Origin of the sequence: Spirillospora sp. NPDC127506 (genome assembly GCF_040302145.1) — a bacterium.
Taxonomy (GTDB): domain Bacteria; phylum Actinomycetota; class Actinomycetes; order Streptosporangiales; family Streptosporangiaceae; genus Spirillospora.
Map to the genome: position 1 here is coordinate 1 of NZ_JBEORG010000044.1, position 50,263 is coordinate 50,263.

9 protein-coding genes are annotated in these 50,263 nt (G+C 74.5%); 2 read left to right on the top strand and 7 right to left on the bottom strand.

The window, feature by feature from the left end; genetic code table 11:
- Positions 1–574 precede the first annotated feature (574 nt).
- Complete coding sequence (locus ABTW95_RS30060; RefSeq protein ID WP_396450862.1) at positions 575–1,036, top strand: hypothetical protein; 462 nt, start codon at positions 575–577, stop codon at positions 1,034–1,036.
- Between the two features lie 61 nt (positions 1,037–1,097).
- Here ABTW95_RS30060 and ABTW95_RS30065 read toward each other — a convergent pair whose 3' ends face one another.
- The 3 genes from ABTW95_RS30065 to ABTW95_RS30075 all read right to left on the bottom strand — a co-directional run bounded on the left by ABTW95_RS30065 (position 1,098) and on the right by ABTW95_RS30075 (position 6,178).
- Positions 1,098–4,130, bottom strand: coding sequence for an AAA family ATPase (locus tag ABTW95_RS30065; protein WP_500228047.1), 3,033 nt, complete (start codon positions 4,128–4,130; stop codon positions 1,098–1,100).
- A gap of 162 nt (positions 4,131–4,292) precedes the next feature.
- On the bottom strand, positions 4,293–5,306 hold the full coding sequence (locus tag ABTW95_RS30070) for a TIGR03617 family F420-dependent LLM class oxidoreductase (protein WP_500228048.1): 1,014 nt from the start codon (positions 5,304–5,306) through the stop codon (positions 4,293–4,295).
- A 176-nt stretch (positions 5,307–5,482) separates the two neighbouring features.
- A complete protein-coding gene (locus tag ABTW95_RS30075; protein ID WP_396450867.1) occupies positions 5,483–6,178 on the bottom strand; it encodes a TetR/AcrR family transcriptional regulator in 696 nt (231 codons plus the stop codon).
- 193 nt (positions 6,179–6,371) lie between these two features.
- Between ABTW95_RS30075 and ABTW95_RS30080 the strand changes: the two genes are divergently transcribed.
- Complete coding sequence (locus tag ABTW95_RS30080) at positions 6,372–7,172, top strand: DUF4097 family beta strand repeat-containing protein (protein ID WP_500228049.1); 801 nt, start codon at positions 6,372–6,374, stop codon at positions 7,170–7,172.
- A 75-nt stretch (positions 7,173–7,247) separates the two neighbouring features.
- On the opposite strand, the gene ABTW95_RS30085 is transcribed toward ABTW95_RS30080, so the two are convergent.
- From ABTW95_RS30085 to ABTW95_RS30100, 4 genes are all read right to left on the bottom strand, one after another.
- Positions 7,248–18,029 (bottom strand): SDR family NAD(P)-dependent oxidoreductase, encoded by a 10,782-nt coding sequence (locus ABTW95_RS30085; RefSeq protein ID WP_500228050.1) that lies wholly within the window; start codon positions 18,027–18,029, stop codon positions 7,248–7,250.
- Positions 18,030–18,031: 2 nt separating this feature from the next.
- The gene (locus ABTW95_RS30090; protein ID WP_500228051.1) at positions 18,032–28,504 is read right to left on the bottom strand and encodes an SDR family NAD(P)-dependent oxidoreductase; all 10,473 of its coding nucleotides are present in this window, start codon (positions 28,502–28,504) and stop codon (positions 18,032–18,034) included.
- Positions 28,505–28,548: 44 nt separating this feature from the next.
- A complete protein-coding gene (locus tag ABTW95_RS30095) occupies positions 28,549–34,812 on the bottom strand; it encodes a type I polyketide synthase (protein ID WP_500228052.1) in 6,264 nt (2,087 codons plus the stop codon).
- 33 nt (positions 34,813–34,845) lie between these two features.
- The coding region (locus ABTW95_RS30100; protein ID WP_500228053.1) for an SDR family NAD(P)-dependent oxidoreductase at positions 34,846–50,263 on the bottom strand (15,418 nt) is incomplete at its 5' end.

A 50,263-nucleotide genomic window follows, 5' to 3' on the forward strand; every position in this document is an offset into this window, starting at 1 on the left:
TGGACCTTAGACAAGCCCATCATCGCAGGCCACGGGGCATCCCTTTTGTCGTTTCCGCAACCTGAACAGCAATCACCCGGTGGATCGAGGCTTAGCAGGACTAGATTCTGTCGGGCGCCCGGCAGGTCCGGCCCCCGACCAGCTGCCATTCGGCGAGTGTCTTCACCGCACATCCCCATCAATAACCGCGCTTTCCAGTCTGGAAAGCCTCGATAGTCGAGTTACCGACTGCCCGATCCGCCGGAGCGAAGTCCGGACGGAGTCCGGGTCGATTTGCTCGGCCTCCTCCCCGGCCGCCTCACCCAGCCATGCCGCAGACGCTGAGTGCTAGACCAAGGTCTAGGTCAACCGGCATGGCCGGCGCCGGTACGACGCCGGGCTTGAGCATCGGCGAGGCGGCAGACCCGGCGTCTCGATCTCCCCTTTCGCTCACGTGAGCGCGCGCTGGGGATGGTCCTCAGAGGATCCGCAGGGCTTCCTCAAGTGTCGAGGTGTCCGGGGAGCCCAGACTCGGGTCGCACGGGGCGCGCCGATCCAGCGCCTCTGATCACCGAGACCGACGAAGGGCGTCACCATGCAGCAGAGCACCGTTAACCGCAAGCGCGGCCTCACCGTCCTCGGGGCGACGGGGGTGGCGGCTGCCGGCCTTCTCCTCGGAGCGGTTCCCGCCCACGCCGTCACCCTGCAGGCGGCCGTGTTCCCCGATCACGTCGAGTTCCTCGGCAACGAGAACAACGCGGACGTGTCCGGCCCGGTGAAGCTCTCCATCTTCCCCGACGGGACCTGGAACATCTACTCGAAGACCCGCAACGGGCGTCCCGCGTTCCGGTGGGTCCACTGGACGTGCGTCGTCACCGTGAACGTCGGCTCGTCCAGCAACGCGACCAGCCTCACCACCCCCACCGTCAAGATCAAGAGCAAGAAGAGCCACACGTTCGACGTGTCCGGCACCAACACGAACCTCGCCAACAACTACACCGCGATCACCAACCCCAGCTTCACCAGGGTCGACTGCGACATCCACTTCGGCAAGTGAGCCCGCGGACCGCTTGACCGCCGGCGGGCCGCCTGGGGGCGGCCCGCCGGCCTCCATCGAGTCAGCGAAGGCGTTCGAGGAGTTCCTCGATGCGGCGGTCGATGTGCGCGAATCTGCGAGCCGTGACCGCCTTCGCGTCGGTGGCGAGGGTGCGGGCGCGGTCGGGTTCTGCCTCGGCCAGCAGTTCGGCGTAGGCGAGTTGGGTGCGGGCCACGAACAGGGGTGCGCGGAGGCGGCGGTTGACGGTCAGGGCGAGATCGTAGGCGGCGGCCGCTTCATCGGTGCGGCCGAGGGTCGCGAGGGCCAGGCCGAGGCCGTATGCGATCGCCCCCTCGGTGGTCGCTCCGGTGCTGGCCACCTGGCCCCGCCAGCGGTTGAGGACCGGGACGAGCCGGGACGCCTGGGCGGGGAGGGCGAGGGTGCGGCAGACCTTCGCCCACAGCATCAGGGTCGTCGACCAGAACTGGGGCGCGCCGCCCGGCGAGACGTCGAGGTGGTCGGCGAGCGCCCGGGCGTCCGCTTCGCGGCCGAGCTCGGACCACACGTAGGCGAGGCCGGCCCGGAAGACCTGCAGCCCGGGGTTCTCTTCGAGGACCTGCTCGATGGCGTCGGCCACTTCGGCGAGGCGGTCCTGAGCGCGGCGGATCTGGAAGATCTGGCCGGCGTAGCCGAAGAACGCCTCGGGCTGCCCGGTGGCGACGCCGATCTCGAGGGCGTCGTGGGCGGCGGTTTCGGCCGCGTCCAGGTCGCCGTCCAGGAAGAAGTGGATCGACCGCATCTGCTCGTTGGTCCAGCGGACGTACGGTTCGGGGCTGCGCCTGGCGAACGAGTCCCGGATGCGCGCCTCCCGGTCCATCGCGTCGCGGTCGCCGAGTTCGAGCGCGATCTCCTGGTAGGACATCGAGAGCATGCCGCGCAGCTGGACGTCGCCGGTGCGTTCCGCGGCGGCGACGCCCTCGTGCAGCAGGGGCACGCGGCGGCCTAGGGCGTCGGGGATGCGCAGCGCGCTCTCGGCGAGGCGCGCGGCGCGGGCGACGACGCGGTCGTCGCCGGCCTCGCGGGCGAGGTCCAGCGCGCGCGAGGCGGCCTCTTCGACCTGTTCGTCCGGCGCGCCGTGGAGTTCGATGGCGAGGATCGCGTGGAGGAGCGCGCCGTCCGGCTCGCCGGGTTTCGCGGCGATCGCGCTCCGCAGGATCTGGACGCGCTCCTCGTCGATCGTCCCGAACTGGCTGACGTCGCCGCGGTTGTTGGCGAGCGCCGCGCGGACGAGGAGGTCGTCGTTCCCGAGGTCGATGGCGAGGCGGCCGGCCTCAAGGAGCGATTCGCGGTGCGCGGGGTCGCCGGCCTGGCGCTGGGCCGTCCCGAGGCCGACCATGATCTCGCAGCGCCGCGCCGAGTCGCCGGCGGGTATGAGTTCGAGGGCCCGGCCGTACCAGGTGACCGCCTCGTCGGGCGCGAGGTGGGCCAGCGCGTAGTCGCCCGCCCGTTGCGCGTGTTCGGCGGCCTTGACGCGGTTCTGGGGGGCGAGGGCGTGGATCCAGTGGCGGGCGATCTCGCCCGCCCGCTCGCCCGAGAGGTCGCTTCGCCGTTCCAGCGCCTCGGCGACCGCCTGGTGGGTGATCGCTCGCGCGGTCGGGTTCAGCTCCGCGTACAGGGTGCGGGCGACGATGGCGTGGGTGAACGCGAACCGTCCGGCGGTGTCGGTGACGAGCGCGTTGTCCACGGCGGGCGCGAGGCGCTGGAACGTCCGGGCTGGGTCTTCGCCGAGCAGTTCGGAGAGCAGGTCGAGCTCGAAGTCCCGGCCGATGATCGACGCGGTGTCGAGTGCCCGGCGGGTCTCGGGTCCGAGGCGCTCGACGCGGCGGCCCACGACCTCGCGCACGCTGACCGGCAGCCCCCGGGTCTGCAGGTGGGCCGGGGCCGTCCAGCGGCCGTCGTCCTGTTGGGCGACGGCCCCGGTTTCGGCGAGATGCCGCAGTATCTCGGTGACGAAGAACGGGTTGCCTTCCGTCTCGGCTCGCAGCACGTCCCGTAAGGCGAGTCCGTCGCGGTCCATCTCATGGCCCGCGACGGACTCCAGGAGGTCGAGCACTTCGCCGTCGTCGAGACCGCGTAACGCCAGCCGGGTGATGCCCGGTTCGCGGTGGGTCGCGGCCAGCAGCGCGGTCAGCGGGTGCGAGGCGTCGACGTCGGAGTCGCGGAACGTCCCGATCAGCAGCACCGGCGTCGTCAGGGCCCGCCCGACGAGATGGCGGGTGAGAGCGAGCGTCTGCACGTCCGCCCAATGCAGGTCGTCGAGCACGACGAGCGCCGGCCCGCCGCGCGCCGAGACCGCGTCGAGCACGTCGACGACCGAGCTGTAGACCGCGAACCGCGCCGACTCCGATTCCAGGTCCACCGCGCCCGTACCGCCGAGGAGCGGCGCGAGCGCCTCGTGGCGGCCGGCGAAGACGTCGGGGACGTGGTGGTCGAGGCTCGTCAGCACTTCCCGCCAGGGCTGGTACGGGATCGACAGCTCCTCGTCGCAGCGCCCGTACAGCACCGTCGCCTCGCGGTGCTTCGCCGCCGCGAAGACCGAGCACAGCGTCGTCTTGCCGATCCCGGCCTCTCCGCTCACCAGGACCACACGGCGACGACCCGAGGCGAGGACGTCCTTCCAGGCGTCCGCGAGGACGGTGCGCTCGTGGTCCCGGCCGGCGAATCCCAGGCCCGTCGACGCCGCCAGCCGGGCGGGCAGGGGGACGTCATGCCGCGCTCCCGGTCCTTCCGCGGCCGCGGTCCGCTCGACCGATCCGACGAACTGGTAGCCGCGCCGGAACACGGTGCGGATCAGCCGCTGCTCCCTGCCGGTGTCGCCGATCGCCATGCGGGCGGTCCGGAGCGCGGTGGTGATCGCCGCCTCGCTGACGAAGCGGTCGCCCCACACCGCGTCGAGGAGCTCCTCCTTGGACACGACCCGGTCGCGGTGCGAGATCAGGTAGTGGAGGACGTCGAGGGCCCGGGGCTCAACCGGGATGCGTTCTCCCGCGAGCCGGAGTTCGCAGAGGGAGGTATCGAGCTCGAATCCGTCAAAACGGTACGAAGCCCCGTCCACGCGTGGATGCTACCACCCGGCCTCGGACCAACCGGAGGAGGCATCCGCGTCCCCACCTGGCCAAAACCGGCCCGCGACCGGGTGAACCGTGCCGCGTTCGGACGGGCCCGCCGTCTCGCTGAGGGACGCTCGACGGCGGGCCCGTGCTCTGGGGGGGAGCGGTCAGGCGGTCTCCTGCAGGGCTTCCGCCAGGAGGGTGTTGGTCTTGGCCGCGTCGCCGTCGCCCTCCATGCGCAGGACGTACAGGCGGTCGGCCAGGCCGTCGTAGCGGCGGCGGAGCTCGGCCGCCACCTCGGGGATGTCGCCGGTCACCGCGAAGGCGTCGAGGACCTCGTCGTCGACCAGGCCGGCCATGTCGTCCCAGCGGCCGGACATCATCAGCTCGAACGCCGCCTCGTGCAGCTCGCGCCAGCCGTGGAGTTCGAGCACCGGGACGTAGGCCGGGGCGCACGCGTAGTTGGCGATGCGCCGGCGGGCCCGCTGGATGGACGTCTCGATCTCCTCGGCGGTGCTCCCGGTCGCCACCACGGGCATCAGGCAGGTCTCGAACTCGCGGTCCGGGGCTTCATCGCGGCCCTTGCGCAGCGCGGGCAGGGTCACCTCCCGCACGTACCGGGTCGTCATGAACGGCAGGCCGATGAATCCGTCGCCGACCCGCCCGGCCGTGGCGGTCATGCGGGGCCCGAATCCGCCGACGTAGACGCGGGGCGCCCCGTACGGGTTCGGCGGCGGCGCGAACTGCGGCATCATCAGCGTGTGCTGGTACCACCGGCCATTGAAGTTGAGCGGCACGCCGTTGTTCCAGCACGCCCATATGGCGCGCATCGCGTCGACGAATTCGCCCATCCGGTCGGCCGGCGACGCCCAGGGCATGGAGTAGCGGAGTTCCACCTGAACCTGGACGCTGCTGCCGAGGCCGAGGGTCAGCCGCCCTTTGGAAAGCCGCTGGACGTCGTTCGCGGCGGTCGCCAGCGACAGCGGGTTGCGGGCGAAGGCGATGGCCACCGCGGTGCTGAGTTCGAGGCGCTCGGTGGTCTGCGTGGCCAGCGCGAGCGAGGTGAACGGGTCGTGGGCGGTCTCCGAGAGCCAGCCGCCGGTCCACCCGGCGGCCTCCGCCTCGGCGGCCGCCCGCGCCCCGTCCGGGCTGATCTCGGGAAGGGAGAGGTCGAATTTCATGACCGCACCGCCTGCCGCCGGGAACCGGAATTCTCCGGCGGAGCCTGGTGCGCGGGAAAGCCCGCGGAGATATTCATATCCGGGATGCTAGACAGCGCATTTCCCGGCGAACAGTTCCGCGCGGAGAGATAGGGGGAGAAACAGGTGCCGCACCGAATAGGGGTTGCGGCAAGGGGTCAGCCGCCGCCGGCGTCCGTCGCCCGCCCGGGGCCGACCAGCCCGTACAGCAGCAGGTCGGTGATCGTGTCGACGGCCTCGTCGTCGGTGAGCTCCGGCACGATCGGCTCGCCGCCCTCCAGCAGCCAGACCCGGCAGAACTGGTCGAGCAGCGCGATGATCGCGGAGGCCAGCACGGCCGGGCGGCCGGCGAGGACGACGCCGTTGGCCTGCATCTGGTCGAGGTGGTCGCGCAGGACGACGGTCTCCTCGTAGCGGATCGACTGCACCCGCTTGGCGAACGCGGCGCTCGTCATGGCCGCCTCCTGCAGCGCGATGAGCAGCGCCCGGTGCTTGCGGTAGGTGCTCCACACCGCGTCGACGTGCCATCTGAGATGGTCGCGGTTCGTCAGGTCGTGCACCGGGGTGTGGCTGGTGAGCTCGTTGCCCATCTCCACGATCCAGTCGGCCAGCAGCGCCTCCAGCAGCGCCTCCTTGTGCAGGAAGTGGCTGTAGAACGAGCCGGCGGAGCGGTTCGCCTCGGTCGTGATGTCGGTGACCTTGGCGTTGATGTAGCCGGTGCGCTCGAACACGCGCAGCGCGGCCGCCTTCAGCGCGGCCTCCGTGGCCGCGGCCTTCGCCTTCCTGGTGCCCGGCGCGGGCGGACGCGCGGCCGGCTGGCCCGTCTCGGACCGGCCAGATGAGACTTCGGCCATCGATACTCCTTCTTTCACCTGGCCCCGGTCGCTGTGTCCCCGTCCCACACTACCAGCGGTCGGCATATCGCGCTTCAATGAAGCTAGACTCAGTGAATCAAGATTCGCTATATTGGCGGCACAGCCAGGCGACGAGACAGCCCCGGCGACGAGACAGCGGAGCCTTCCCCGCCTCCGCGGAGAGACGGAGACCATGCACACCTTCCCCGCCGACCGGCCGATCGAGGCCGTCATCCGCTTCCCGGCCGGAACCTGCCTGGTGGACGCGACCGGCGACGGCGTGGCGGTCCGGGCCGAGCCCGCCGACCCCGCGCGCCGGGAGGACGTCCGGGCCGCCGAGGGCCTCGCCGTCGCCTTCACCGGCGGGCGCCTGGAGGTCACCGCGAAGAAGAGGCTGCTCGGCAAGGTCGCCGGCATCGGCGTCGGCCGCGTGAAGCTGCTGGTGACGGTGCCGCCCGAGTCCGGCGTCACCGTGCGCACCGACTCGGGCGCGGTCGAGGTCGCCGGCGGCGCGCTCGCCGACCTCGACGTCGACACCGGCTCCGGGCCGGTGTCGGCCGAGCACGTCACGCGGTCCCTGCGCATCGACTCCTCCGACTCGCGCGTGCGCATCGGGCAGGTCGACGGCGACGCGTCCATCGACAACGGGAGCGGATCGGTGGACATCGAGGTCGCGAGCGGCCCGGTGACGATGAACGGCTCCTCCGGCAGCCTGGCCATCGGCTCGGCCGCGGGCCCCGTGCGGTTCTCCTCCGGCTCCGGCGGCCTGACGGTCGCCGCGGCGAGCGGCACGCGGATCGAGGCCCGGACGTCCTCGGGCGGCGTGTCCATCGGGGTGCCGGACGGGATCGGGGTGCGGCCACGGCTCAAGTCCTCCGGTGGCGCCAAGAGCGGCTCCCTCATCAACGGGGCCGACCCGGCCCCCGCGGGTCACTGGCTGGACGTCGACGTCGACACGGCGAGCGGCGACATCGACATCCACCCCTTCTCCTGAGCCTCCCTTCCCCGGGATCCGGGTCCCGCCGCGGCACGGCGAACCGTGCCGCGGCGGGACCGGACCGCGGCGGCGTCACCCCTCCAGCGCGTCCGTCGGCACCCGCGAGCCCAGGGCGGACACCCAGGTCTCGACCGCGGCGGCCGTGGTGTCGGAGTGCTCTTCGAGCATGGTGAAGTGGTCGCCCGGCACCTCGACGGTCTCGTGCGGCAGCGCCCAGGAGGAGAGCGCGCCCGTGCCGCCGGAGTACACGTCCGCCGCCTCCACCATCAGCGTGGGCGCGGAGATCGGCCGGGCCTTCCAGTCGGCGAACAGCCGCGAGTAGGCGCCCATGCAGGTCAGGCCGTGGTCGTCGACGGAGACGAACAGCCCGTCCCGCTCCATCATCCCGGCGGCCATCGCCTCGTAGGAGTTCAGGTCGCCGTTGTCCGGCGGGGTGTCGATCAGCACCTCCCCGGCCAGCTTCCCGGGCGTCCCGTCGATGATCTCGGCGATCGCGTGCGCGACCCAGCCGCCCGCCGAACGGCCGACGATGACGACCGGCGCGTCCCCGGACAGCTCCAGCACCGCCTCGGCGTGCAGCGCGGCGAGCGCCTCGACCGACTCGGGCACCGGCTCCCCCGGCACGAAGCCGGGATGCGCGAGCGTGACGACGTTCCGGGCGCCGCGCAGCGCCATCCCGAACCGGGCGTACTCGTGGACGCCGGAGATCGCGCTGAAGGCGGGCACGCACACGACGACCGGCCCGTCCGCCCCGGAGGCGAACCACACCGGCTCGGGGCGCCGCTCCAGCTCGGCGGGCGCGGCGAACCTCGGGCGCAGCCGCGCCGCCGCGCTGATCATCTCGGCGGCCTCGGCGAGCCGCCCGGTCCGGAACGCAGCCCGGAACAGCTCGGTCAGCAGCCCCGGCCCCTGCTGCCCGGCGCCTCCGCCGGCCCCGCCGGCGGCGACGTCGCCGATCTCGCCGTCGACGTAGCCGGCCAGGGACCCGAGGCTCGGGTGGTCGAAGACGAGCGTGGCGGGCAGCCGCAGGCCGGTGATCATGTTGAGCCGGTTGCGCAGCTCGATCGCGGTGAGCGAGTCGAAGCCCAGCTCGTCGAACGCCTGCTCCGGCGCGATCGTCTCGGGCGACGGGTGGCCGAGCACCTCGCCGATCTGGGCGCGCACGACGTCGCGCACCAGCTCGGCCCGCTCGTCGGCGGACATCCCGGCGAGCCGGTCCTTCAGCGAGCCGCCGGCGGCGTCCCCGGAGGCGCTGCGCCGCCGCGCGGCCGTCACCATGCCCCGCATGAGGGGCGGGACCATCGTGATGTCCACGCCGTTGAGGGCCCGCAGGTCCAGCCGCGCGGTGACCAGGACGGGACGGTCGCAGCCGAGGGCGGCGTCGAACAGCGCGATGCCGTCCGGGCCGCTCAGCGGCGGCATGCCGGCGCGGGCGAGCCGGGCCTTGTCCGCCTCGCCGAGCCCGCCCGTCATGGACGTGTCCAGGTCCCACGGCCCCCAGGCGAGCGAGAGGCCGGCCAGCCCCTCGGACGCGCGGAGCTCGGCGAGCGCGTTCAGGTAGCGGTTGGCGGCCGTGTAGGCGGCCTGTCCCGGCGGGCCGAAGACGCTGGCCGCGGAGGAGAACACGACGAAGGCGGACAGGTCCATGTCCCGGGTCAGCTCGTGCAGGTGCCGGGCGGCGTCCACCTTGGGGCGCATCACCGCCGCCAGCCGCTCCTCCGTCAGGCCGCTCACCACGCCGTCGTCGAGCACCCCGGCCGCGTGGACGACGGCGGAGAGGCGGCGGCCGTCGAGCAGGGCGGCGAGCGCCGCGCGGTCCGCGACGTCGCAGGCCGCGACCTCGACGCGGACGCCCTCCGCGGCCTCCTCCAGCCGCGCGGCGAGCTCCGCGGCGCCGGGCGCGTCCGGGCCGCGCCGGGAGACGAGCAGCAGGTCGGTGACGCCGTGGGCGCGCACGAGGTGCTCGGCGAGCAGGGAGCCGATCGCGCCGGTCGCGCCGGTCACCAGGACGGTGCCGCCGCCGAGGCGCGGCGGTTCCGCCGCGGCCGGGGCGGTGAAGCGGGCCAGCCGCGGCACGAGCACCTGCCCGCCGCGGACGGCCGCCTGCGGTTCGCCGACGGCGAGGCTCGCGGTGACGGCGCGCTCGATGTCCGCTCCGGGCTCGGCGTCCACCAGGACGAGGCGGCCGGGGTGCTCCACCTGGGCCGAGGAGACCAGGCCCCACACCGCCGCCATCACCGGGTCGATCGGGCCCGCCGCGGACGTCGCGCCGCGCGCCACCACGACCAGGAGCCCCCCGTCCGGGTCGTCCAGGTGCTCGCGGATGAGCCGCAGCGCCCACGCCGCCGCCTCGTGCGGCCCGGTCCCGGCGGGGCACTCCGCGGTCTTCCAGGCGTCCGCGCCGGCGGCCGCCGCCGGTTCGGCGGCGACCCAGTCGAGGGTGAACATCGAGTCGGGCGCGACGGCCGGAGCCGCCGCGGCGGTCATCTGCTCCCGGGAGACCGGGCGCAGCACCAGGGAGTCCACCGAGACCACGGGGGCGCCCGTGCCGTCGGCCGCCGCGAGCCGGAACTCGTTGTCCCCGGTGGGCGTCAGCCGGACGCGCAGCGCGGAGGCGCCGGAGGCGTGCAGCTCGACCCCGGACCAGGCGAACGGGATCACCGCCCGGTGGTCCTCCCCCACCGCGCCGCTGAACCCGATGGAGTGCAGCGCGGAGTCCAGGAGGGCGGGGTGGACGCCGAACGCGCCGGCGTCGTCGGCCGCGTCGGCGGGCAGCCGGACCTCGGCCAGCACCTCGTCGCCGAGCCGCCAGGCGGCCCGCAGTCCCTGGAACACCGGCCCGTACTCCAGCCCCGCCATGGCCAGGCCCTCGTAGAGGCCCTCCACCTCGACCGGTTCGGCGCCGGGCGGCGGCCACTGGGCGAGGCCGGCGTCGGCGGGCCCGGCGGCCTCGGCGAGGACGCCGGTGGCGTGGCGCACCCACGGCGCGTCGTCGACGCTGGAGAAGAGGCCGGCGGTGCAGCGGCCGTCGTCCTCGGGGGCGCCGACCGCGAGCTGGATGCGCACGGCGCCCCGCTCGGGCAGCACCAGCGGGGCCTCGATGGTCATCTCCTCCAGCCGGGGGCGCCCGGCGGCGTCGCCGGCGGCGACGAACATCTCCACGTAGGCGGTGCCGGGCAGGATCACCGCGCCGATCACGGAGTGGTCGGCGAGCCAGGGCTGGTTCCGCAGGGAGAGGCTGCCGGTGAGCAGGCGGCCGTCGGAGTCGGCCAGCTCGACCGAGGCGCCGAGGAGCGGGTGCCCGGGGGCGCGCAGGCCGGCCGCGGCGACGTCGCCGGGTCCCGTGGGGCTGGAGGCGATCCAGAAGCGCTGGTGCTGGAACGGGTAGGTGGGCAGGTCGCCGACCTGCCGGCCGCCCCAGAGCCGGAACAGGGCGGGCCAGTCGACGGGGACGCCCGCGGCCCACAGCGAGCCGAGGGCGGTGAGGAGGGCGGGCACCTGCGGCCGCCCGGGCCGCATGGCGGCGGCGAACGCGTGGTCGCCGCCGTCGGCGATCCGCTGCGCGAGCGCGGTCAGGATCCCGTCCGGGCCCAGCTCCAGCCACCGGTCCACGCCCTGCTCCCGCAGCTCGCCGACCATGTCGGCGAACCGGACGGGTTCGCGGACGTGCCGCACCCAGTACCCGGGGTCGGACACCTCGTCGGGCAGCCCGCCGAGCTTCGGCTCCCGCAGCGTCACCGTGCGCGCGACCGCCTCGAACTCGTCGAGCATCGGGTCCATGAGGGGCGAGTGGAAGGCGTGGCTCACCTGCAGCCGCTTGACGCGCACGCCGGCCTCCCGCCACCGTTCGAGGAGGCCGAGCACCGCCGCCTCGTCGCCGGAGACCACGACCGACGACGGCCCGTTGACCGCGGCGATCGCGACCCCGTCGGGCAGCTCCGCGGCGACGTCCGCCTCGGGCAGTTCGACGGCGGCCATGGCCCCGCCCTCCGGGAGCGCCTCCATGAGGCGCGCGCGGGCCGCGATCAGGGTGCAGGCGTCGGCCAGGGAGAGCACGCCGGCCGCGTGCGCGGCGGCGAACTGGCCGACTGAGTGCCCGCACACCGCGTCCGGGCGGAGGCCGAGCCACTCGACCAGCCGCCACAGCGCCACCTCGACCGCGAAGATCGCGACCTGGGCGGTGCCGGTCCGGTCCAGCGCGCCGTCGCCGCCCGCCGCGAAGACGGTGTCGGCGAGCGGCAGGCCGGTGAGCTTCTCGACCTCGTCGAACGCCTCGGCGAACACCGGGAACGCCGCGTGCAGCTCCCGGCCCATCCCGGCCCACTGGCTGCCCTGGCCGGTGAACAGGACGCCGAGCGAGCCGGCGGAGGCCGTGCCGTGGACGACGGCGTCGCCGACGACCACGGCGCGGTGGTCGAACGCGGCGCGCCGGGCGAGGGACGCGCCGACGTCCAGCGCGGAGGCGCCGTCGAACGCGCGGAGGCGCTCGACCAGCTGCTCCACGGCGGCGCGGTTCTTGCCCGAGACGACCCAGGGCACGGTGTCGGGGGCCGGGTCCTGCGCGGGTGCGGCCTCCGGCTCGACCCCTTCGAGGATCACGTGGGCGTTGGTGCCGCTGACGCCGAACGACGAGACCGCGGACCGCCGCGGCCGCCCGGTCTCCGGCCAGGGCCGCGCCTCGGTGAGGAGCTCCACGTCGCCGGCGTCCCAGTCGACGTACGGGGACGGCTCGTCGGCGTGCAGGGTGGCGGGGGCCACGCCCCGCCGCATCGCCTCCACCATCTTGATCACGCCGCCGACGCCAGCGGCGGCCTGGGTGTGCCCGATGTTCGACTTGATCGAGCCGAGCAGCACCGGCCGGCCCTCGTCCCGGCCCTGCCCGTACGTGGCGAGCAGCGCCTGCGCCTCGATCGGGTCGCCGAGCTGGGTGCCGGTCCCGTGCGCCTCGATGACGTCGACGTCGGCGGTCCGCAGCCCGGCCTGGGCGAGCGCCTGCCGGATGACGCGCTGCTGGGAGGGGCCGTTGGGGGCGGTGAGGCCGTTGCTCGCGCCGTCCTGGTTGACCGCGGAGCCGCGCAGCACCGCGAGGATCTGGTGGCCGTGCCGCTCGGCGTCCGAGCGGCGCTCCACCAGCACCATGCCGATGCCCTCGCCCCAGCCGGTGCCGTCGGCGTCCGCGCCGAACGCCTTGCAGCGGCCGTCGGAGGCGAGGCCCCGCTGCCGGCTGAACTCCACGAACGCCGCCGGGGTGCACATGACGGTGACGCCGCCGGCCACCGCGAGGTCGCACTCCCCGGACCGCAGCGCCTGCGCCGCCAGGTGCAGGGTGACCAGCGAGGACGAGCACGCGGTGTCGACGGTGACGGCGGGGCCCTCGAAGCCGAGCACGTAGCTGACGCGGCCGGACGCGATGCTCCCGGCGGTGCCGGAGAGGCGGTACCCCTCGATGCCCTCGGTGTGCTCCACGAAGCCGGAGGCGTAGTCGTGGTAGACGAGGCCGGCGAACACGCCGGTGCGGCTGCCCTTCAGCGCGACCGGGTCGATCCCGGCCCGCTCGAACGCCTCCCAGGTGACCTCCAGCATGAGCCGCTGCTGCGGGTCCATCGCCAGCGCCTCGCGGGCCGAGATGCCGAAGAAGCCCGGGTCGAACAGGTCGGCGTCGTGCAGGAAGCCGCCCTCGATCGAGTACGTCTTGCCGGACTGGTCGGGGTCGGGGTCGTAGAGGTTCTCGGTGTCCCAGCCGCGGTTCACCGGGAAGGTGGTGATCGCGTCGCCGCCGGAGGCCACCAGGTCCCACAGCTCCGCCGGGGAGTTCACGCCGCCGGGGTAGCGGCAGGCCATGCCGACGATGACGATCGGGTCGTCGTCGGTGGAGACCAGCCGGACGCCGGCCGGGCCGTCGTCGGCCGCCTCGCCGAAGCCGAGCTCGTCCGCCAGGCAGCCGGCGACCCCGGTGGGGGTCGGGTAGTCGAAGATGAGCGTCGCGGGCAGCCGCAGGCCGGTCGCGGTGTTGAGCCGGTTGCGCAGCTCCACGGCGGTGAGGGAGTCGAAGCCCAGCTCCTGGAAGGCCCGCTCGAGGGGGATCTTCTTCGGCGAGGGGTGGTCGAGCACCTCGGCGACCTGGGTGCGGACGAGGTCGAGGAGTTCGGCGGTCCGCTCCTCCTCGGTGAGCCGCGCGAGCCGCTCGGCCAGCGTCCCGCCGGCCTGCGCGCGGCGTCGGGCCGGGCGGACGAGGCCGCGCAGCAGCGGCTCGACGACCGCGGGATCGGCCTTGCGGAGCGCCTGCAGGTCGAGCCGGGCCGGGACGACCAGGGGCCGGCCGAGCGCGGCCGCGGCGGGGAGCAGCGCGAGGGCGTCGGACGGGTCGAGCGGCAGCATGCCGGAGGAGCGGGCGATGCGCGCCCGGTCCGCGCCGGTGAGCCCCTGCGTCATGTCGCTGTCGAGGTCCCAGGGGCCCCAGGCGAGCGACACCGCGGGCAGCCCCTGGTCGGCGCGGTGCTGCGCCAGCGCGTCGAGGTAGCGGTTGGCCGCCGCGTAGGCGGCCTGGCCGGGCCGGCCGAGCACCCCGGCGGCGGAGGAGAACAGCACGAAGGCCGACAGGTCCCGGCCGGCCGTCAGCTCGTGCAGGTGCCGGGCGCCCTCGGCCTTGGCGGCCAGCACGGCCGCGACCCGCTCGGGGGTCAGCGAGGTCACCACGCCGTCGTCGAGGACGCCCGCGGCGTGCACGACGGCGGAGATGTCGCGGCCGTCGAGGACGGCGGCCAGCGCGTCCCGGTCGGCGATGTCGCAGGCGGCGAACTCCGCGTCGGCGCCGAGCTCCGCCAGCTCCGCCCGCAGCTCCTCGGCGCCGGGGGCCTGCGCGCCGCACCGCGACACCAGCAGCAGCCGCCCGGCGCCGTGCTCCGCGAGGCGGCGGGCCAGCCGCCGCCCCACGGCCCCGGTGGCGCCGGTCACCAGGACCGCGCCCGAGCCGAGGTCGACGGCCTCCTGGGTGCCGACGAGGCGCGCCAGCCGGGGCACGAGGGTCCGGCCGCCGCGCACGGCGACCTGCGGCTCGTCGGGCGGCAGCGCGGCGGGCACCTCCCCGTCCACCAGGACGATCCGCCCGGGATGCTCCGACTGCGCGGCGGCCACCAGGCCCCAGACGGCGGCCATCTCCGGGACGACCGGGCCGTGCCCGGCGACCGCGCCGCTCGTCGCGACGATCATCGGTTCGGCGTCCGGGTCGGCCAGGTGGTCCTGGACGGTCCGCAGCGCCCAGCCGGCCGACTCGCGCAGCCCGAGGCCCTCCGGGCACCGCTCGACCCGCCCGGTGACCGGCCGGTCCGCGTCGGTCTCGACCCACTCCACGCCGAACAGCGCGTCGCGCAGCCCGGCCGCGGAGCCGGTGCCGCCGGCCGCGGCCTGCCGCATGACGAGCGACTCGACCGCGGCGACCGGGGCGCCGGTGTCGTCGGCGACGGCCAGCGCGAACGTCAGCGGGCCGGTGCGGCTGAGCCGCACCCGCAGCGCCGCGGCGCCGGAGGCGAGCAGCTCGACGCCCGACCAGGCGAACGGCAGCAGGCTCGTCTGGCCGTCCACGAGGCCGATGGCGTGCAGGGCGGCGGCGAGCAGCGCGGGGTGCAGGCCGAAGCGGTCCGCCTCGGCGGCGGTCTCCTCCGGCAGCCGGATCTCGGCGAGCACGTCCTCCCCGTGCCGCCAGGCGGCCGCCAGCCCCTGGAAGGCGGGGCCGCAGTCCAGCCCGGTGTCGGCCATCTCCTCGTACAGCGACTCCACGTCGATCGGCTCGGCGCCGGGCGGCGGCCACGCGGCGGGGACCCCGCCGGCCCGGTCGCCGCCGGCGGCGTGCGCGAGCTGCCCGGACGCGTGGTGCGTCCACGACGCGCCCGCCTCCTCGGGCCGCGAGTGGAGGGTCAGGGCGCGCCGCCCGTCGTCGTCGGGGGCGCCCACGGCGATCTGGATCTGGACGGCGCCGGTGTCGGGGACGATCAGCGGCGCCTGGAGGGTGAGGTCGTCCAGCCGCCCGCATCCCACCGCGTCGCCGGCGCGGACGGCGAGCTCGACGAACGCCGAGCCGGGCAGCAGCGCCATGTCCATGACGCGGTGCTCCGCCAGCCACGGGTGGGTCGCGAGCGACAGCCGCCCGGACAGCAGGTAGCCGTCCGTGCCGGCCAGTTCCACGGCGGCGCCGAGCAGCGGGTGGTCGGCCGCGCCGAGCCCGGCGGAGGCGATGTCGGCGCCGGACCGCAGGTTCTCCTCCAGCCAGAAGTGGTCCCGCTGGAACGGGTAGGTCGGCACGCCTTCGGCGGGGCGGCCGCCGAAGGCGGCGAACAGGTCCCGCCATTCGACCGGGACGCCGCTGGTCCACAGCGCGGCCAGCGCGGCGAGCAGCGTCTCGGCCTGCGGGCGGCCCGGCCGCATCGCCGGGACGAACACCCCGTCGTCCACGATCCGCTGCGCCAGGGCCGTCAGCACGCCGTCCGGGCCGAGCTCCAGCCAGCGGGTGACGCCCTGGCCGGCCAGGTCGCCGACCATGTCGGCGAACCGGACCGGTTCCCGCACGTGCGCCGTCCAGTAGGCCGGGTCGGTGACCGCGTCGGGCAGCCCGGCGATCCGCGGCGGCGCGTAGGACAGCCCGGCGGCGACCTTGCCGAACTCGTCCAGCATCGGGTCCATCAGCGGCGAGTGGAACGCGTGGCTGACGTTCAGCTCCTTGACGCGGACGCCGTCGGCGCGCCACCCGCCGGCGAGCGCGGCGACCGCCGCCTCGTCCCCCGACACGACCACCGACGCCGGGCCGTTGACCGCCGCGATCGCGACGCCTTCGGGCAGCGCGCCCGCGACGTCGTCCTCGGGGAGCTCGACGGCCAGCATGGCGCCGCCGGCGGGGAGCGCCTGCATCAGCCGGGCGCGGGCGGCGACCAGGGTGCAGGCGTCCTCCAGCGACAGGACGCCGGCGGCGTGCGCGGCGGCGAGCTGGCCGACCGAGTGGCCGCTCACCGCGTCCGGGCGGACGCCCAGCGACTCGACGAGGCGGAACAGCGCGACCTCGACCGCGAAGATCGCCACCTGCGCGAGCCCGGTCCGGTCGAGCGCGCCGTCGGGGTCGGCGGCGAAGGCCGTCTCGCGCAGCGGCAGTCCGGTCAGCCGCTCGACGTCGTCGAAGACCTCCGCGAACAGGGGGAACGTCTCGTACAGTTCGCGGCCCATGCCCGCCCACTGGCTGCCCTGGCCGGTGAAGAGGACGGCGAGGCCGCCGTGCGAGGCGGTGCCGCGCACCACCGACGTGCCCAGCATGACGGCCCGCTCGTCGAAGACGGTGCGGTTCGCGAGCGCGGCGCCCACGTCGAGGGCGGAGGCGCCGTCGAGGCCGCGCAGTTTCGCGACCATCTCCTCCACGGCTTCGGGCGCCTTGCCGGAGACCGGCCACGGGACGGGGAACGCCGGGTCGGGGGCCGCCTCCCGCGCCTCCTCCTGCCAGCCCTCGACGATCACGTGGGCGTTGGTGCCGCTGACGCCGAAGGACGACACGGCGGCGCGGCGCGGTTCGCCGGTGTCGGGCCACCGCTGCTCCTCGGTGAGCAGCCGCACGGCGCCGGCGGACCAGTCCACGAAGGTCGAGGGCTCGTCGATGTGGAGGCTGCGCGGCACCTCGCCGTGCCGCATCGCCTCGACCATCTTGATGATGCCGGCGACGCCCGCCGCGGCCTGCGCGTGGCCGATGTTCGACTTGATCGAGCCGAGCAGGACGGGGCGGCTGTCGTCCCGTTCCCGCCCGTAGGTGGCGAGCAGCGCCTGCGCCTCGATCGGGTCGCCGAGCGAGGTGCCGGTCCCGTGGGCCTCGATGACGTCGATGTCGGCGGGGGTCAGCCCGGCCGCCGCCAGCGCCTGCCGGATCACCCGCTGCTGGGACGGGCCGTTGGGGGTGGTCAGGCCGCTGCTGGCGCCGTCCTGGTTGACGGCCGAGCCGCGCACCAGGGCGAGCACCCGGTGCCCGAGCCGCTGGGCGTCCGACAGCCGCTCCACCAGCAGCATCCCGGCGCCCTCCGCCCAGCCGGTCCCGTCGGCCGCCGCCGAGAACGCCTTGCAGCGGCCGTCGGAGGCGAGGCCGCGCTGGCGGCTGAAGAAGAAGAACGCGCGGGGCGTGGACATCACGGTGGCGCCGCCCGCCAGCGCCAGGTCGCATTCGCCGTTCCGCAGCGCCTGCACGGCCAGGTGCAGGGCGACCAGCGAGGACGAGCAGGCGGTGTCGACGGTGACGGCGGGCCCTTCGAACCCGAACGAGTAGGCGACCCGGCCGGACGCGACGCTGCCGGCGCTGCCGGTGCCGAGGTACGCCTCCAGGCCGTCCGGCACGTCGGCGCCGACCCCGTAGTCGTGGTAGACGACCCCGGCGAACACGCCGGTGCGGCTGCCGCGCAGCGCGACCGGGTCGATCCCGGCCCGCTCCACGGCCTCCCAGGAGGTCTCCAGGAGCAGCCGCTGCTGCGGGTCCATCGCCAGCGCCTCGCGCGGCGAGATCCCGAAGAAGTCCGGATCGAACTCGTCGGCGTCGTGCAGGAAGCCGCCTTCGACGGAGTAGGTCTTGCCGGGGCTGTCGGGGTCGGGGTCGTAGATGCCCTCGATGTCCCAGCCCCGGTTGACGGGGAATCCCGAGATGGCGTCCTCGCCCGACCGGACGAGGCGCCACAGGTCCTCCGGCGTGCGGACGCCGCCCGGGTACCGGCAGCTCATCGCGACGATGGCGATCGGCTCCCGGCCGGCGGCCTCCGCCTGCCGCAGCCGCTGCCGGGTCTCGTGGAGATCCCCGGTGACCTTCTTGAGGTAGCTGAGCAGCTTCTCCTGGTTGTCCATTGTCAGGAATCTCCAAACTCGCTGTCGATGAAGTCGAAGAGCTCCTGGCTGGTCGCCGATTCGAGCTTCTCGGCGATCAGCTCCCCGGCCGGCTCGTCCGCGCCCGCGCCGGCGAGCTTGGCGGCCAGCGCCCGGAGCCGGTCGGCGGCCCGCCCGGCGGCCGGGCCGGTGACGCCGAGGTCGATGACCGCCTCCAGCCGCGCGAGCTCGTCCATGAGCGGCCGGGCCGCGTCGTCGTCGTCTCCCAGGAGCTCCGTCCGCAGGTATCCGGCCATCACCGTGGAGGTCGGATAGTCGAACACGAGGGTCGCGGGCAGCCGCAGGCCGGTCAGCGCACCGAGCCGGTTGCGCAGCGACACGGCGGCCAGCGAGTCGAGGCCCAGCTCGGTGATGCCGCGCAGCGGGTCCACCGCGTGGGGGCCCGCGAACCCGCCCGCCGCGGCCACTTCGGTGCGGACCAGGTCGAGCAGGATCCGGTCCTGTTCGGGCCGCGGGACCGCCTGGAGGCGGGCGCGCAGTTCCGCGCCGGCCTGGTCGCCCGTCCCGGACCGTCCGGCCCGGCGCCGCCCCGGCGCCCGCACCAGGCCGCGGAGCGCGGGGTGCAGGATCCCGGCGGCGGCGTCGGCCCGCAGGTCCGCGGCCGACAGCCGCACCGGCAGCAGGACGGCCGGGCCGTCGCGCCGGCCGAGCACCGCCTCGTCGAACAGGGCGAGACCCTCGTCGCGGGCCAGTTCCTCCAGGACGCCCCGGCGCCGCCGGCCGTCCGCGGCATCGGCGGCCCAGGTGCCCCAGGCGAGGGCCTGCGCGGGCAGCCCGGCGCCGCGGCGGAACTCGGCGAGGGCGTTCACCCAGGCGTTCGCGGCGGCGCTGCCGCCCTGCCCGGGGCTGCCGAGCACCCCGGCGATCGAGGAGAACAGCACGAACGCGGCCAGGTCCCGGTCCGCCGTGAGCTCGTGCAGGTGCCAGGCGGCGACGGCCTTGGCGCCGAGGACGCCCTCGACGCGCTCCCCGGTGAGCGAGGTGATCACCCCGTCGTCGACGGCGTCGGCGGCGTGCACGACGGCGGTCACGCGGCGCCCGGCGAGCAGGGCGGCGGCGGCCTCCCGGTCCGTGAGGTCGCAGGCGGCGAACTCGGCGGCGGCGCCCGCGCGGGCCAGGTCGGCGGCCAGGCCGGCCGCGCCGGGCGCCGCGTCCCCGCGCCGCGAGACGAGCAGCAGGTCCCGCACGCCGTGCCGGGCCGCCAGATGCCGGGCGATCAGCGAGCCGAACGTTCCGGTGCCGCCCGTCACCAGGACGGTCCCGTCGCCGAACGGCGGGTCGGCGGCGTCGGCGGCGTCGGCGCCGGTTCCGGGGGCGGCCCGGGTCAGCCGCGGCACGTGCGGCCTGCCCTCCCGGACCGCGAACTGCGGTTCCGCCGCGCCGGCCGCGTCGTCCAGCAGGGCGGGCACCGCCGCCGCGGACCGTTCGTCGCCGTCCAGGTCGACGAGGGTGATGCCGCCGGGGAGTTCGGCCTGCGCCGCCTTGACCAGGCCCCAGACAGCGCTCGCCGCGATGTCCCCCGGGCGGGCCGGCGCGGTCGCGCCGCGCGTGAGGACCACCAGCCTGGTCCGGCCGCCGGCCGCGCCGCCGACGTACTGCTGGAGGTCGGCGACGATCCCGCCGACCCTGGCCGCCGCCGCGCGCCCGGTGGCGTCCGCGGCGCCGTCGTCCGGGGGCCAGGGGAGCAGGATGCCGCCGGGCCCGGCCTCGGCCACGGAGCCGGCCTCGGCGACCTGCCGTCCCGAGGCGCGCAGGGCCTCCGCCACCCCGGTGCGGTCGGTGCCGACGACCGTCCAGTGCTCCGTCGGGTCGCCTGGTCCGGTGGGCTCCCAGGGCTGCCAGCCGATCTCGTAGAGGGACTCCGGCGCCGGCGCGGTGGCGCGCAGCCCGGTCACCGGGGCGAGGGTCACCGTGTCGATCTCCGCGACGGGTTCGCCTCCGGGGTCGGCCAGCGCGAGCCGGAACGCGTCCGGGCCGAGCGGGGTCAGCCTGGCCCGGAGCCGGGTGGCGCCGGAGGCGTGGAGCACCGCGCCCTTCCACGAGACGGGGAGGCGCGGCCGCTCGTCGTCCAGGCAGGCCGCGTGCACGGCCGCGTCGAGGAGCGCGGGGTGGACGCCGAACCGTTCGGCGTCGCCGGCGCTGCCGTCGTCCGGCAGCTCGATCTCGGCGAGCAGGTCGCCGCCCGAGCGCCACAGCCGGGTGAGCCCCTGGAACACCGGGCCGTAGTCGAATCCCCGGTCCAGCGCCCGGCCGTAGCAGTCCGCGACGTCCACGGGTTCGGCGCCCGGGGCGGGCCAGGCCGGGTCGGCGCCGCCGTCCGCTTCCCGCGCCGGGCCGGTGGCGAGGACGGCGGTCGCGTGCCGGGTCCACGGGGCGGGCTCCGGGTCGGACGCACCGCCTTCGGGCCGGGAGCTGATGGAGAGGGGGCGGGTGCCGTCCGCGCCGGCGGGACCGGCCCACACGTGCAGCTGCACCGCTCCGCTGCCGGGGACCACCAGAGGGGTGTCGACGGTCAGCTCGGCGACCGCCGCGCAGCCCAGCGCGTCGCCCGCGTGGAGCGCGAGCTCCAGGAAGGCGGAAGGGGGCAGCACGACCGTGTCCTGGACCGCGTGGTCCGCGAGCCACGGATGGGCGGCGCGCGCGAGCCGGCCGGTGAAGAGGTGCCCGCCCGTGTCGGGCAGCGGCGATGCGGCGCTGAGCAGCGGGTGCCCGGCGGGCTCCAGACCGGCCGCGGCGAGGCCCGCGGTGCCGGGGCCCGCCGCGAGCCAGAACCACTCGCGCTGGAACGGGTAGGTCGGGACCTCCTCCACGCACCGTCCGCCGAGCGCCCGCAGGAGCCCGGCCCAGTCGACGGCGACGCCACCGGTCCACAGCGTGGCGAGCGCGGTCAGGAAGGTCTCGGTCTGGGCGCGGCCTCGGCGCATCGCGGGGGCGAAGACCTGGCCGTCCTCGTCGGTGATCTGCTGGGCGAGGGCGGTCAGGACGGCGTCGGGGCCAAGCTCCAGCCAGTGGGTGGCGCCCTGGGCGTGCAGGCCGGTGACCATGTCGGCGAACCGGACCGGTTCGCGGACGTGCGCCACCCAATAGGCGGGATCGGTGACCTGCGCGGGCAGCCCGTCGATCTGCGGCTCCCGGAAGGTCAGGCCGTCGATGGCCGCGGCGAAGTCGGCGAGCATCGGCTCCATCAGCGGCGAATGGAACGCGTGACTCACAGTCAGCCGCTTGACTCGAACACCCTCGGCGGCCCAGCCCTCGGCCAGCTTCTCCACGGCCTCGGCGTCACCGGAGACCACCACCGAGGTCGGGCCGTTCACCGCCGCGACCGCCACCCCCTCAGGCAGCACCCCGGCCACGTCGTCTTCGGCAAGCTCGACCGCCAGCATCGCCCCACCCTCCGGGAGCGCCTGCATCAGCCGCGCCCGCGCGGCCACCAGCGTGCAGGCGTCCTCCAGAGAGAGAACCCCGGCGGCGTGGGCTGCGGTGATCTGCCCGACCGAGTGGCCGTTGACGTAGGCGGGACGCACGCCGAGCCACTCGACCAGCCGGTAGAGGGCGACCTCGATGGCGAAGATCGCGACCTGCGCGACGCCGGTCTGGTCCAGGGAGCCGTCGGGGGTGTCGGTGAACACCGTGTCCCGCAGCGGCAGGCCGGTCAGCTCCTCCACCTCATCGAAGGCTTCGGCGAACACCGGGAAGGTCTCATGCAGTTCCCGGCCCATGCCCGCCCATTGGCTGCCCTGGCCGGTGAACAGCACCGCCAGCTCACCCGACCCTGCGGTGCCTTCCACAACGTGGTCGCCGAGCAGGACCGCGCGGTGGGTGAACACCGCCCGGCGGGCAAGCGTCGCCCCGACGTCGGCCACCGCCACGTCCTTCGCCGCAGACAGGAAGGCCCGCACACCCGCGATCGCCTCGGTGACCGCGCCGGGGGTCTTGCCCGACACCACCAGCGGCACCACCTCGGAGACCACGTCCGGTGCCGCCGCCGGGGCGGGCGCTGGTTCCTCGTGCGGCTGTTCCAGGACGACGTGGGCGTTGGTGCCGCTGATCCCGAACGACGACACACCCGCCCGCCGCGGCCGATCCGCATCCGGCCAGGCGACCGGCTCGGTCACCAGCTCCACCGCACCCGCCGACCAGTCCACATGCGGGGACGGCTCGTCCACGTGCAGCGTCGCCGGAACCACGCCATGCCGCATGGCCTGCACCATCTTGATCACACCCGCGACACCCGACGCCGCCTGAGCATGACCGATGTTCGACTTCAGGGAGCCGACATAGACCGGCAGGTCGGGGTCGCGCTCTCGCCCGTAGGTGGCGATGAGGGCCTGCGCCTCGATCGGGTCGCCCAGCGGTGTTCCCGTCCCGTGCGCCTCGACCACGTCGATGTCCTGCTCGGTCAGCCCCGCCGACGCCAGCGCCGCCCGGATCACCCGCTGCTGCGACGGACCGTTCGGCGCCGTCAGCCCGTTGCTGGCACCGTCCTGGTTGACCGCCGAGCCGCGCACGACCGCCAGCACCCGGTGGCCGTGCCGGCGGGCGTCCGACAGCCGCTCCACCAGCAGCATCCCGACACCCTCGGACCAGCCCGTCCCATCCGCCGACGCCGCAAACGCCTTGCACCGGCCATCCGGCGCCAGACCACGCTGACGGCTGAACTCGATGAAGGTCACCGGCGTGGCCATCACCGTGACGCCGCCCACCAGCGCCAGATCGCACTCGCCCGAACGCAGCGCCTGACCGGCCAGATGCAGCGCCACCAGCGATGAGGAGCACGCCGTGTCCACCGTGACGGCGGGGCCCACCAGGCCCAGGGAGTACGCCACCCGCCCGGAGATCACGCTGCCGGCTCCGCCGATCCCGATGTAACCCTCCAGGTCTTCGGGGAGATCGGTGAGTCCTGAGGCGTAGTCGTGGTACATCACTCCGGCGAACACGCCGGTGCGGCTGCCGCGCAGCGCGGTCGGGTCGACGCCGGCCCGCTCGATCGCCTCCCACGACACCTCCAGGAGCAGGCGTTGCTGCGGGTCCATCGCCAGCGCCTCGCGCGGTGAGATCCCGAAGAAGTCGGCGTCGAACTCCCCTGCTTCGTGGAGGAAGCCGCCCTCTCGCGAATACGAGGTGCCGTGGTGGTCGGGGTCGGGGTGGTAGAGCCCTTCGACGTCCCATCCGCGGTTGTCCGGGAACTGCGTGATGCCGTCGCGGCCCTCGGCGACGAGGCTCCACAGGTCCTCCGGTGTCCGGACGCCGCCCGGGTACCGGCACGCCATGCCGACGATCACGATGGGGTCGTCGGCGGCCGTCGCGGGTGCGGCGGCCGGTGCGGCGGCCGGGCGGGGGGACGCGCCGGGCAGTTCGGTGAGCAGGAAGCGGGCCAGTTCGGCCGCGGTCGGGTGGTCGAACACCAGCGTCGCCGGGAGCCGCAGGCCGGTCATCGCGGCCAGGCCGTTCCGCAGCTCGACCGCCATGAGCGAGTCGAGCCCGAGTTCCTTGAACGACTGGTCGGGGCCGACCTGGCCGAGGTCGGCGAGGCCCAGCGCGCGGGCCGCCTGCGCGCGGACCAGATCGAGCATCTCGCGGTCGCGCCGGTCCGGTGGGAGGGCGGCCAGGCGGGCGGCGAACGATCCGGGCTCCACGCGCCCGGCGGAGCCGCGGCGCCGCGGCGCGAGGTCGCGCAGCACCGGCGCGAGCGCGCCCTGGTCCGCCAGGTCCGCGAGCGCGGCCGGCTCGAACCTCGCCGGCACCAGCAGCGCCTCGTCCCGTTCCTCCCGCGTCAGGTTCACGGCGGCGTCGAAGAGGGCCAGGGCCTCGTCCACGGCCATCGGCACCAGGCCGCCGCGCGCCAGGCGGGCGGTGGCCTCCGCGCCGAGGCCGCCGGTGATGCCGCCGTCCGCCCACAGTCCCCACGCGAGCGAGAGCGCGGGCAGCCCGGCCGACCTGCGGTGCCGGGCGAGGGCGTCGAGGAAGGCGTTGGCCGCCGCGTAGTTGCCCTGGCCCGGGCTGCCGAGCAGCCCGGCCGTGGAGGAGTACACGACGAACTCGTCCAGGCCGGCGTCGCGGGTCAGTTCGTGCAGGTGCCAGGCCGCCTCCGCCTTCGGCCGCAGCACCGTGGCGAGCCGTTCGCCGCTCAGTCCGCCGATGGGCGCGTCGTCGAGCACTCCGGCGGTGTGCACGACGGAGCGGAGCGGACGGTCGGCCGGGACCGTGGCGAGCAGCGCGGCGAGGGCGGCCCGGTCCGCCACGTCGCACGCCTCGATCCGCACGTCCGCGCCGAGTTCCCGCAGTTCCGCCGCGAGCTCCCGGGCGCCGGGCGCCTCCATGCCCCGCCGGCTCGTGAGCAGGAGATGGCGCGCGCCGTGGTGCTCGGCGAGGTGCCGGGCGAGCGCGGACCCGAGCAGCCCCGTGCCGCCGGTGATCAGGGTCGTGCCCGGCCCGGCATCGGCGGCCTCGGCGGGGTCGGCGGGCGGCGTACCGGCGGGCGTCCGCTCCAGCCGCGGGGCCGTCACCTGGTCGCCGCGCACGATCAGCTGTGGTTCGCCGGTGGCGAGCAGGCCCGCGAGGGTCTGATCGGGCAGTTCGGTGTCGGTGTCGATGAGGACGATCCGTCCGGGGTTCTCGGCCTGCGCGGATCGGGCCAGCCCCCACACGCTCGCGGTCACGAGGTCGTCGGTGTCCCCCAGCAGCACCAGCGGCTGCTGGTGCCCGGACTCCAGCACTGCCTGGAACACGTCGAGCATGGCCGTCAGCTCGGTGCCGAGCTCAGCCGCCGGGGCGGGAGTCACGGTGAGCACGACGGTGGCGTCCGCCGGCACCAGGCCGTCGCCGGTCGCGGCGGTCAGCTCGGCGGCCCCGGCGTACCGCGCGAACGCCGGGGCGTCCACGCCGTCCGGGACTTCGACCGGTGCCCGGCCCAGCCGGAACACGCGGGCACCCGTCCGGGGCGAGCGGATCCGGTCGCCGCTGAACGGCCGGGTCACCAGGGAGCCCACTGAGATGACGGGGGTGTCGAACTCGTCGGCCAGATGGAGGCTGACGGTGTCGGGGCCGGCGGGGGCGACCCGGACCCGGAGGGTTCCGGAGGCCCCGGCGGTGTGCAGTTCGACGTCCGACCAGGAGAACGGCACTCCGGCGCTCGCGAGGCCGCCGGCGCCGATCGCGTGCAGCGCCGCGTCCAGCGCGGCGGGGTGCAGGCCGTAGCCTGTGGCGTCGCGCCGCAGCGGCTCGTCCAGCCGGATCTCGGCGAGGATCGCGCCGTCGTGGCTCCAGGCGGACCGGAGGGCGCGGAACGCGGGGCCGTATTCCAGGCCGAGTTCCGCCATCCGCTCGTAGAGGCCGTCCAGGCTGACCGGCACGGCCTCGGCGGGGGGCCATTGCGCCCAGTGCGTCTGCGGTGCCCGCGCCGCGGAGGTGCGCAACGCGCCCGAGGCGTGGCGGGTCCACTCGGCGAGGTCGGCGGGCTCCGCCGGACGGGAGTGGATCTCGACGGTCCGGCGGCGCTCCGCGTCCGGGGCCGACACGACGACTTGGAGCTGAACTCGGCCCTGCTCCGGGACGACCAGGGGGAGCTCCAAGGTCAGATCGCTCAGGACGCCGCAGCCGACCGCTTCACCGGCCTGGAGCGCCAGTTCCAGGAAGGCGGTGCCGGGCAACAGCACGGCACCCCCGATCCGGTGGTCGGCGAGCCACGGGTGGGCGGCCAGGGACAGCGTTCCGGTGAGGATCCGTGCTTCGGTGTCGGCGGGATCCACTTCGGCCAGCAGCAGCGGATGGTCGAGGGCGAGGAGCCCCGCAGATCCGACCTCCGCGCGGTCGGTGCCCGCGTCCAGCCAGAAGCGCTGCCGCTGGAACGGGTAGCCGGGCACATCTTCGGCGGGACGGCCGCCCCAAGGGGCGAACAGCGTCGGCCACGCGACCGGCACGCCGTTCGTCCACAGCGTGGCGAGCGCGGTCAGGAAGGTCTCGGTCTGGGGGCGGCCTCGGCGCATCGCGGGGACGAAGACCTGGCCGTCCTCGTCGGTGATCTGCTGGGCGAGCGCGGTCAGGACGGCGTCGGGTCCAAGCTCCAGCCAGCGGGTGGCGCCCTGGGCGTGCAGGCCGGTGACCATGTCGGCGAACCGGACCGGTTCGCGGACGTGCGCCACCCAATAGACGGGATCGGTGACCTGCGCGGGCAGCCCGGCGATCTGCGGCTCCCGGAAGGTCAGGCCGTCGATGGCCGCGGCGAAGTCAGCGAGCATCGGCTCCATCAGCGGCGAATGGAACGCATGACTGACGGTCAGCTGCTTGACCCGCACGCCGTCGCCGCGCCACTGCTCGGCCAGTTGCTCCACGGCCTCGGCGTCACCGGAGACCACGACCGAGGTCGGGCCGTTCACTGCCGCGACCGCCACCCCCTCAGGCAGCACCCCGGCCACTTCGTCTTCGGGAAGCTCGACCGCCAGCATCGCCCCACCGGGCGGGAGCGCCTGCATCAGCCGCGCCCGCGCGGCCACCAGCGTGCAGGCGTCTTCCAGGGACAGGACTCCGGCGGCGTGGGCGGCGGCGATCTGCCCGACCGAGTGGCCGTTGACGTAGGCGGGACGCACGCCCAGCCACTCCACCAGCCGCCACAGCGCCACCTCGATGGCGAAGATCGCGACCTGGACGACGCCGGTCTGGTCCAGGGAGCCGTCGGGGTTGTCGGTGAACACCGTGTCCCGCAGCGGCAGACCGGTCAGCTCCTCCACCTCATCGAAGGCTTCGGCGAACACCGGGAAGCTGTCATACAGCTCGCGGCCCATGCCCGCCCACTGACTGCCCTGACCGGTGAACAGCACTGCCAGCCGGCCCGATGCCGTGCGGCCTCGGACGATCTGCTCGCCCAGCACGACCGCCCGGTGGTCGAACACGGCCCGGGAGAGCAGCGTCAGCCCGACGCCCAGCCGCGAGCCTTCGGCCCCGTCGAGGAGGCGTCCGACCTGCTCCTCCACCGCCGGTCCGGTCGCGGCCGAGACGATCCACGGCACGACGGGCGGTTCGGCCTGCTCCTCCGCTTCGACGGGCTCGGGGGCCGGGGCCTGCTCCAGCACCACGTGCGCGTTCGTGCCGCTCATCCCGAACGACGAGACGCCGGCACGGCGGGGCCGGTCCGTCTCCGGCCACGGCTTGGCCTCGGCCGCCAGCTCGATCGCGCCCGCCGTCCAGTCCACGTAGGGCGACGGCTCGTCGATGTGGAGGCTGCGGGGCACCGTGCCGTGCCGCATCGCCTCCACCATCTTGATGACGCCGCCGACTCCGGCGGCGGCCTGGGTGTGCCCGATGTTCGACTTGAGCGACCCCAGCAGCAGCGGCCTGCCCTCGTCCCGGCCCTGCCCGTAGGTGGCGAGCAGCGCCTGCGCCTCGATCGGGTCGCCCAGCCGGGTGCCCGTGCCGTGTGCTTCGACGACGTCCACGTCGCGGCCGGACAGCCCCGCGAATTCCAGCGCGGCCCGGATCACCCGCTGCTGCGCCGGGCCGTTCGGCGCGGTCAGCCCGTTGCTGGCGCCGTCCTGGTTGACCGCCGAGCCGCGCACGACGGCCAGCACCCGGTGGCCGAGCCGCTGGGCGTCCGACAGCCGCTCCACCAGCAGCATCCCGGCGCCCTCGGCCCAGTTGGTGCCGTCGGCGGCCGCGGCGAACGCCTTGCAGCGCCCGTCGGCCGCCAGGCCGCGCTGGCGGGTGAACTCGATGAAGGGGGCGGGCGTGGCCATCACCGTCGCGCCGCCCGCGAGCGCCATGTCGCATTCGCCGGCGCGGAGCGCCTGGCAGGCGAGGTGCAGGGTGACGAGCGAGGACGAGCAGGCCGTGTCGATCGTCACGGCCGGGCCCTCCAGGCCGAACACGTACGCGACCCGGCCGGAGGCGACGCTTCCCGCGGCGCCGGTGCCCATCAGGCCGGTCAGATCGGCGGGGATGTCCCTGACCCGGGAGACGTAGTCGTGGTGGATGAGCCCGGCGAACACGCCGGTGCGGGAGCCGCGGAGCGTCGTCGGGTCGATGCGGGCCGCCTCGATCGCCTCCCAGGACGTCTCCAGCAGCAGCCGCTGCTGCGGGTCCATCGCGAGCGCCTCGCGCGGCGAGATCCCGAAGAACGCGGGGTCGAAGCGGTCGGCGTCGAGCAGGAAGCCGCCCTCCCGCTGGCCCGTGGTGCCGGCCGACTCGGGATCGGCGTCGAAGAGGGCGTCGAGGTCCCAGCCGCGGTCGGCCGGGAACGGGGAGATCGCGTCGCGGCCCTCGGCGGCCAGCCGCCACAGGTCGGCGGCGGAGCGGACGCCGCCGGGGAACCGGCAGGCCATGCCGACGATGGCGATCGGCTCCCGGTTCCGGTCGTCGAGCTCCTTCAGCCGCAGCCGGGCGTCCCGGGCGTCGGCGACGGCCCGCTTGAGGTATTCGCGGAGCTTTTCCTCGTTCGTCGGCATGGTTCCTCGCAGCTCTCGGGGGGCGTGTCTGGCGGGGCGTGCGGTCAGCTCACGCCGAACTCTTTGTCGATCAGGTCGAAGAGCTGGTCGTCCGTGGCCGTCTCGAGGTCTTCGACGTCGGGGGCGGCGCCGTCCGGGGCCGGCTGCCAGCGGGCCGCCAGGTCCTGCAGGCGCCGCGCGATCGCGGCCAGCTCGGCGGGGTCGGCCCCGGCGTCGGCGATGGCGGCGTCGAGCCGGTCGATCTCGGCCAGCACGGACGGGACCCCGTCCGGCTCGTCCGGGAACATCTGGCCGGACAGGTACTCGATGAGGGCCTCGGGCGAGGGGTAGTCGAACACCAGCGTCGCGGGCAGCCGCACGCCGGTCTCCGCCTGCAGCCGGTTGCGCAGCTCGACCGCGGTCAGCGAGTCGAAGCCGAGCTCGGTGAACGACCGCTCCGGGTCCACGGCGGCGGCGTAGCCGAGCACGGACGCCACCTGCCCGACGACGGCCTCGGCGAGCGCGGCGGCGCGTTCGGCGGCGGGCAGCGACGCGAGCCTGGCGGCCAGGTTCCCGCCGGCGGCGCCGGCCGCGGCGCGGCGCACCCCGGGGCGGCCGAGCGACCGCAGCACCGGCGGCGTCCGCTCGGGGTCCAGGGCGCCCGGGTCGACGCGCACCGGGACCGCGAGCGGGAACGGCGCCCGCAGCGCCGCGTCGAGCAGGTCCAGCGCCTCGCCGGCCTGGAGCGGCACCATGCCGGTCCGCGCCATCCGGGCCAGGTCGGTGTCGGACAGGTTCCCGGTGATCGCCGAGTTCACCGCCCACAGGCCCCAGGCGACCGCGAGGGCGGCCTTGCCCCGCCGCCGCCGGTGCGCGGCCAGGCCGTCGAGGAAGGCGTTGGCGGCGGAGTAGTTGGTCTGGCCGGGCGCGCCGATGATGCCCGCCGTGGACGAGAACAGGATGAACGCGGCGAGGTCCCGGTCCTCGGTCAGCTCGTGCAGGTTCCAGGCGCCGTCGGCCTTCGCGCGGAGCACCGCGCCGAGCCGCTCGGGCGTCATCGAGCCGACCACGCCGTCGTCGGAGACGCCGGCCGCGTGCACGACGGCCGTGACCGGCCGGTCCGCGAGCAGCTCCGCGAGGGCCGGCCTGTCGGCGACGTCGCAGGCGGCGAACTCGGCGCGGGCGCCGAGTTCGGCCAGGTCCGCGGCGAGGTCCGCGGCGCCGGGGGCGTCCGCGCCGCGCCGGGAGACCAGCAGCAGGTCCGTGACGCCCCGCGCGGCGAGGTGCCGGGCGACGAGCCCGCCGAGGGCGCCGCTCGCCCCGGTCACGAGCGTCTGGCCGTCCCCGAACCCGGCGGGCTCGGGGACGGTCACGACGACCTTGCCGATGTGCTTGGCGGCGGACACGTACCGCAGGGCGCGCGGCGCCTCCCGCACGTCCCAGACCTTCCTCGGCAGCGGCGTGAGCACCCCTTCGCGGAACAGGGCGAGCAGTTCGCCGAGCATCCCGGCGACGCGTTCCGCGCCCGCCTCGGCCAGGTCGAAGGCGCGGTAGCGGACGCCCGGATGGTCGGCGGCGACCTGGTCCGGGTCGCGGACGTCGGTCTTGCCCATCTCGATGAACCGGCCGCCGCGCGGCAGCAGCCGCAGCGAGGCGTCCACGAACTCGTGGGCGAGCGCGTCGAGGACGACGTCCACGCCCTCCCCGCCGGTGGCCTCGCGGAACTCGGTCTCGAAATCCAGGGTCCGGGAGTTCGCGAGGTGGTCGGCGGCGATCCCGTTCGCCCGGACCGCGTCCCATTTGCCGGGCGAGGCGGTCGCGAAGACCTCGGCGCCGAGGTGGCGGGCGATCTGCACGGCGGCCATGCCGACGCCGCCCGCCGCGCTGTGCACGAGCAGCCGCTCCCCGGGCCGCAGCCCGGCGAGGTCGACGAGCGCGTAGTAGGCGGTCAGGAAGACCATCGGCACCGAGGCCGCCTGCTCGAACGACCAGTCGTCGGGGATCGCGGCGAGCAGCTGCCGGTCCGCGACGGTCACCGGCGCGTAGCCGCCGTCGACGATGCCCATCACCCGGTCGCCGACCGCGAGGTCGTCGACGCCCGGCCCGACCTCCAGGACGACGCCGGCGGCCTCGCCGCCCATCAGGACCCGCCCCGGGTACATGCCGAGCGAGAAGACCACGTCGCGGAAGTTCACGCCGGTCGCGCGGACGCCGAGCCGCACCTGGCCGGGCCCGAGCGCCCGCTCCGCCTCCGGGGCGGGCACGAGGGCGAGGCCGTCCAGCGAGCCGGGCCGCACCGAGTCCAGCCGCCACGGCCCGCCGGGCGGCGGGACGAGGACGCCGCCGGAGGAGGCGCGTACCAGCCGCGGGACCAGCACTTCGCCGCCGCGGAGCGCGAACTGGGACTCCTCCGCCGCGTCGGCGAGGGGCAGGACGGCCGCGATCGCGGCGTCGTCCCCGTCCGCGACGGTCCCGTCCACGTCCACGAGGACGATCCGGCCCGGGTTCTCGGACTGGGCCGCGCGCACCAGGCCCCACACGGCGTGCGCCGCGAGGTCGGGCTCCTGGCCGGGCTCCCCGTCGCCGTCCGGGCCGCCGGCCTGCACGCCGCCTCTGGTGACGACGACCAGTCGGCCGTCCGGGTCGCCGGCCAGCCACGACTGGACCTCCTCCAGCGCCCACCTGGTCGCCCGGTGGGTCGCCTCGACCGGGTCGCCGCCGGGGCGGGGGCACCAGGCGATCACGTCCGCGGGGTCGGGGTCCGCGGCGTCCGGCGCCGCGGCCGGGACCCAGTCGAGCCGGTGCAGCGCCTCGTCGTGCCCGGCGGGCGCGGCGGCGGGCGCGCCCGGCTGGGCGGGCCGCAGCGTCAGCGACTCGATCGTCGCGACGGGCGCCCCGCCGTCGTCGGCGAGGTCCATGGCGACGGCCCCGGTGGCGGTGGGGGCGATCCTGACCCGGATCGCCGTCGCCCCGGACGCGTGCAGCTCCACCCCGGACCAGGAGAACGGCAGCAGCGTCCGGCCCGGTTCGGCGCCGGTCCCGCGCAGGCCGATGGCGTGCTGGGCGGCGTCGAGGATCGCGGGGTGGATGCCGAACCGGCCGGCCTCCCTGGCCGCGTCCTCGGGCAGGACGACCTCCGCCAGCGTCGTCTCGCCGTAGCGCCACGCCCGGGTGAGGCCGCGGAACACCGGCCCGTACGGCAGGCCCGCCTCGGCGAGGTCGGGGTAGAGCGCGGCCGCGTCGAGCGGCTCGGCGCCGGTCGGCGGCCAGGACTGGAAGTCGAACCGCTCCCGCGCCGCGCCAGGCGCGGCCGTGCCGGGGGCGAGGACGCCGGTCGCGTGCAGGGTCCAGGACGCCGGTCCCGCGGCGCCTTCGGCGCTGGAGTGGACGGTGATGGTGCGCCGCCCGGTCTCGTCGGCGGCGGTCACCGCCACCTGGAGCCGCACGCCGCCGGTGTCCGGGACGACGAGCGGGGCCTGGACGGTCAGCTCGTCCACCCGGGGGCAGCCGACGGCGTCGCCCGCGCGGACGGCGAGTTCGACGAACGCCGTGCCGGGCAGCAGCGTGCGGCCCTGGACGGTGTGGTCGGCGAGCCAGGGGTGGCTGCTCAGGGAGAGGCGGCCGGTCAGCAGGTACCCGTCGGATCCGGCGAGCTCCACGGCGGCGCCCACGAGGGGGTGGCCGGCGGACGCGAGCCCGGCGGAGGCGACGTCGGCGACCTTGCCGGCCGTGCTGAGCCAGAGCCGCTGGTGCTGGAACGGGTAGCCGGGAAGGCCGCCGGCCGGTGTCCCGCCCCACGCCTCGAACAGCTTCGGCCAGTCCACCTCGGCGCCGTGCGCCCAGAGCGCGCCGACCGCGCTCAGCAGCGTCTCCACCTGCGGGCGCCCCGACCGCAGGCACGGGACGAACACGCCCTTGTCGGTGATCCGCTGCGCCAGCGCGGTCAGCACGCCGTCCGGTCCCACCTCCAGCCACCGGGTGGCGCCCTGGACGGCCAAGTCGGTGACCATGTCGGCGAACCGGACCGGTTCGCGGACGTGCGCCACCCAATAGGCGGGGTCGGTGACCTGGGCGGGCAGCCCGTCGATCTCCGGCTCCCGGAAGGTCAGGCCGGCCACGACCTGCCCGAACTCCTCCAGCATCGGCTCCATCAGCGGCGAATGGAACGCATGGCTGACGGCCAGCTGCTTGACCCGCACGCCGTCGCCGCGCCACTGCTCCGCCAGCTTCTCCACAGCCCCCGCGTCACCGGAGACCACCACCGAGGTCGGGCCGTTCACCGCCGCGACCGCCACACCCTCAGGCAGCACCGCGGCCACATCGTCTTCGGGAAGCTCGACCGCCAGCATCGCGCCGCCCTCCGGGAGCGCCTGCATCAGCCGCGCCCTGGCGTCCACCAGTGCGCACGCGTCCGGCAGCGACAGCACGCCCGCGACGTGCGCCGCCGCGATCTGGCCGATGGAGTGGCCCGCCACCATGTCGGGCCGCACGCCGAGCCACTCGACCAGCCGGTAGAGGGCGACCTCGACCGCGAAGATCGCGACCTGCGCGACGCCGGTCTGGTCCAGCGAGCCGTCCGGGTCGTCGGCGAACACCACGTCGCGGAGGGGACGCCCGGTGAGCCGCTCGACCTCGTCGAAGGTCTCCGCGAACACCTCGAACTCGGCGTGCAGGTCGCGTCCCATGCCCGCCCACTGGCTGCCCTGGCCGGTGAACAGCATCGCGAGCCGGCCGGGCGCCGCGCGGCCGGTGACCACCGTGTCCCCGACGGCGACGGCGCGGTGGTCGAACACGGCGCGCGACGGCAGCGCGGCGCCGATGTCGAGCGGGGTGCCCGCGTCGCAGGCGCGGAGCCGGTCGATGAGGTCGTGCGCCGCCTGCGCGGTCCGCCCCGACACCGGCCACGGCACGACCGTCCTGGCGGGCGCGTCGCGGCGCTCCTCCTCCCGGACCTCCTCCAGGATCACGTGCGCGTTCGTGCCGCTCACGCCGAACGACGAGACGCCCGCACGGCGGGGCCGGTCCGTCTCCGGCCACGGCTTCGCCTCGGCCGCCAGCTCGATCGCGCCCGCCGACCAGTCCACGTAGGGCGACGGCCGGTCGAGGTGCAGGCTGCGGGGCACCGTGCCGTGCCGCATCGCCTCCACCATCTTGATGACGCCGCCGACCCCGGCGGCGGCCTGGGTGTGCCCGATGTTCGACTTCAGGGAACCCAGCAGCAGCGGCCTGTCCTCGTCACGGCCCTGCCCGTAGGTGGCGAGCAGCGCCTGCGCCTCGATCGGGTCGCCGAGGGACGTGCCGGTGCCGTGGCCCTCCACGACGTCGACGTCCCGGACGGTCAGCCCCGCCGCCGCCAGCGCCGCCCGGATCACCCGCTGCTGCGACGGGCCGTTCGGGGCGGTCAGCCCGTTGCTGGCGCCGTCCTGGTTCACCGCCGAGCCGCGCACGACGGCCAGCACCCGGTGGCCGAGCCGCCGGGCGTCCGACAGCCGCTCCACCAGCAGCATCCCGGCGCCCTCCGCCCATCCGGTGCCGTCCGCGGCGGCCGAGTACGCCTTGCAGCGCCCGTCGGGCGACAGCCCGCGCTGCGCCGCGAACTCCACGAAGGAGGACGGCGTGGTCATGACCGTCACGCCGCCGGCCAGCGCCAGCGAGCACTCGTCGTTGCGGAGCGCCTGGCAGGCGAGGTGCAGGGTGACGAGCGAGGACGAGCAGGCCGTGTCGACCGTCGCGGCCGGGCCCTCCAGGCCGAAGAAGTAGGAGACCCGCCCGGCGATCACGCTGGCCGCCGAGCCGGTGATCGCGTAACCCTGGATCTCCTCGGGGATCGTGGCCTGGATGAGCGAGTAGTCCTGGCCGCACGTGCCGGCGAACACCCCGGTGCGGCTGCCGCGCAGCGCGACCGGGTCGATCCCGGCCGCCTCGATCGCCTCCCAGGACGTCTCCAGCAGCAGCCGCTGCTGCGGGTCCATCGCGATGGCCTCGCGCGGCGAGATGTCGAAGAACCCGGGGTCGAAGTCGCCCGCGTCGTAGAGGAACCCGCCGCGGCGCGTGTACGAGGTGCCGGGGTGCCCGGGGTCGGGGTGGTAGACGCGGTCGAGGTCCCAGCCGCGGTCGTCGGGGAAGTCGCCGATGGCGTCCACCCCGTCGGCCACCAGCCGCCACAGGCCCGCCGGCGAGTCGGCGCCGCCCGGGAACCGGCACGCCATGCCGACGATCGCGATCGGCTCGGCCTGCCGCTCCTCCAGCTCCTCCGCGCGGCGGCGCGCGGTGCGGAGCTCGCCGCTGACCCATTTGAGAGTCTCGAGAAGCTCTTCCTGGCTCGCCATTCTCTTTCACCTCTGTCCGGCCGAGCGGGCCTGTCAGGAGTTGCGGAATTCCTTCTGGATGAGCGCGAGCATCTCGTCGGCCGAGGCCGACTCGAAGCCGTCGCCGGGGTCCGCCGCGGGTTGCGCGCGGGCGGCCGAGTCGACCTGCCCGAGCAGCGCGCGGAGCCGCCCGGCGATCTGCCGCAGCTCGTCGCCGCCGGGCGGCAGCGACAGCACGGCGGCCTCCAGCCGGTCGAGGTCGGCGACCGGGTCGGCGCCGGCCACGCGCAGGTCGCTGAGCAGCTCGTCGAGCAGGTACCGGGCGACCGCGGCCGGGGCGGGATGGTCGTAGACCAGCGTCGCCGGGACCTTCAGGCCGGTGCTGCTCGTCAGCCGGTTCCGCAGCTCGACGCCCATGAGGGAGTCCATCCCGAGCCGCTGGAACGGCTCGGCGGGCGGCACCGACTCGGCGCCGCGCCGGCCGAGGACCTCGGCCGTCTCGGCGCGCACGAGGTCCAGCAGCATCGCCTCGCGCGCCTCGGGATCGGCGTCGCCGAGCCGCCGCCGCAGCGACTCCGCCGCCGCCGGGTCGCCCGCGCCGGCCGCGTCCGCGCCGGACAGGAAGGTCTCGGCGTCGCCGACCCCGCTGAACAGCCGCGCGGCGGCGGTCTCGGCGTACAGCGGGGCGAGCCGGGACCAGTCGATGTCGGCGATGACGGCGAACGGGACGAGGTCGCCGAGCGAGCGCCGCAGCGCGGCCGCGGCGAAGCCCTCCGGCATCGGCGGCAGGCCCGCGCTGCGCAGCGAGTCCGCCGGGGTGCCGTCCGGCTCGGCCCCGGCGCACGGCCCCCACGCGAGGCAGGTGGCGGGGAGCCCGGCGGCGTGCCGCTGCGCGGCGAGCGCCTCCAGCGCCGCGTCGGCCGCCGCGACCGCGCCCCGGCCGATGCCGCCCCACACGCTGTCGGCGGAGGAGAACAGCACGAACGCCGACAGCCCGGCGTCCAGGGTGAGCTCGTGCAGGTTGACCGCGCCGGCCAGCCTGTCCTCGGGGGAGCCGCCCGCCATGTGCACGACGGCGGTCAGCGGCCGCCCGGCGGGCGGTTCCGCCAGCAGCGCGGCGAGCGCGGCCCGGTCCGCCGTGTCGCACGCCGCGACGGTCACGTCCGTCTCGCCGGTCTCCGGCAGTTCGAGGCCGGCGGGGTCCCCGGCGGGGACCAGCAGCAGGTGCCGGACGCCCGCCTCGGCCAGCGCGCGGATCACGTCCCGCGCCAGCGGGCCGTCGTCGACGGTGACCAGCACCGTGCCGTCCGTGTCGATCGCGAGTTCGCCGGGCGGCCCGCCGCGGCCGGCGCGCACCATGCGCCGCGCGTAGAGGGCGTCGCCGCGGACGGCGAGCTCGCTCTCGGCCGCGTCCCCGGCCGGCCGCTGCGCCGCGACGACCGCCCAGATCCGGTCGCCGTCCAGCGGCCCGGCCGGGAGGTCGACGACCCCGCCCCATCTGCCGGGACGGTCGAGCGTCTCGCTCCGGCCGAGGCCCCAGACGCGGGCCTCGCGGATGTCTTCGATCCGGTCGCCGGGGACGGCGGCGACGGCCGACCGGGTGAGCGTCCACAGCGGCGCGGTGACGCCGGAGCCGATGAGCGTGTCGAGCAGGGCGGACACGTGGGCCGGCTCGGTGAGGGTGGAGATCACGCCGTCCGCGCGGGCGGCGTCGGCGGGGATGCTCTTCGGCGGTCCGGACGCGGGCGCGCGGAGGAGGTGCACGTCGATGGCCAGCGCCTTGGCGGAGTCGGCCAGGGCCCGGAGGTCGGCCTCGGGTGTGGTCTCGTCCGCGACGATGAGCCATGTGCCGGGGTGTTCAGGCAGTTTCGGCTCAGGGACGGTCTGCCATTCGATGCGGTACCGGAGTTCGTCGGCGGGCGTCCCGGTCCGGCCTCCGGGGCGGCCTTCCAGCCAGTACCACTCGTGCTGGAAGGGGTAGGTGGGGAGGTCGGGGTCGGGCTGGGCGTTCCAGGCGGTGAACAGGGTGGGCCAGTGGACATCGGTGCCGTTGGTCCAGAGCGTGGCGAGCGCGGTCAGGAAGGTCTCGGTCTCGGCGCGGCCTCGGCGCATCGCGGGGACGAAGACCTGGCCGTCCTCATCGGTGATCTGCTGGGCGAGGGCGGTCAGGACGGCGTCGGGGCCCAATTCCAGCCAGCGGGTGGCGCCCTGGGCGTGCAGGTCGGTGACCATGTCGGCGAACCGGACCGGCTCGCGGACGTGCGCCACCCAATAGGCGGGATCGGTGACCTGCGCGGGCAGCCCCGCGATGGCCGGCTCGTGGAAGGTCAGGCCGGCCACGACCTGCCCGAACTCCTCCAGCATCGGGTCCATCAGCGGCGAATGGAACGCATGGCTGACGTTCAGCGGGGTCGCCCGGACGCCCTTCTCCCGCCAGCGTTCCACCAGCTCGCCCACGGCGTCGGCGTCGCCCGAGACCACGACGGACGAGGGACCGTTCACCGCCGCGATCGCCACGTCTTCGGAGAGCTGCTCGGCGACCTGGTCTTCCGGCAGTTGCACCGCGGCCATGGCCCCGCCGGGTGGGAGCGCCTGCATGAGGCGCGCTCGCGCGGTGATCAGCGTGCAGGCGTCCTGCAAGGAGAGGACTCCGGCGGCGTGGGCGGCGGCGATCTGGCCGACCGAGTGCCCGTTGACGTAGGCGGGGCGCACGCCCAGCCAGGTCACCAGCCGCCACAACGCCACCTCGATGGCAAAGATGGCCACCTGGGCGACGCCGGTCTGGTCCAGAGAGCCGTCGGGGGTGTCGGTGAACACCGTCTCCCGCAGCGGCAGGCCGGTCAGCTCCTCGACCTTGTCGAAGGCTTCGGCGAACACCGGGAAGGTCTCGTACAGCTCCCGGCCCATTCCGGCGCGCTGGCTGCCCTGCCCGGTGAACAGCACCGCCAGTTCCCCCGCGGCGGCGACGCCGCCGACCACGGTGTCGCCGAGCAGCACGGTCCGGTGGTCGAACTGCGCCCGCCGGGCCAGGCCGGCGCCGACGGCGGCGATCGCCTCCGGCGCCGCGCCCGCGGTGAGCCCTCGCACGGTGGTGCGCATGTCCGTCGCGGCACCGGCCGTCTTCCCCGACACCAGCAGCGGGATCGTCTCCGGTGCTGGAACGGGGGTGTCGCCGGTGGAGTCGGTGTCGGGCTCCGGTGCGGCTTCCAGGAGTACGTGTGCGTTGGTGCCGCTGAGTCCGAAGGACGAGACTCCGGCGCGGCGCGGCCGGTCGGTCTGCGGCCACGGGACCGGCTCGGTCACCAGCTCGATCGAGCCGGCCGACCAGTCGACGTGCGGGGAGGGCTCGTCGACGTGCAGCGTGGCGGGGACCACGCCGTGCCGGATCGCCTCGACCATCTTGATCACACCCGCGACGCCCGAGGCCGCCTGGGCATGGCCGATGTTCGACTTGAGGGAACCCAGCAGCAGCGGCCTGTCCTCGTCACGGTCTTGCCCGTAGGTGGCGATAAGGGCCTGCGCCTCGATCGGGTCACCGAGCTGCGTCCCTGTCCCATGGGCCTCGACCACGTCCACGTCCCGCTCGGTCAGCCCAGCCTGGGCCAGCGCCTGCCGGATCACCCGCTGCTGCGACGGACCATTCGGGGCGGTCAAGCCGTTGCTGGCCCCGTCCTGGTTCACCGCCGAGCCGCGCACGACCGCCAGCACCCGATGGCCGAGCCGCCGGGCGTCCGACAGCCGTTCCAGCACCACCAGGCCGACGCCCTCGCCCCAGCCGGTGCCGTCGGCCGCCGCGGCGAACGCCTTGCAGCGGCCGTCGGGTGCCAGGCCGCGCTGGCGGCTGAACTCGATGAACATGCCCGGCGTCGCCATGACCGTCGCGCCGCCGGCCAGCGCCAGATCGCACTCACCCGAACGCAGGGATTGGGCCGCCAGATGCATCGCGACCAGCGACGAGGAGCACGCCGTGTCCACGGTCACCGCCGGGCCCTCCAGGCCCAGCGCGTACGACACGCGGCCCGACGCGACGCTCCCGGCGGTGCCGACGCCGATGTAGCCCTCAAGGTCGTCGGGGAACTCGGTGAATCCCGCCGTGTAGTCGTGGTACGCCACCCCGGCGAACACGCCGGTGCGGCTGCCGCGCAGCGCGGTCGGGTCGATGCCCGTCCGCTCGATCGCCTCCCAGGACGCCTCCAGCAGCAGGCGCTGCTGCGGGTCCATCGACACCGCCTCGCGCGGCGAGATGCCGAAGAACTCCGCGTCGAACTCGCCGGCGTCGTGGAGGAAGCCGCCGCTGCTCGCGTAGGTCGTTCCGGCGTGGTCGGCGTCCGGATGGTAGATGCCGTCGACGTCCCAGCCCCGGTTGTCCGGGAAGGGGGAGATGCCGTCCCGGCCGTCGGCGACGAGCCGCCACAGGTCCTGCGGGGACCGGACGCCGCCCGGGTAGCGGCAGGCCATCCCGACGATCACGATCGGGTCGTCGGCCGCCGCGCGGAGCACCGGCGCTGCCCCGGCCGTCTCGACGTCCCCGGTCAACCGGCCGAGGATGTGGTCGGCGACGGCCTGCGCGTTCGGGTAGTCGAAGATCAGCGTGGCGGGCAGCCGCAGCCCGGTGACCGCCGCGAGCCCGTTGCGGAGCTCGACCGCCATCAGCGAGGTGAACCCCAGCTCCTGGAACGGCCGGTCGGCCGATATCTCCGCGACCGAGGAGTGCCCCAGCACCGCGGCCACCCGCTCCCGGACGGTCTCCAGCACCAGCCCCCGCCGGCCCGCCGGATCGAGACCGGCCAGCCGGCTCGCCAGCCCGGAGGTGTCGGCGTCCACGAGCCCGGCCGGGGTCTCGTCGTTCCAGGAGAACTGGTGTTCGTCCAGCCAGTAGCGCCGGTGCTGGAACGGGTAGGTGGGGAGGTCGGGGTCGGGCTTGGCGTTCCAGGCGGTGAAGAGGGCGGACCAGTGGATGTCCGTGCCGTGGGTCCACAGTTCGGCGAGGGCGGTCAGGAAGGTGAGCGGCTCAGGGCGGCGCGCGCGCATGGCGGTGGCGAACACGTGGCCGTCGGGGTCGAGGTTCCGCTGGACGAGGGCGGTGAGGACGCCGTCCGGGCCGAGTTCCAGCCACCGGGTGACGCCCTGGGCGTGCAGGTCGGCGACCATGTCGGCGAACCGGACCGGCTCGCGGACGTGCGCCGCCCAGTACGCCGGGTCCGCCACCTCGGCGGGCAGGCCCTCGATCGTGGGTGCGCGGAAGGACAGGCCGGCCACGACCCGGCCGAACTCCTCCAGCATCGGGTCCATCAGCGGCGAGTGGAACGCGTGGCTGACGTTCAGCAGGGTCGTCCGCACGTCCTGCTGGCGCCACCGTCCGACCAGTTCGCGGACGGCCGGTTCGGCACCGGACACCACGACGGACGAGGGACCGTTCACCGCCGCGATCGCCACGTCTCCGGGGAGCTGTTCGGCGACCTTGTCTTCCGGAAGTTCCACGGCCGCCATCGCCCCGCCAGGCGGGAGCGCCTGCATGAGGCGCGCTCGCGCGGTGATCAGCGTGCAGGCGTCTTCCAGGGAGAGGACTCCGGCGGCGTGGGCGGCGGCGATCTGGCCGACCGAGTGGCCGTTGACGTAGGCGGGGCGCACGCCCAGCCAGGTCACCAGCCGCCACAGCGCCACCTCGATGGCGAAGATGGCCACCTGGGCGACGCCGGTCTGATCCAGTGACCCATCTGGGTTGTCGGTGAACACCGTCTCCCGCAGCGGCAGGCCGGTCAGTTCCTCGACTTCGTTGAAGGCTTCGGCGAACACCGGGAAGGCCTCGTACAGCTCCCGGCCCATCCCGGGGCGCTGACTGCCCTGGCCGGTGAAGAGGATGCCGAGGCTGCCGGGCGACGCCGTTCCGCGGACGACCGCCGTCCCCAGCAGCACGGCCCGCTGGTCGAACGTCGCGCGGGACAGCAGCGAGGCACCGGCGTCCACCGCCGAGGCGCCCGCGTACTCGCGGAACCGCTCGATCATCTGCTCCACGGCCGGGGCGGTCCTGCCGGACAGGACGAGCGGAACCACTTCCGGCGTCGGGACGGGAGCGTCGTCGCTGGAGTCGGTGTCGGGCTCCGGTGCGGCTTCCAGGAGTACGTGCGCGTTGGTGCCGCTGAGTCCGAAGGACGAGACTCCGGCGCGGCGCGGCCGGTCGGTCTGCGGCCACGGGACCGGCTCGGTCACCAGCTCGACCGCACCGGCCGACCAGTCGACGTGCGGGGAAGGCTCGTCCACGTGCAGCGTGGCCGGGACCGTGCCGCGCCGGATCGCCTCGACCATCTTGATCACACCCGCGACGCCCGAGGCCGCCTGGGCATGACCGATGTTCGACTTGAGGGAACCCAGCAGCAGCGGCCTGTCCTGGTCACGGCCCTGCCCGTAGGTGGCGATGAGGGCCTGCGCCTCGATCGGGTCACCGAGCTGCGTCCCGGTCCCGTGGGCCTCGACCACGTCCACGTCCCGCTCGGTCAACCCGGCCTGGGCCAGCGCCTGCCGGATCACCCGCTGCTGCGACGGACCATTCGGGGCCGTCATCCCGTTGCTGGCGCCGTCCTGGTTGACGGCCGAACCGGCGACCACGGCCAGCACCCGATGCCCTTGGCGGCGGGCGTCCGACAGGCGCTCCAGGACGACAAGGCCGACACCTTCGGACCATCCAGTCCCATCAGCGGAGGCCGCGAACGCCTTGCAGCGGCCGTCCGGTGCCAGTCCGCGCTGGCGGCTGAACTCGATGAACATGCCCGGCGTGGCCATCACGGTGACACCGCCGGCCAGCGCCAGATCGCACTCCCCCGAACGCAGGGACTGGGCCGCCAGATGCAGCGCCACCAGGGAGGACGAACACGCCGTGTCGACGGTGACCGAGGGGCCTTCCAGGCCCAGGGTGTAGGAGGTGCGGCCCGTCACCAGGCTGCCGCCGCTGCTGGCCGCCGGCGCACTGCCGAGCGCGTAGTCGTGATACATCACACCGGTGAACACGCCGGTGCGGCTGCCGCGCAGCCCGGTCGGGTCGATCCCGGCTCGCTCGATCGCCTCCCACGAGGTCTCCAGCAGCAGACGCTGCTGCGGGTCCATCGACACCGCCTCACGCGGCGAGATCCCGAAGAACTCCGCATCGAAGTCGGCGGCGTCGTAGAGGAACCCGCCCTCGCGGACGTAGCTGTGCCCGTACCGCTCGGGATCGGGGTCGTACAGACTGTCGAGGTCCCAGCCCCGGTCCGCCGGCAGCTCACCGACGGCGTCACGACTGGTTACGACGAGATCCCACAGATCCTGGGGTGATTTGACGTCGCCGGGGTAGCGGCAGGCCATCCCGACGATGACGATCGGGTCGTCGTCGATCGCCACCGGCCGGGCCGAGACCACCGGCCGAGCCGATCGCGCCTGCCCGTCAAGCTCGCCGAGGATGTGGTCGGCGACGGCCTGCGAGTTCGGATAGTCGAACACCAGCGTCGCCGGAAGCCGCAACCCCGTCACCGACCCCAAGGCGTTACGCAGCTCGACCGCCATCAGCGAGTCGAACCCCAACTCCTGGAACGGCCGATCAGCCGATATCTCCGCCACCGACGAGTGCCCCAGCACCGCGGCCACCCGCTCCCGGACGGCCCCCAGCACCAGCTCCCGCCGCTGCGTCTCGTCCAGATCGGTCAATCGGGCCGCGAGTCCCGAGGCTGCGGAGCGTGTGCTCACCCGGCCGGCCAGGGTGCGCAATAGCGCCGGGACCTGTCCCTGCGACCGGCGCAGCGCCACCGTGTCGATGCGCAGCGGCGCCACCACCGCACGGTCACCGCGCACACCCGCGTCGAACAAGGCCAGCGCGTCCCGCTCCGACAACGGCGGCAACCCCTGACGGCGCATCCGCTCCCGATCGACCTCGCCCAGCCCCCGCGCCATCTCGGTGTCCAGATCCCACAACCCGAACGCCAACGACACCGCGGGCAGACCCAGCGAACGCCGATACTCCGCCAGCCCGTCCAAGAACACATTCGCGGCCGCATACGCGCCCTGCCCCGCCGGCAGCACCAGACCACCCGCCGACGACATCAACACAAACGCCTCAAGCCCGAGATCGGCCGTGAGTTCATGCAGATGCCACGCCGCATCGGCTTTGGGGGCGAAGACTTCTGCTAGTTCCTCATCGGTCAGTGCCTCGACCAGTCCGGGGCCTCCCGTTCCGGCCACGTGCACTACGCCGGACAGCTCCACTCCGGACAGCACGCCCTCAAGCTGCCGCCGATCCGCCACATCACAGGCCGCCACCGCGACCCGGGCGCCCAACTCCTCCAGCTCGGCCACCAACTCGCCCGCCCCGGGCGCATCAGACCCCCGCCGGCTCACCAGCAGCAACGACCGCACCCCATGCGCCCGCACCAGCCGCCGCGCCAACACCGCACCGATCCCACCGGTGCCACCGGTAACCAGCACGGTCCCCGAACCGAACACCGGGATTTCGCCGTCTGGGGTTTGCGTGCGCGCCAGCCGCGGGAACGACACCTGGCCGTCGCGGATCGCGGCCTCCGGCTCGGCCACCTGGGTCACCTGGCGCCAGGACTCCGCCGCCTCGTCCACATCGACCAGGACGATCCGCCCCGGATGCTCAGCCTGCGCGGCCCGCACCAGACCCCACACCGCCGCAACACCCGGAACCACCTCGACACCACCGGCCGAGACCCCGCCCCGAGTCACCACCACCAGCCGCGACCCCGCGAACCGCTCATCACCCAGCCAAGCGCGCACCACGCTCAGAGCGCCGGTCGTCGCCGCCACGGGCTCGGCTGCCGCGATACCGTCCCAGCCGGCAGTCACCACTACGGACCCGCCGTCGGCGACCAGCTCGGCGGCCTCCTCCAGATCGGCGGCCACGACACCATCGACCGCGTCCGCCAGACCCGCGGCACCCACGACCGCGACAGGCCCGTCCGACTCCGCAAGAGCGGACTCGGCCGCAACCCACTCCACCCCGTACAGCCCACCCCGGACAGCGCCGGCGCCCAACTGCTCAGCGGACACCGGACGACCCGCCATCGCCTCCACCGACGCCACCGCAACACCCGCGGCATCGGCAAGCTGCAACGACACCGCGTTGCTCGCATCGCCTCCACCCGCGGCACGGGTGATCCGCACGCGCAGCGCGGTCGCACCCGAGGCGATCAGGTGGACGCCGGACCAGGAGAACGGAAGGAGCGTCTGGTCGCGCTCCTGCTCGCTCTCCCACCCCGCGAGCAGCAGCGCGTGCATGGCCGCGTCCAGAAGCGCCGGGTGGATTCCGTAATGGGCGGCGTCCTCTGAAGCCTCCTCGGGGAGTGCCACTTCGGCGAAGACCTCGTCGCCGCGACGCCACACGTTCCGCAACCCCTGGAACACAGGGCCGTAGGCGTAGCCGCGATCCAGGAACAGTTCGTACGCGTCGCCGCAGTCCAGCGGTTCGGCCTCGGCCGGCGGCCACATCGTGAGGTCTGCGCCGGTCGCCGGAACGGCCTTATCCGTGAGGGTTCCTTCGGCGTGCAAGGTCCACGGATCGCCGTCGGCCTCGGTTTCGGGGCGGGAGAACACCCGGACCGGCCGCCGGCCCTCCACCTCGGCGCCCACCACCACCTGCACCACCACGGCACCGGCCTCCGGCACCACCAGCGGAGCCCGCAGCAACAACTCCTCCACCACAGGCAGGCCAACCTCAGCACCCGCCCGCAACACCAACTCCACCAAACCCGCACCCGGCACCAACACCGTCCCCAACACCGCATGATCGGCCAACCACGACTGACCAACCAGCGACAACCGCCCCGACAACACCCACTCACCAGACCCCGCAACACCCACAACCGCACCAAGCAACGGATGACCCGCCACGGCCAGACCGACCGAGCTGACGTCTCCCTGGACGGCGGTGGTCGTAGCCGACCAGAACCGCTGGTGCTGGAAGGGGTAGGTGGGGAGGTCGGGGTCGGGCTGGGCGTTCCAAGCGGTGAACAAGGTGGGCCAGTGGACGTCGGTGCCGTTGGCCCAGAGCGTGGCGAGCGCGGTGAGGAGGGTTTCGGTCTGGGGGCGGCTTCGGCGCATTGCGGGGGCGAAGACCTGGCCGTCCTCGTCGGTGATCTGCTGGGCGAGGGCGGTCAGGACGGCGTCGGGGCCGAGTTCCAGCCAGCGGGTGGCGCCTTGAGCGTGCAGGTCGGCGACCATGTCGGCGAACCGGACCGGTTCGCGGACGTGCGCCACCCAATAGGCGGGATCGGTGACCTGCGCGGGCAGCCCGTCGATCTGCGGCTCCCGGAAGGTCAGGCCGTCGATGGCCGCGGCGAAGTCAGCGAGCATCGGCTCCATCAGCGGCGAATGGAACGCGTGACTGACGGTCAGAGCCTTCACACGCACGCCGTCGCCGCGCCACTGCTCGGCCAGTTGCTCCACGGCCTCGGCGTCACCGGAGACCACCACCGAGGTCGGGCCGTTCACCGCCGCGACCGCCACCCCCTCAGGCAGCACCCCGGCCACATCGTCTTCGGCAAGCTCGACCGCCAGCATCGCCCCACCGGGCGGGAGCGCCTGCATCAACCGCGCCCGCGCGGCCACCAGCATGCAGGCGTCCTCCAGGGACAGGACTCCGGCGGCGTGGGCTGCGGCGATCTGCCCGACCGAGTGCCCGTTCACCGCGTCCGGGCGCACGCCCAGCCAGGTCACCAGCCGCCACAGCGCCACCTCGATGGCGAAGATCGCGACCTGGGCGACGCCGGTCTGGTCCAGGGAGCCGTCGGGGTTGTCGGTGAACACCGTGTCCCGCAGCGGCAGACCGGTCAGCTCCTCCACCTTGTCGAAGGCTTCGGCGAACACCGGGAAGGTCTCGTACAGGTCCCGGCCCATGCCCGCCCATTGGCTGCCCTGGCCGGTGAACAGCACCGCCAGCTCACCCGACCCTGCGGTGCCTTCCACAACCTGGTCCCCGAGCAGGACTGCGCGGTGATCGAAGACCGCCCGTCCCGCCAGACCCGCGGCCGCGTCTACGAGGTGCTCCCCACTCGCGGCGAACTCCCGTACCTGGGCCAGCATCGCCGCCGCGGCCTCGGCACTCTTCCCGGACACGATCAGCGGCGCGATGCCCGGAGCAGCCTCAGCGGTGTCGGGGGTGTCCGGCGCGGCTTCCAGGAGTACGTGCGCGTTGGTGCCGCTGATCCCGAAGGACGACACACCCGCCCGGCGCGGCCGGTCGGTCTGCGGCCAGGGAACCGGCTCGGTCACCAGCTCGACCGAGCCGGCCGACCAGTCCACATGCGGGGAAGGCTCGTCCACGTGCAGCGTGGCCGGAATCGTGCCGTGCCGGATCGCCTCGACCATCTTGATCACACCCGCAATGCCCGAGGCCGCTTGGGTGTGACCGATGTTCGATTTCAGGGAGCCGACATAGACCGGTAGGTCGGGGTCGCGCTCTCGCCCGTAGGTGGCGATGAGGGCCTGCGCCTCGATCGGGTCGCCCAATGGCGTGCCCGTTCCGTGGGCCTCGACCACGTCGATGTCCCGCTCGGTCAGCCCGGCCTGGGCGAGAGCCTGCCGGATCACCCGCTGCTGCGACGGACCATTCGGCGCGGTCAAGCCGTTGCTGGCCCCGTCCTGATTCACTGCCGAACCAGCCACGACCGCGAGCACCCGATGCCCTTGGCGGCGGGCATCCGACAGGCGCTCCAGCACCACCAGGCCGACGCCCTCGCCCCAGCCGGTGCCGTCGGCCGCCGCGGCGAACGCCTTGCAGCGGCCGTCCGGTGCCAGGCCGCGCTGGCGGCTGAACTCGATGAACATGCCTGGGGTGGCCATCACGGTGACACCGCCGGCCAGCGCCAGATCGCACTCCCCCGAACGCAGGGATTGAGCCGCCAGATGCAGCGCCACCAGGGAGGACGAACACGCCGTGTCGACGGTGACCGAGGGGCCTTCCAGGCCCAGGGTGTAGGAGGTGCGGCCCGTCACCAGGCTGCCGCCGCTGCTGGCCGCCGGCGCACTGCCGAGCGCGTAGTCGTGATACATCACACCGGTGAACACGCCGGTGCGGCTGCCGCGCAGCCCGGTCGGGTCGATCCCGGCCCGCTCGATCGCCTCCCACGAGGTCTCCAGCAGCAGACGCTGCTGCGGGTCCATCGACACCGCCTCACGCGGCGAGATCCCGAAGAACTCCGCATCGAAGTCGGCGGCGTCGTAGAGGAAGGAGCCGTTCAGGGTGTAGGTCTTGCCCTCGACGCCCGGCTCCGGGTCGAAGATGCGGTCGGGGTCCCAGCCGCGGTCGGACGGGAAGTCCGCCACCGTGTCGACCCCGTCCATGACCAGGCGCCAGAGGTCCTGGGGTGATTTGACGTCGCCGGGGTAGCGGCAGGCCATCCCCACGATGACGATCGGGTCGTCGTCGATCGCCGCCGGCCGGGCCGAAAGCACCGGCCGAACCGACCGCGCCTGCCCATCCAGCTCGCCGAGGATGTGGTCGGCGACAGCTTGCGAGTTCGGGTAGTCGAACACCAGCGTCGCCGGAAGCCGCAACCCCGTCACCGACCCCAAGGCGTTACGCAGCTCGACCGCCATCAGCGAGTCGAACCCCAACTCCTGGAACGGCCGATCAGCCGATATCTCCGCCACCGAGGAATGCCCCAGCACCGCGGCCACCCGCTCCCGGACGGCCTCCAGCACCAGTTCCTGTCGGCCTGCCGGGTCGAGACCGGCCAACCGGGCCGCCAGCCCTGAACTCGCCGACTGGGCCGAGCGGTTACCCGACCGGCCGGCCAGGGTGCGCAGCAGCGCCGGGACCTGTCCCTGCGACCGGCGCAGCGCCACCGTGTCGATGCGCAGCGGCGCCACCACCGCACGGTCACCGCGCACACCCGCGTCGAACAAGGCCAGCGCGTCCCGCTCCGACAACGGCGGCAACCCCTGACGGCGCATCCGCCCCCGATCGACCTCGCCCAGACCCCGCGCCATCTCGGTGTCCAAGTCCCACAACCCGAACGCCAACGACACCGCAGGAAGACCCAGCGAACGCCGATACTCCGCCAGCCCGTCCAAGAACACATTCGCGGCCGCATACGCGCCCTGCCCCGCCGGCAGCACCAGACCACCCGCCGACGACATCAACACAAACGCCTCAAGCCCAAGACCAGCCGTGAGCTCATGCAGATGCCACGCCGCATCGGCCTTGGGGGCGAAAACCCCGGTCAGCTCCGAGCCCGTTAGGGCCTCGACCATCCCTGGGCCTGCCGTCCCGGCCACGTGCACTACGCCGGACAGCTCCACTCCGGACAGCACGCCCTCAAGCTGCCGCCGATCCGCCACATCACAGGCCGCCACCGCGACCCGGGCGCCCAACTCCTCCAGCTCGGCCACCAGCTCGCCCGCCCCGGGCGCATCAGACCCCCGCCGGCTCACCAGCAGCAACGACCGCACCCCATGCGCCCGCACCAGCCGCCGCGCCAACACCGCACCGATCCCACCGGTGCCACCGGTCACCAGCACGGTCCCCGAACCGAACACGGGGGCAGCGGCGTCCTCCGCGCCGGCCGCGTCCACACGCGCCAGCCGGGGCACCGAAACTTCACCGGCACGGATCGCGGCTTCGGGTTCGGTCACATCGACGATCCGGTGCCAGGACTCCGCCGCCTCGTCCACATCGACCAGGACGATCCGCCCCGGATGCTCAGCCTGCGCGGCCCGCACCAGACCCCACACCGCCGCAACACCCGGAACCACCTCGACACCACCCGCCGAGACCCCGCCCCGAGTCACCACCACCAGCCGCGACCCCGCGAACCGCTCATCACCCAGCCAGGCCCGCACCACGCTCAGAACCGCGACCGACAGGGCCGCTGGTTCTGCCGCACCGGCGGCATCATCCCAGCCGGCGGCGACCACCACGGACCCGCCGTCGGCGACCAGCTCGGCGGCTTCCTCCAGATCGGCGGCCGCGACACCATCGACCGCGTCCGCCAGACCCGCGGCACCCACGACCGCGACAGGCCCGTCCGGCTCCGCAAGAGCGGACTCGGCCGCAACCCACTCCACCCCGTACAGGCCACCCCGGACAGCGCCGGCGCCCAACTGCTCAGCGGACACCGGACGACCCGCCATCGCCTCCACCGACGCCACCGCAACACCCGCGGCATCGGCGAGCTGCAACGACACGGCGTTGCCCTCGCCGGCGGTGTCGCGGCGTGCGATCCGCACCCGCAGCGCCGTCAGGCCGGAGACGTCGAGGCGTACGCCGGACCAGGAGAACGGGAGCAGCGTCTGGTCGCGCTGCTCCTCACTCTCCAGACCGGCGAGCAGCAGAGCATGCAGAGCGGCGTCCAGCAGTGCCGGGTGCAGGCGGAACCTCGCCGCGTCCGGCTGCGCGACATCCGGGAGGGCGACCTCGGCGAAGACCTCGTCGCCGCGACGCCACGCGTTCCGCAGCCCCTGGAACACCGGGCCGTAGGCGTAGCCGCGATCCAGCAGCCGCTCGTAGGCGTCCTCGCACTCCAGCGGGACGGCTCCCTCGGGCGGCCAGGCGGTGAGACCGGCGTCGACCAGCGGAGCGGTGTCGTCCGCCAGCATTCCCTCGGCGTGCAGCGTCCACGAGGCGGACGCATCGGCCTCGGTTTCGGGGCGGGAGAACACCCGAACCGGCCGCCGGCCCTCCACCTCGGCGCCCACCACCACCTGCACCACCACGGCACCGGCCTCCGGCACCACCAGCGGAGCCCGCAGCAACAACTCCTCCACCACAGGCAGGCCAACCTCAGCACCCGCCCGCAACACCAACTCCACCAAACCCGCACCCGGCACCAACACCGTCCCCAACACCGCATGATCGGCCAACCACGACTGACCAACCAGCGACAACCGCCCCGACAACACCCACTCACCAGACCCCGCAACACCCACAACCGCACCAAGCAACGGATGACCCGCCACCGCCAAACCGACCGAGCTGACGTCCCCGGTCGCGGCGGCGTCGGGCTCCAGCCAGTACCGCTCGCCCTGGAACGCGTAGGTCGGCACGTCCATCGGCCGGGCGGCGCGTCCCACGAGCGGACGCCAGTCGACGGCCGCGCCCGCGGCGTGCAGCCGCGCGAGAGCCTCGACGAGGCCGCGGACCTCGTCCCTGCCCCGGCGCATGACCGGCACGGCGGTGGGGTTCTGCGGCAGGGCGGCGACCATGCCGGTCAGTACCGCGTCCGGGCCGATCTCCAGGAAGAGGCCCGTCCCGGCCGCGTGCGCGGCGACGACCGCGTCGTGGAAGCGGACGGGGCGGCGTACGTGCTCGACCCAGAACTCCGCCGTGGCCACATCGGCGGGCAGCCCGCCCAGCTTGGGCGCCCGGAAGTCGACGCCGTCGATGGCGGCGGCGAACTCTTCCAGCATCGGGTCCATCAGCGGGGAGTGGAACGCGTGGCTGACCTGGAGCCGCTTGACCCGCACCCCCTTCTTCGACCACCGCTTC

Excerpts from the sequence above, each read along its gene's own strand:
- ABTW95_RS30060 (WP_396450862.1), top strand. The coding sequence starts at position 575 with ATGCAGCAGAGCACCGTTAACCGCAAGCGCGGCCTCACCGTCCTCGGG.
- ABTW95_RS30085 (WP_500228050.1), bottom strand. The coding sequence starts at position 18,029 with ATGGACAACCAGGAGAAGCTGCTCAGCTACCTCAAGAAGGTCACCGGG.
- ABTW95_RS30095 (WP_500228052.1), bottom strand. The coding sequence starts at position 34,812 with ATGGCGAGCCAGGAAGAGCTTCTCGAGACTCTCAAATGGGTCAGCGGC.
- ABTW95_RS30070 (WP_500228048.1), bottom strand. The coding sequence starts at position 5,306 with ATGAAATTCGACCTCTCCCTTCCCGAGATCAGCCCGGACGGGGCGCGG.
- ABTW95_RS30075 (WP_396450867.1), bottom strand. The coding sequence starts at position 6,178 with ATGGCCGAAGTCTCATCTGGCCGGTCCGAGACGGGCCAGCCGGCCGCG.
- ABTW95_RS30080 (WP_500228049.1), top strand. The coding sequence starts at position 6,372 with ATGCACACCTTCCCCGCCGACCGGCCGATCGAGGCCGTCATCCGCTTC.
- ABTW95_RS30090 (WP_500228051.1), bottom strand. The coding sequence starts at position 28,504 with ATGCCGACGAACGAGGAAAAGCTCCGCGAATACCTCAAGCGGGCCGTC.